This window comes from Candidatus Hadarchaeales archaeon, from assembly GCA_038823825.1.
Taxonomy (GTDB): domain Archaea; phylum Hadarchaeota; class Hadarchaeia; order Hadarchaeales; family Hadarchaeaceae; genus JAVZGN01.
The window spans coordinates 1-46,690 of sequence record JAWBCC010000005.1; the positions used below are offsets into that span (position 1 = coordinate 1).

The 46,690-nt window shown below is 46.2% G+C and carries 58 protein-coding genes, 3 tRNA genes, 1 pseudogene and 1 CRISPR repeat array; of the genes and pseudogenes, 31 read left to right on the forward strand and 31 right to left on the reverse strand.

Annotation, left to right across the window (positions count from 1 at the left end; all coding sequences use genetic code 11):
* The 3 genes from QXF64_05015 to QXF64_05025 form a co-directional block, all read right to left on the reverse strand.
* The coding region (locus QXF64_05015) for an FG-GAP-like repeat-containing protein (GenBank protein MEM1689838.1) at positions 1-3,586 on the reverse strand (3,586 nt) is incomplete at its 3' end.
* An 87-nt stretch (positions 3,587-3,673) separates the two neighbouring features.
* A complete protein-coding gene (locus QXF64_05020) occupies positions 3,674-4,348 on the reverse strand; it encodes a prepilin peptidase (protein ID MEM1689839.1) in 675 nt (224 codons plus the stop codon).
* Positions 4,349-4,353: 5 nt separating this feature from the next.
* Complete coding sequence (locus tag QXF64_05025) at positions 4,354-4,719, reverse strand: hypothetical protein (protein ID MEM1689840.1); 366 nt, start codon at positions 4,717-4,719, stop codon at positions 4,354-4,356.
* Positions 4,720-4,792: 73 nt separating this feature from the next.
* On the opposite strand from QXF64_05025, the gene rsxC reads away from it, so the two are divergent.
* The 6 genes from rsxC to QXF64_05055 are packed head-to-tail and all read left to right on the forward strand — an operon-like array spanning position 4,793 to position 9,461.
* Complete coding sequence (gene rsxC / locus QXF64_05030; protein MEM1689841.1) at positions 4,793-6,067, forward strand: electron transport complex subunit RsxC; 1,275 nt, start codon at positions 4,793-4,795, stop codon at positions 6,065-6,067.
* The gene (locus QXF64_05035) at positions 6,064-6,987 is read left to right on the forward strand and encodes an RnfABCDGE type electron transport complex subunit D (GenBank protein MEM1689842.1); all 924 of its coding nucleotides are present in this window, start codon (positions 6,064-6,066) and stop codon (positions 6,985-6,987) included. Before rsxC ends, QXF64_05035 begins: the two co-directional genes overlap by 4 nt.
* Positions 6,984-7,505, forward strand: a complete 522-nt coding sequence (locus tag QXF64_05040) for an RnfABCDGE type electron transport complex subunit G (GenBank protein ID MEM1689843.1) — start codon at positions 6,984-6,986, stop codon at positions 7,503-7,505. The genes QXF64_05035 and QXF64_05040 overlap by 4 nt, the downstream gene beginning before the upstream one ends.
* The gene (locus QXF64_05045; protein MEM1689844.1) at positions 7,502-8,098 is read left to right on the forward strand and encodes an RnfABCDGE type electron transport complex subunit E; all 597 of its coding nucleotides are present in this window, start codon (positions 7,502-7,504) and stop codon (positions 8,096-8,098) included. Before QXF64_05040 ends, QXF64_05045 begins: the two co-directional genes overlap by 4 nt.
* A gap of 3 nt (positions 8,099-8,101) precedes the next feature.
* Entirely contained in the window at positions 8,102-8,680 is a 579-nt protein-coding gene (locus QXF64_05050; GenBank protein ID MEM1689845.1) for an RnfABCDGE type electron transport complex subunit A, read from the forward strand.
* Between the two features lie 4 nt (positions 8,681-8,684).
* Positions 8,685-9,461 (forward strand): RnfABCDGE type electron transport complex subunit B, encoded by a 777-nt coding sequence (locus tag QXF64_05055; GenBank protein ID MEM1689846.1) that lies wholly within the window; start codon positions 8,685-8,687, stop codon positions 9,459-9,461.
* On the opposite strand, the gene QXF64_05060 is transcribed toward QXF64_05055, so the two are convergent.
* Positions 9,442-11,565: an FAD:protein FMN transferase gene (locus QXF64_05060; GenBank protein MEM1689847.1), complete on the reverse strand. Its 2,124-nt coding sequence runs from the start codon at positions 11,563-11,565 to the stop codon at positions 9,442-9,444. The two genes, QXF64_05055 and QXF64_05060, sit on opposite strands and share 20 nt — an antisense overlap.
* 82 nt (positions 11,566-11,647) lie before the next feature.
* Here QXF64_05060 and QXF64_05065 point away from each other — a divergent pair, with 82 nt between their 5' ends.
* Both QXF64_05065 and nadC read left to right on the forward strand, forming a co-directional pair.
* Entirely contained in the window at positions 11,648-12,472 is an 825-nt protein-coding gene (locus QXF64_05065) for an aspartate dehydrogenase (protein MEM1689848.1), read from the forward strand.
* Positions 12,473-12,474: 2 nt separating this feature from the next.
* Entirely contained in the window at positions 12,475-13,302 is an 828-nt protein-coding gene (nadC, locus tag QXF64_05070) for a carboxylating nicotinate-nucleotide diphosphorylase (GenBank protein ID MEM1689849.1), read from the forward strand.
* Positions 13,303-13,307: 5 nt separating this feature from the next.
* On the opposite strand, the gene QXF64_05075 is transcribed toward nadC, so the two are convergent.
* Both QXF64_05075 and QXF64_05080 read right to left on the reverse strand, forming a co-directional pair.
* Entirely contained in the window at positions 13,308-13,556 is a 249-nt protein-coding gene (locus tag QXF64_05075; protein MEM1689850.1) for an Lrp/AsnC ligand binding domain-containing protein, read from the reverse strand.
* A 49-nt stretch (positions 13,557-13,605) separates the two neighbouring features.
* A complete protein-coding gene (locus tag QXF64_05080; protein MEM1689851.1) occupies positions 13,606-13,800 on the reverse strand; it encodes a hypothetical protein in 195 nt (64 codons plus the stop codon).
* Positions 13,801-13,937: 137 nt separating this feature from the next.
* Between QXF64_05080 and hypA the strand changes: the two genes are divergently transcribed.
* A complete protein-coding gene (gene hypA / locus QXF64_05085; protein MEM1689852.1) occupies positions 13,938-14,333 on the forward strand; it encodes a hydrogenase nickel incorporation protein HypA in 396 nt (131 codons plus the stop codon).
* Positions 14,303-15,028: a P-loop NTPase gene (locus QXF64_05090; protein MEM1689853.1), complete on the forward strand. Its 726-nt coding sequence runs from the start codon at positions 14,303-14,305 to the stop codon at positions 15,026-15,028. The genes hypA and QXF64_05090 overlap by 31 nt, the downstream gene beginning before the upstream one ends.
* A gap of 11 nt (positions 15,029-15,039) precedes the next feature.
* Here QXF64_05090 and QXF64_05095 read toward each other — a convergent pair whose 3' ends face one another.
* From QXF64_05095 to QXF64_05125, 7 genes are all read right to left on the reverse strand, one after another.
* Positions 15,040-15,699 carry a TraB/GumN family protein gene (locus tag QXF64_05095; protein ID MEM1689854.1) on the reverse strand — a complete coding sequence of 220 codons (660 nt, stop codon included), beginning with the start codon at positions 15,697-15,699 and terminating at the stop codon, positions 15,040-15,042.
* On the reverse strand, positions 15,696-16,352 hold the full coding sequence (locus QXF64_05100; GenBank protein ID MEM1689855.1) for a 2,5-diamino-6-(ribosylamino)-4(3H)-pyrimidinone 5'-phosphate reductase: 657 nt from the start codon (positions 16,350-16,352) through the stop codon (positions 15,696-15,698). Before QXF64_05100 ends, QXF64_05095 begins: the two co-directional genes overlap by 4 nt.
* Positions 16,353-16,391: 39 nt before the next feature.
* Positions 16,392-16,463 (reverse strand) — tRNA-His (locus QXF64_05105).
* A 62-nt stretch (positions 16,464-16,525) separates the two neighbouring features.
* Positions 16,526-16,807 (reverse strand): hypothetical protein, encoded by a 282-nt coding sequence (locus QXF64_05110; protein ID MEM1689856.1) that lies wholly within the window; start codon positions 16,805-16,807, stop codon positions 16,526-16,528.
* A 4-nt stretch (positions 16,808-16,811) separates the two neighbouring features.
* Positions 16,812-17,138 carry a hypothetical protein gene (locus QXF64_05115; protein ID MEM1689857.1) on the reverse strand — a complete coding sequence of 109 codons (327 nt, stop codon included), beginning with the start codon at positions 17,136-17,138 and terminating at the stop codon, positions 16,812-16,814.
* Positions 17,139-17,170: 32 nt separating this feature from the next.
* Entirely contained in the window at positions 17,171-17,902 is a 732-nt protein-coding gene (locus QXF64_05120; protein ID MEM1689858.1) for a polysaccharide deacetylase family protein, read from the reverse strand.
* Positions 17,892-19,034, reverse strand: coding sequence for a glycosyltransferase family 4 protein (locus tag QXF64_05125; GenBank protein ID MEM1689859.1), 1,143 nt, complete (start codon positions 19,032-19,034; stop codon positions 17,892-17,894). Before QXF64_05125 ends, QXF64_05120 begins: the two co-directional genes overlap by 11 nt.
* A 93-nt stretch (positions 19,035-19,127) precedes the next feature.
* Between QXF64_05125 and QXF64_05130 the strand changes: the two genes are divergently transcribed.
* Entirely contained in the window at positions 19,128-19,703 is a 576-nt protein-coding gene (locus QXF64_05130; protein MEM1689860.1) for an NTPase, read from the forward strand.
* Here QXF64_05130 and QXF64_05135 read toward each other — a convergent pair.
* Genes QXF64_05135 through QXF64_05150 form a run of 4 tightly spaced genes read right to left on the reverse strand, consistent with a single transcriptional unit; the run spans position 19,660 to position 22,312 of the window.
* Positions 19,660-20,811: a tRNA (guanine(10)-N(2))-dimethyltransferase gene (locus tag QXF64_05135; protein MEM1689861.1), complete on the reverse strand. Its 1,152-nt coding sequence runs from the start codon at positions 20,809-20,811 to the stop codon at positions 19,660-19,662. The two genes, QXF64_05130 and QXF64_05135, sit on opposite strands and share 44 nt — an antisense overlap.
* Positions 20,812-20,827: 16 nt before the next feature.
* Entirely contained in the window at positions 20,828-21,439 is a 612-nt protein-coding gene (locus tag QXF64_05140; protein ID MEM1689862.1) for an RlmE family RNA methyltransferase, read from the reverse strand.
* Complete coding sequence (locus QXF64_05145) at positions 21,429-21,851, reverse strand: GIY-YIG nuclease family protein (protein MEM1689863.1); 423 nt, start codon at positions 21,849-21,851, stop codon at positions 21,429-21,431. The genes QXF64_05140 and QXF64_05145 overlap by 11 nt, the downstream gene beginning before the upstream one ends.
* On the reverse strand, positions 21,848-22,312 hold the full coding sequence (locus tag QXF64_05150) for a 6-pyruvoyl tetrahydropterin synthase family protein (GenBank protein MEM1689864.1): 465 nt from the start codon (positions 22,310-22,312) through the stop codon (positions 21,848-21,850). The genes QXF64_05145 and QXF64_05150 overlap by 4 nt, the downstream gene beginning before the upstream one ends.
* A gap of 105 nt (positions 22,313-22,417) precedes the next feature.
* On the opposite strand from QXF64_05150, the gene fbp reads away from it, so the two are divergent.
* Entirely contained in the window at positions 22,418-23,533 is a 1,116-nt protein-coding gene (gene fbp, locus QXF64_05155; protein MEM1689865.1) for a fructose-1,6-bisphosphate aldolase/phosphatase, read from the forward strand.
* 31 nt (positions 23,534-23,564) lie between these two features.
* Here the strand turns inward: fbp and QXF64_05160 are convergent, their stop codons facing one another.
* The 3 genes from QXF64_05160 to QXF64_05170 form a co-directional block, all read right to left on the reverse strand.
* The gene (locus tag QXF64_05160) at positions 23,565-24,563 is read right to left on the reverse strand and encodes a sugar phosphate nucleotidyltransferase (protein ID MEM1689866.1); all 999 of its coding nucleotides are present in this window, start codon (positions 24,561-24,563) and stop codon (positions 23,565-23,567) included.
* 23 nt (positions 24,564-24,586) lie between these two features.
* The gene (locus tag QXF64_05165; protein ID MEM1689867.1) at positions 24,587-25,636 is read right to left on the reverse strand and encodes a lysylphosphatidylglycerol synthase transmembrane domain-containing protein; all 1,050 of its coding nucleotides are present in this window, start codon (positions 25,634-25,636) and stop codon (positions 24,587-24,589) included.
* 35 nt (positions 25,637-25,671) lie between these two features.
* A tRNA-Thr gene (locus QXF64_05170) sits at positions 25,672-25,746 on the reverse strand.
* Between the two features lie 77 nt (positions 25,747-25,823).
* Between QXF64_05170 and QXF64_05175 the strand changes: the two genes are divergently transcribed.
* The 4 genes from QXF64_05175 (at position 25,824) to fen (ending at position 29,411) form a co-directional block, all read left to right on the forward strand.
* A complete protein-coding gene (locus QXF64_05175) occupies positions 25,824-26,366 on the forward strand; it encodes a hypothetical protein (protein ID MEM1689868.1) in 543 nt (180 codons plus the stop codon).
* A gap of 111 nt (positions 26,367-26,477) precedes the next feature.
* Positions 26,478-28,118, forward strand: coding sequence for a thermosome subunit beta (gene thsB / locus QXF64_05180; GenBank protein MEM1689869.1), 1,641 nt, complete (start codon positions 26,478-26,480; stop codon positions 28,116-28,118).
* Complete coding sequence (locus QXF64_05185; GenBank protein ID MEM1689870.1) at positions 28,063-28,341, forward strand: DNA-directed RNA polymerase subunit K; 279 nt, start codon at positions 28,063-28,065, stop codon at positions 28,339-28,341. Before thsB ends, QXF64_05185 begins: the two co-directional genes overlap by 56 nt.
* Before the next feature lie 41 nt (positions 28,342-28,382).
* On the forward strand, positions 28,383-29,411 hold the full coding sequence (fen, locus tag QXF64_05190; GenBank protein ID MEM1689871.1) for a flap endonuclease-1: 1,029 nt from the start codon (positions 28,383-28,385) through the stop codon (positions 29,409-29,411).
* Here fen and QXF64_05195 read toward each other — a convergent pair.
* Positions 29,406-30,068: a protein-L-isoaspartate O-methyltransferase gene (locus QXF64_05195; GenBank protein MEM1689872.1), complete on the reverse strand. Its 663-nt coding sequence runs from the start codon at positions 30,066-30,068 to the stop codon at positions 29,406-29,408. The two genes, fen and QXF64_05195, sit on opposite strands and share 6 nt — an antisense overlap.
* 44 nt (positions 30,069-30,112) lie before the next feature.
* On the opposite strand from QXF64_05195, the gene QXF64_05200 reads away from it, so the two are divergent.
* Complete coding sequence (locus QXF64_05200; GenBank protein ID MEM1689873.1) at positions 30,113-30,526, forward strand: DUF371 domain-containing protein; 414 nt, start codon at positions 30,113-30,115, stop codon at positions 30,524-30,526.
* On the opposite strand, the gene QXF64_05205 is transcribed toward QXF64_05200, so the two are convergent.
* Both QXF64_05205 and QXF64_05210 read right to left on the reverse strand, forming a co-directional pair.
* The gene (locus tag QXF64_05205; protein ID MEM1689874.1) at positions 30,518-30,691 is read right to left on the reverse strand and encodes a Trm112 family protein; all 174 of its coding nucleotides are present in this window, start codon (positions 30,689-30,691) and stop codon (positions 30,518-30,520) included. The two genes, QXF64_05200 and QXF64_05205, sit on opposite strands and share 9 nt — an antisense overlap.
* Before the next feature lie 4 nt (positions 30,692-30,695).
* Positions 30,696-31,352, reverse strand: a complete 657-nt coding sequence (locus tag QXF64_05210; GenBank protein ID MEM1689875.1) for a phosphatase PAP2 family protein — start codon at positions 31,350-31,352, stop codon at positions 30,696-30,698.
* Between the two features lie 62 nt (positions 31,353-31,414).
* Here QXF64_05210 and QXF64_05215 point away from each other — a divergent pair, with 62 nt between their 5' ends.
* Positions 31,415-32,167, forward strand: coding sequence for a 7-carboxy-7-deazaguanine synthase QueE (locus tag QXF64_05215; GenBank protein MEM1689876.1), 753 nt, complete (start codon positions 31,415-31,417; stop codon positions 32,165-32,167).
* On the opposite strand, the gene QXF64_05220 is transcribed toward QXF64_05215, so the two are convergent.
* Entirely contained in the window at positions 32,151-33,158 is a 1,008-nt protein-coding gene (locus QXF64_05220) for a sugar phosphate nucleotidyltransferase (protein ID MEM1689877.1), read from the reverse strand. The two genes, QXF64_05215 and QXF64_05220, sit on opposite strands and share 17 nt — an antisense overlap.
* A gap of 61 nt (positions 33,159-33,219) precedes the next feature.
* On the opposite strand from QXF64_05220, the gene QXF64_05225 reads away from it, so the two are divergent.
* From QXF64_05225 to QXF64_05240, 4 genes are read left to right on the forward strand one after another with little or no spacing between them, the layout of a single operon-like run.
* A complete protein-coding gene (locus tag QXF64_05225; protein MEM1689878.1) occupies positions 33,220-34,584 on the forward strand; it encodes a signal recognition particle protein Srp54 in 1,365 nt (454 codons plus the stop codon).
* Between the two features lie 37 nt (positions 34,585-34,621).
* Positions 34,622-34,915: a 50S ribosomal protein L21e gene (locus QXF64_05230; GenBank protein ID MEM1689879.1), complete on the forward strand. Its 294-nt coding sequence runs from the start codon at positions 34,622-34,624 to the stop codon at positions 34,913-34,915.
* Positions 34,915-35,247 (forward strand): RNA polymerase Rpb4 family protein, encoded by a 333-nt coding sequence (locus tag QXF64_05235; GenBank protein ID MEM1689880.1) that lies wholly within the window; start codon positions 34,915-34,917, stop codon positions 35,245-35,247. The genes QXF64_05230 and QXF64_05235 overlap by 1 nt, the downstream gene beginning before the upstream one ends.
* A 26-nt stretch (positions 35,248-35,273) precedes the next feature.
* A complete protein-coding gene (locus QXF64_05240) occupies positions 35,274-35,864 on the forward strand; it encodes a DUF655 domain-containing protein (protein ID MEM1689881.1) in 591 nt (196 codons plus the stop codon).
* Here the strand turns inward: QXF64_05240 and QXF64_05245 are convergent.
* The gene (locus QXF64_05245; GenBank protein MEM1689882.1) at positions 35,836-37,248 is read right to left on the reverse strand and encodes a TrkH family potassium uptake protein; all 1,413 of its coding nucleotides are present in this window, start codon (positions 37,246-37,248) and stop codon (positions 35,836-35,838) included. The genes QXF64_05240 and QXF64_05245 overlap by 29 nt on opposite strands.
* Before the next feature lie 74 nt (positions 37,249-37,322).
* Here QXF64_05245 and hxlB point away from each other — a divergent pair, with 74 nt between their 5' ends.
* The gene (gene hxlB / locus QXF64_05250; protein MEM1689883.1) at positions 37,323-37,910 is read left to right on the forward strand and encodes a 6-phospho-3-hexuloisomerase; all 588 of its coding nucleotides are present in this window, start codon (positions 37,323-37,325) and stop codon (positions 37,908-37,910) included.
* A gap of 1 nt (position 37,911) precedes the next feature.
* Here hxlB and QXF64_05255 read toward each other — a convergent pair whose 3' ends face one another.
* Both QXF64_05255 and QXF64_05260 read right to left on the reverse strand, forming a co-directional pair.
* On the reverse strand, positions 37,912-38,283 hold the full coding sequence (locus QXF64_05255; protein MEM1689884.1) for a hypothetical protein: 372 nt from the start codon (positions 38,281-38,283) through the stop codon (positions 37,912-37,914).
* Entirely contained in the window at positions 38,280-38,534 is a 255-nt protein-coding gene (locus QXF64_05260; protein MEM1689885.1) for a UPF0147 family protein, read from the reverse strand. The genes QXF64_05255 and QXF64_05260 overlap by 4 nt, the downstream gene beginning before the upstream one ends.
* Positions 38,535-38,588: 54 nt before the next feature.
* Between QXF64_05260 and QXF64_05265 the strand changes: the two genes are divergently transcribed.
* The 3 genes from QXF64_05265 to truA are packed head-to-tail and all read left to right on the forward strand — an operon-like array spanning position 38,589 to position 40,347.
* Positions 38,589-38,912 carry an Sjogren's syndrome/scleroderma autoantigen 1 family protein gene (locus QXF64_05265; protein ID MEM1689886.1) on the forward strand — a complete coding sequence of 108 codons (324 nt, stop codon included), beginning with the start codon at positions 38,589-38,591 and terminating at the stop codon, positions 38,910-38,912.
* 4 nt (positions 38,913-38,916) lie between these two features.
* Entirely contained in the window at positions 38,917-39,504 is a 588-nt protein-coding gene (locus QXF64_05270; GenBank protein MEM1689887.1) for a CPBP family intramembrane glutamic endopeptidase, read from the forward strand.
* Between the two features lie 48 nt (positions 39,505-39,552).
* Positions 39,553-40,347, forward strand: coding sequence for a tRNA pseudouridine(38-40) synthase TruA (gene truA / locus QXF64_05275; GenBank protein MEM1689888.1), 795 nt, complete (start codon positions 39,553-39,555; stop codon positions 40,345-40,347).
* Here truA and hsp20 read toward each other — a convergent pair.
* Positions 40,340-40,894 carry an archaeal heat shock protein Hsp20 gene (hsp20, locus tag QXF64_05280; protein ID MEM1689889.1) on the reverse strand — a complete coding sequence of 185 codons (555 nt, stop codon included), beginning with the start codon at positions 40,892-40,894 and terminating at the stop codon, positions 40,340-40,342. The genes truA and hsp20 overlap by 8 nt on opposite strands.
* A gap of 69 nt (positions 40,895-40,963) precedes the next feature.
* On the opposite strand from hsp20, the gene QXF64_05285 reads away from it, so the two are divergent.
* Positions 40,964-41,037, forward strand: a tRNA-Gly gene (locus QXF64_05285).
* 178 nt (positions 41,038-41,215) lie between these two features.
* Here QXF64_05285 and QXF64_05290 read toward each other — a convergent pair.
* The 3 genes and pseudogenes from QXF64_05290 to QXF64_05300 form a co-directional block, all read right to left on the reverse strand.
* Positions 41,216-41,455 carry a thioredoxin family protein gene (locus QXF64_05290; GenBank protein MEM1689890.1) on the reverse strand — a complete coding sequence of 80 codons (240 nt, stop codon included), beginning with the start codon at positions 41,453-41,455 and terminating at the stop codon, positions 41,216-41,218.
* Between the two features lie 35 nt (positions 41,456-41,490).
* Positions 41,491-42,267: pseudogene (locus tag QXF64_05295) on the reverse strand (permease).
* Between the two features lie 24 nt (positions 42,268-42,291).
* Positions 42,292-42,585, reverse strand: coding sequence for a hypothetical protein (locus QXF64_05300; GenBank protein MEM1689891.1), 294 nt, complete (start codon positions 42,583-42,585; stop codon positions 42,292-42,294).
* A gap of 285 nt (positions 42,586-42,870) precedes the next feature.
* Between QXF64_05300 and cas2 the strand changes: the two genes are divergently transcribed.
* The 4 genes from cas2 to cas4 are packed head-to-tail and all read left to right on the forward strand — an operon-like array spanning position 42,871 to position 45,678.
* Positions 42,871-43,158 (forward strand): CRISPR-associated endonuclease Cas2, encoded by a 288-nt coding sequence (cas2, locus tag QXF64_05305; protein MEM1689892.1) that lies wholly within the window; start codon positions 42,871-42,873, stop codon positions 43,156-43,158.
* 45 nt (positions 43,159-43,203) lie between these two features.
* Complete coding sequence (gene cas4a, locus QXF64_05310; GenBank protein MEM1689893.1) at positions 43,204-44,088, forward strand: type I-A CRISPR-associated protein Cas4/Csa1; 885 nt, start codon at positions 43,204-43,206, stop codon at positions 44,086-44,088.
* A complete protein-coding gene (cas1, locus tag QXF64_05315) occupies positions 44,085-45,104 on the forward strand; it encodes a CRISPR-associated endonuclease Cas1 (GenBank protein MEM1689894.1) in 1,020 nt (339 codons plus the stop codon). The genes cas4a and cas1 overlap by 4 nt, the downstream gene beginning before the upstream one ends.
* A complete protein-coding gene (gene cas4, locus QXF64_05320; GenBank protein ID MEM1689895.1) occupies positions 45,079-45,678 on the forward strand; it encodes a CRISPR-associated protein Cas4 in 600 nt (199 codons plus the stop codon). Before cas1 ends, cas4 begins: the two co-directional genes overlap by 26 nt.
* A gap of 119 nt (positions 45,679-45,797) precedes the next feature.
* Positions 45,798-46,635: a CRISPR direct-repeat array (repeat unit 37 nt; unit sequence GTTGCAGTGAAATGCCCCTGAAAATGGGGATTGAAAG).
* Positions 46,636-46,690: the final 55 nt, after the last annotated feature.

Consider the following 46,690-nt stretch of genomic DNA (forward strand, 5'->3'; position numbering starts at 1 on the left):
TACTTTCTAAAGCATATATGTAACGCTTTCCAGAAAGGATGTTTTCAGCGTAGCAGGCGACGGTAGATCCCACTATCCCTGGCCAGGGTGAAAGATTCTCCCACCAGGCTGGCGCATATCTCCAGAACTGGTTGTCTGAAGTTGCTCTAATCATATAAAGAAACGCGCCATCAAAGGAGAGCCTATCATTCGCATAACTAACAGTCGCTGGAAGAGCTGTTAACGACTCCCATGTGTTCGTGACCACATTATATCGGTAGAAACTCGTTGTTGTTCCGCCCCGCACCGCGTATATGTAATTCTCGTTTATCACTTCCTGGGCCCCTCCGGCTCCCCAGCTGGCTGGCGCAGATGCAAGTTGCGTCCACGTGTTATCCGAAATCCTATATCTCCAGTACTGGTTTGTTCCGCCCGGAGCATAGTAGAGGAAACCTCCTACTGCCACGAGTGAGGATCCGCTTGCGGGCGGCGGTGGAGTTCCTCCATAAGGCAGATTGTAAAGTTTGGTCCACGTGTTTGAAGTTATAGAATATACGTAAAGCCCGTTTTCGGAGGATCCGTTAAGTATCGCATAAATACTGCTCCCACCTCCCCATGCTATGCAACTTCCGGAGTACTGATATACCGGAGTGTTTGCAAGAGTCTCCCACTTATTCTCCGGAATGTTGTATCTCCAGAAGTTGGGGGTACCGGATCCTCCTCTGGTCATGTAAATGTAATTATCTTTAGTCCACACCATTCCGCTCCCGGCAGTGGTGGTCGATCCGGGATTTGTTCCCAGATTTTCCCACACATTCTCAAAAATATCAAACCTATACATGTACCGTGTATCAAACGCATAGATATATCTCTTCCCAGAAGCTGAATTTTCTGCATAACAAGCTGTAACATTTTGATTTGTTAATCCGGGCCAAGCTGGTAGATTTTCCCATTCTTCCGTCAACGTTTTTGCGACCGCGTTGCTCGCCTCGCTTATTATCTCGCACAACCCGTCAACGGTTCTGGTACGCCCGAAACCGGAAGAAGCCCCCACTCTCAAAGATGAATCAGCCAGAACTCTGGGCTCCGAAGAAACGATGGCATCACTACCGATCGTTAAAGTTGGAGTTTCTGCTTCGAGCGATAGCCTTTCCCAGCTAACAACAGCACCGAGATCGAAAACCCTAGAAAGATACCAACCTGAAAGAGCAAAACGCTGCTTAAATTCCCATATTTCCCCGCCACCCAATCCTGATGGATTCCCTGCCCAGAAGAGTATTCTGCCAGCTGCATAGGCAATTCTAGGTCCGACATAGTAGTCTATGCGCCAAGGAAGATTCGGGAATCTCTCCCATTTGTTTTCCTTTATGTTAAATCTGTAGAAGTTGTCGCTGTGCTCTTCCCAGCATGATCCGCCTCCAGCCGCATAGATGTAATCCTCTTCACCAATCCAAAGGAGAGATGCCCCGTCTCCGACGCCTCCAGTCTCCAACTCGAGAAGTGAGGGAAGATTCTCCCACCGATTTTCGAGAAGATCAAATCTAGCAAAATTACCGTTGGGGGTCGCTTCAGGCACTTCACCCTGTAAAGCATACAGATACCTTCCACCTGCCCAGACCAAAGAAGCCCCATCGTCCGTCTGATTATCCCAATTTGGATGGAACGGTAAGATTTCCCACTTGTTTTCCCTAACTGAGTATCTAGCAAAAATCGAAGCATGACCACGATAATAACCTCCAGGTCTAGCTTGCTTCCCGAGAAAAGCGTAGAGGTAATTGTCATCATAAACTCCTAGAACCCGACCAGGTACCCACACGAGAGCATTCCCAGCCCCCTGTCCAGCATAATTTTCGTAAGAGCCCACCGGGTTTACGTAGGGAGTGTCGGCAAGCCTTACCCATCGATTCTCAGAGATGATGTAGCACCAGAATTCGTAGCGATTGTCATCCGTTCTCCCTCCGGCCAGCGCATATATCCGGTCTCCGTTGTCCCAAGCGAGCACGGTCCCTGAACGGAAGGTGCCATCAGGAGGCCTAGCTAAGCCTTCCCACCATTTATTTTCTGGATTGTATCTCACGAAATACGCCCGATCCGTCGCACTCCAGCATCTAGCAATGTAAAGATGTTTATCAGTTCCAACAACGGCCTCTCCGTAACCTCCAGTGAAGTATGTGTTCTCACCTGTGTAAACCCAGTAACCGCTGGTCTCCACAAGCCTGATCTCCGCTCCCTTGTGAAGTTTCCAGTTGTCAGTTATCGAAAAAACTGTGTTTTCACGTTCTCCCGGAATCATGTTCTCGAGTTCCGCAGGAATGTCCTCAAAAAGAACCGTAACAGTTCTAAAGAGCGTTACGCGGTCATCCAGGTATCCTGTAACCAAAATATCAGGCCAGCCGTTAGCATCGATATCTACCACAACCATTTCTGACCTTACGTTTCCCGGTCGCTCATACGCCCAGAGGAGAGCTCCGTTTTTCCCATGTAGCGCGTATATCCTGGCGTTTTCTCCTACTCTGTTTTCGATTTCCGCAGAATCCGTTCCAAAGAGGACATCAAAAACGCCGTCGCCGTTGACATCCGCAATCGTTGGAGATGAGAGGATCTCGTTGCTTGTTCCAAACGACCAGAGAACCGTACCGTCCTCGCCTTTGAGACAGAAAACCCTTCCAGCCCTCGAAGCTACAACAACCTCAACCTTTCCGTCTCCGTCCAGATCTCCAACTGCTGGATCCGTCTGGACGTAAGGAATTGTGGAAAAGGGGACTGACCAGATCGGTTGTCCATCACTTGCTCTTAAAGCATGAACACCGTTTTCCCAAGTGCAGACTATTAAATCTGGGGAACCGTCTCCGTTTATGTCCGCGATCGGAACAGTGGAATATATTTTACCTCCAACAGACCTGCTCCACTTTATCTGCCCGTTATCACCGTAAACGACGTAGACTTTTCCGTTGACGGAACCGAAAACTACCTCGACTTTCCCGTCACCATCAACATCCGAAACGCTTGGAGCCGAGAAGACATTTCCGTCTATAGAGACCGTCCAGAGGACGGAGCCGTTCTCACCTTTAAGGGCGTAAACATACGGACGGAGCTCGAAAATCGTGGAAGGATAGCCAAGATTGAAGACGATTTCCGGCTTTCCGTCACCGTTCACGTCATAGATCACTGGGGCGGCCTGCGAACCCATCCCGATGTTGAACTTCCAGACGAGATCTCCATTTTCCGCGTTCAGAACGTAAAACCAGCCATCAAGCGAGCTGAACGCAACCTCCAGTTTTCCGTCTCCGTTAACGTCCCCAACCGCCGGGGTCGAGTAAACCGGACCACCCGTTGAATAACTCCACTTTATCGAACCATCGGCGTTTATCGAATAAAGCCTGTTGTCCCTCGAACCCACGAATATAACCTTCCTTCCACCCAAATCCGCTACAACTGGCGAGCCAAGATGGTTTGAACCCAGCCTGTTTTCACCTTTCAATTCGAGACGGGTTATCCGGGCAAAAGGTTTTGACTCGGCTTTGCCTGTCCTCGCTGGGTTTCCTCTCCCGACTGGCCACTCTGCAGCAGTTAACGGAGTCCCAACTATAGAAATGAATACCGTCAACACTAGCACATACATAAGAAAGCGAGAGGGGAAATACCTGGCCAAGACTTCTCCCTAAAAATTTTTTATTGTTTTTTGGTAAAAACTTTACGTAAACTCCAGAAAGCGCGAAATCAATGCCCAATATATATCTCCTATGATAACTGCCAAGACCAGCCCTGCAAAAAGAATCGGTGCGAATGGTGTTCCAATTTTTACTCTTATTCTTTTGGGAATCTTTCCTTCATGAGCTAACCTCTTTATCTCTCTCACCTCATATCTGGTCAGACCAGCCGCTCTTTTCGGATCTCCGTAGACTTTTCCTTGATGGGCGATAGTCTCCGCAGGTATCATTCCTTCCTTCAAATCATCCACATGAACTGTCTGATAAAAAATACCCTTTCTCCTTCGGATTATGGCAAAAAAGGGGAGACTAAACACTGTTAAAATAACGGAATTAAAGAGAACTGAAATGAAAAGCGGGTAAGGAGACCCAGTCGTGAAAGGAAGAAGCGCACCTAGACCAGTAAAAAGCTTTACGTCCCCGCCCGCCCATCCGCCGATCGAGTAGAGAGCTATCCCTAAAATGAATGCCGCGATTGCTCCCAGCGCCCCTGCAAAAATCTCCCATATTTCACCCCTCACCGCTCCGGAAACACCGTGGTAGATTATGCCAAAAGCAATCATTGGATATGTGATTTTGTTTGGTATTATCTTTCGCCTGATATCGGTATACGCTGCAAGTGATGTGAAAATCAGGGAAATGAAAAGCGGGATTTCCATCCCACTCACTTTGAAATCTCCCTTTTAAATATAAGGAGACCGCGATACCATATTTTCAGAACATCCCCATTTTCGATTCTTATGTCACAGTTGATAATGACCGGGATGTTTTCTATAATCAGCGAATTTCCCTCACCCCGCACGAGCTTTCTGTCGTTCCTAAAGATTGCCCAAGTCCAATCAGTATTCTCGATATTTTCTCTATCACCCCGGATATTTTCCGGCAATAGGATAATTGCCATTCCGTTTTCAGCAATTTGCACAGAGGCTTCGAGCGTCACGTTCGGAACAGCAAGCATAACTGAGAAAAACGCAACAGAAATTATGAGAATTGCTGCCGTCGATATCAGCAGATAGTCCGATATGTCCATATCGCTCAGAAAATGATGTTTTCACGATTACATATAAGTAGTACATACAAACTCGTTTTACAGAGGGGATGAGGTGTTCAGAAAATTTAAAGGAGGAATAAAACTTCCTCACCTAAAGCCTACGGCTGGCTTTACGATCGAAAGAATGAAGCTTCCGTCTCTCGTCGTCGTGCCGTTAAAGCAGCACATAGGGGCGGTGTGCGAACCACTAGTTCAAAAAGGAGAGAAGGTTAAAACTGGACAGAAAATTGGGGATTCCCATGCGAATCTTTCTGCTCCAGTTCATTCGCCGATTTCGGGAGTCGTCAAAGAGGTCAGGATGCATCCGATTCCAACCGGAGAAGAGGTTCCGAGCATATTCATCGAAAGCGATGGTGTTGATGAATGGGTAGAAACTTCCGGAATCGATCCGGAGAAAGCCGGAAGGGAGGAAATACTTTCGAAAATAAGAGAAGCTGGAATTGTTGGGCTCGGAGGGGCGGCGTTTCCTACTCACGTGAAACTGAACCCCCCAAAGAAGGTTGATACTCTCATAATCAACGGCTGCGAGGGAGAACCTTTCATCACAGCCGATCACCGTCTGATGCTCGAGTATCCAGAGCGGATTATGCGGGGTGTGGAGATAATGATGAAAGTTTGCGGAGCCGAAAGAGCAATCATCGCAATCGAGGAGGACAAGAGAGACGCCGAACAACAGCTGAAAAAATTTGAAACAGAACGAATAAAAATCGCGGTGTTACCATCTAGATATCCACAAGGTGATGAGAGACATCTAATCAAAGCATTACTCAGAAGAGAGGTTCCAGCTGGCGGTCTTCCTTTTGACGTTGGAGTGGTGGTTCAAAATGTGGCTACAGCGAAGGCAGTGGCTGATGCTATTCTAGACGGAAAACCTCTGATTGAGCGGATAGTGACAGTCACCGGCGCAGTCCGATTACCGAAAAATCTCTTGGTCAGAATTGGAACCCTTTTTTCTGCTCTCATTGAAGAATGCGGCGGACCAGCCAGAGAATATGACAAGATAGTTGCCGGAGGTCCCATGATGGGTTTTGCACAGTGGTGCGATATACCAGTCATAAAGGGAACTAACTGCGTTCTGCTCATGAAATCCGTAGAAGATGAAGAGAGAGATTGTATAAGATGCGGAAGGTGTGTGGATGTTTGCCCGATGGGGCTTGAACCAACCATGCTCGCTTCTTTTTCCAAGAAAAAAATGTTTGACAAATGTCTGGAATATCGGGTGACCAGTTGTGATGAATGTGGATGCTGTGCCTATGTCTGTCCCTCAAAAATCCCCCTCGTGCAATATATCAAGCTAGCAAAAGATGCACTGAGGAGATCCGCATGAACAAGCTGGTTGTTTCTCCAAGTCCTCACATAAAAGATTCCATAACAGTAGAGGAGATAATGTATTCCGTCATTATCGCGCTCGTTCCGGCGGTCGTGGCTGGGGCATACTTTTTCGGGATCGAAATTCTAGCCGTGATAGCTGTATCAATTCTGACGGCCGTGGTTACCGAATACGTCGCAATGAAGCTAATGAAAAGAAAATTCAGAAATGACGGGAGCGCGATTCTCACAGGTTTGTTGCTCGCTCTCACACTTCCACCCACGGTTCCTCTCTGGATACCAGCTGTAGGGGCATTTTTCGCCATAGCGATTGTGAAATGTGCATTCGGAGGACTCGGGCACAACATCTTTAATCCTGCATTGGCTGGAAGAATCTTTCTTGCCCTTTCTTGGCCATCTCTGATGAGAAAATGGCCCGAGTGGGTGGGTCCTGACGGAATAACCACGGCTACCCCACTTCAATTATGGAAGTTTCAAAACACTCTCACTCCCTATTTCAAACTTTTCATCGGAAATGTTGGCGGATGCATAGGTGAGACTTCCGCTCTGGCATTGCTCATAGGCGGCCTCTTTCTGATTTCCAGAAAATACATAGACTGGAAGATTCCAGTCTCTTTCATAGGAACCGTTGGGCTCCTGATGTTTCTGCTCGGTCAGGATCCGATCTTCCACATACTGGCGGGAGGACTTTTCCTTGGAGCATTTTTCATGGCAACGGACTATGTGACCACTCCATTGACCGGGAAGGGTAGAGTGATCTTTGGTGTCGGGGCTGGAATTCTGGTTGTCATTTTCCGAATGTATAGTGGGATGACTGAAGGTGTGGCGTTCTCGATTCTCATCATGAACGCCTTTACACCTTTGATAGATAAGGTCATCAAACCCAAGGTTTATGGAACCACAAAGGTGAAAACATGAATACCAGAGAGATCATGGTTTTGACCATAATCTGCATAATTTCCGGTTTCTGCCTTTTTGCAGTCCACAATCTCGTGAAGGAAAGGATAGAAAAAACTGAAAACACTGAAATGATCAGACTTTTGTCCGAAATTTTTCCCTCCTCGGAATTCGCAGAAGAAAACGGGATATATCTCGCGCGGAGCAAAGAAAATGGAGAATTGGAGGGATACATAGCGATGGCAGAAGGGAAGGGATATGGTGGTAGCATCTCGTTAATGATTGGAATCCACAAAGATGGGACTATCAAAAAGGTCAAAATCCTAAAACAGAGCGAGACTCCAGGGCTCGGGGCAAGGATAACGGAAGAAAACTTTCTTGCTCAATTTGAGGGGAAAAGCGTCGATGAGGTAATGCTCAAGAGAGATGGTGGAACAATAGACGCAATAAGCGGGGCTACCATAAGCTCGCGGGCAGTCGTGGAAGCTGTCAGAGAGAAGATGCTCGAACTGGCTTATCTTTGGGGGTCCGCGGGATGAAGGAGTTCACAAAGGGGATTTTGAAAAGAAATCCGATATTTTACCTCATGCTTGGTCTATGTCCTACGCTTGCGATTACGACAGCTGTCGAAAACGCCTTGATAATGTCCGCCGCATTCCTTTTCGTGATGATCCCGTCGGCCGCGATAATCTCGATGGTTAGAAGGTGGATCCCAAGAAATGTGAGAATCCCATCTTTCATTGTCATAATTGCAACCTTCACAACCATCATCGACCTCCTCATCCACGGCTTCCTGCCCAGATTTTACGAAGTTTTGGGAATATTCATCCCACTCATCGTCGTGAACTGCATAGTTATGGGGAGAGTAGAAGCATTTGCCTCGAAAAATCCGGTTAGAGAATCAATACTTGATGCTGCTGGCATGGGGATCGGATTTTCGGCCGCCATTGTCGTCGTTTCTATAATAAGAGAATTGCTCGGAAGAGGTTATGTAGAGATCTTCGGATATACGGTGATTCCCTCTTTTACCCGGTCGCCAATCGGAGTGATGATTCTTCCGCCAGGAGCTTTTCTCACGATCGGGATAATCATAGCGATTTTCAAGAAGAAGGGGTTGCTTAAAGGGGTGTGATGCTTGGAGAACCTGCTCGCCATAGCAGTCGGAATGATACTCGTCAATAACATCGTGCTCACGAGATTTCTCGGTCTCTGTTCGTTCTTCGGGGTTTCGAGAAGAATAAGAGATGCGCTCGGAATGGGGATCGCCGTGACTTTCGTGATGACATGCTCCGCTGCGATCACTTGGTTTGTGTACGAATATCTGCTTGTGCCTGCAGGTATTCAGTACATGAGAATAGTAGTGTTCATTCTAGTTATAGCCAGTTTCGTTCAGATGGTTGAAGTGATAGTGAGGAAAAAAGCTCCCAGTCTCTATAGAGCGATGGGCATATATTTACCCCTCATTACAACAAACTGCGCGATTCTTGGTGTAGTTCTCATCAACACGGAGGTTGAAAGATATTCTTTCGTTGCGTCCACCGTTAGCGGTTTTTCTGCCGGCATAGGTTACGCTCTCGCGATCCTACTAATGGCCGGAATAAAAGAAAGGCTTGAAATCGCAGAAATACCCGAATCATTCAGAGAATCTCCAATCGGCTTCATAATCGCTGCCCTTCTCGCTATGGTCTTCATGGGGTTTGGAGGGATGGTGTGAAAAAATGATTGAAGCTCTCATCTTGGGTGGGCTTGGATTTTCATTTGGAGTAGTTCTGGTCTACCTTGCCAGAAAATTCGAGGTGAAGGTTGATGAAAGACTGGAGAAAATAGTCGAACTTCTCCCCGGAAAAAACTGTGGGACATGCGGTTTCGCAAATTGTGAAGAGATGGCCTCCGCTTCGCTAAAAGATCCAACATATTTGGAAAGATGTAGAGTTCTGGAACCGGATAACAGACGAAAAATCGAAGAAATTTTGGGGGTCAGCCTGCAAGATATTTCTAAGAAAATCGCAATTGTAGCATGTACTTTCCAAACTGAAAACAAGTTTAAATATGTCGGAGTTCAGACATGCGCGGCTGCTGTGCTTGTTTCAAGCGGTTTCAAAAAATGTAAGTATGCCTGTCTGGGTTTAGGGGACTGTGTCAGAGTCTGTCCTTTTGATGCGATATCAATCTCCGAGGGTGAGGTCAAAATAGATAAAAACAAATGTGTTGGATGTGGTCTCTGCGTACAAACCTGTCCGAAGAACGTAATTAATCTCGTAAATGCGGGTGCGTACGTATTTGTTTCGTGCAGCTCTAGAGACAACGCAAAAACTGTTGTCGGCGTGTGCAAGAATGGATGTATTGGATGCGGCCTATGCGCAAAGGCCTGTCCCGTCGGGGCGATAAAAATCGAAAACAACCTCGCGATCATAGATTATTCTATCTGTACTGGATGCGGAAAGTGCGCTGAAGTTTGTCCTAGAAAAGTAATCTTCAAACTACGGACCAATTAACTTTGAGGATTTCTCCGGAAGATGAGACGATCAAGGCGCTCAGACCGAGATTTCTGATTAGCTCCGCTCCATTTTCAGGACCCATCACGAAAACCGCTGTGCTCAGAGCATCTGCATCTAGGCATGTTGAAGCAATGACGGTGACGCTCATCGACAAATCTGCGGGATACCCAGTTCTAGGATCCACGATGTGATGAATTCTCTTTCCGCTTAAAAAGAAAAATCTTTGATAGTCTCCGGAAGTTGCCACAGCTGCGTTCTCGATCTCCAAGATTTCTACGAGCTTTGTTGGATTTCTCGGGTCCTGAACTCCTATTTTCCAGCGCTCTGTTCCCTTTCTCCCGAATGCCCTCATGTCTCCGCCTATGTCGACGAGGAAGTTTTCGACTCCGTAAGATGATAAAACCTCACAAGCTCTGTCAACCGCGTACCCCTTTGCTATTCCGCCGAGGGTAACTTTCATTCCTTCTTTCGCTAATTTTCCGGCATTTTCCGTAAGAAGAACAGCTGACCAGTCGACGAATTTTAAAACGTTTTCCAACTCATCTTGGCTAGGCATTCGTCCCGTTTCCCTCGTCTTTTTCATCCAAAGATCTACCAACGGCTTCACGGTTATGTCAAAACAACCGCCCGAAATCTTCGAATACTCTTTCGCTTTGCTTAGCACAAAAATCGTTTCTTGTGAGAGCGAAACCCAGTCGCCAGAGTTGTTGAGCGAATAAATCTCACTTTTTGGGTCGAATTCAGACATCAGAGAATCAATTCTCGAAATTTCGCGGAAGGCGGCGTCAACTGCTATCCTCGCGAGCTTCAAATTTTCATGGCAAACTGTTATCGTCGCATACGTGTCCATAATCAGTCTGGTCTCGCGAAGAATGTTTCCGGAGATTTCCGTTCGCTCCCCATAAATGTAGGCGACTGCAAGCAGAGAAATCGAAAAAATAAGCATGATGGCCAGACCCTGCAGAATTTTTTTATAAAAAACTGGTAGTCTGGGTTGTGAGACCGAAACCAAGGAAAACAAAGCGATTATCGAATGCATGGTAAGCACTGAGGCCGCGAGGCCGGTCACGCCGTAAAGATTTCCAAAAACAATCGCTGTGCCCAGCCAGACAGCAAGTCCAGCAATCTGTGACAGGAAAATCAGTTGAGGTCTTTTTCTACCATATAGTTCCGAGAACATGATGGCGGAAAGTGATGATGGAAATATTGCAAGTCCGGCTATCTGACATGCCTTCACACCTTCCTGAAAGCTTGGGAAAACTTGCCGAACCAAGAGGGGAGATAACACAAAAACGATCAACGACAGAATTGCTGATAGAAGCAGTCCTTTTCTTTCAATTTTTCTAGTGTCTTCGCCGTTCGATTTCTTTGGAAGAAGATAAAAGAAGAAAATTTGGGAGACCACGGAAAACAAAACAAATATCCTATAAGCAAGTTGATAAACTGCAAGCGTGGACATCCCGAAGAGCATGCCTACTATAATTTTGTCGACGAACTGCATCGAGCCCGAAACAACATTTGAACCGAGAGCTCCAGCAGAAAAGGTTATCTCCTCCTTTGTTGGACTCTGCTTGGAAATTCTGAGAGAAAAAAGCGGGATCGAGAAAATGAGATGAGCCAGAGCAAATCCGAGAAGTATGTAGATCACTAGTCCGGAAAATCTGTACAGCAGAAAACCGAGAAATATGGATAAGGATTTTGAACCAAGCCACATCCACATATAACGGCCGTAGTCCTCTCTAGCAAGTTCGCGATGAACAGCGAGTGAAAAAAGGGAAAATCCGAGAGCCGAAATTCCAACTATCCAGTGAACAAAGAGAGAAAGTGCGATGGCAATCCACACACTCGTGGCTAAAACTATCAGAAAGAACTTGGAAACTGTTTCTCCTTTCTTTCCAAACACAACGATGGTTTTTTCGAAACCGAGAAGGCAGAAAATTGAAGCAAACATCCCGATCGAGAAAAGCCAGCTCAGATATCCATATGCGTTAGGGTGTATGAGAGTTGCGAGAGAAATCCAGAACAGAGCACCCAAAAGCGACGCACCCAACTGGCCCGCAGTCACGTTAAGCAGACCTTCGGTCTTTGGCTGGTCCTCCATCGGTTCTACTCTCTGTTCGAGAGACCAAATAACCCAAACGGATATTGGATTTTTATAAGAAGCTAAAAGAAAGAAATTCTCGATGCTGGGAGTTGGAATAATCGGATGCGGCGCTCTCGGTAGCATCTTGGCAAAAGAGATAGACATAGAAGAGGCGGGAGAAGTGAGACTAGTCGGGGTTCTTGACAAAAAGATGGAAGCTGCAGAAAAACTCTCGAAAACACTTAGAAAAAAACCGAAAATCTTCAAAACTATTGAAGAGATGCTCGCGGACAAGGAAATAGACATTGTGGTAGAAACCGCTTCGCAGGAGGCTGTCAAACAGTACTCCGAAAAGATATTGAAAGCCGGAAAAGATTTGGTGATTTTAAGTGTTGGAGCGCTGGCCGACAAAAAACTTCTTTCCTCGCTCATAAAGATCGCAAAAAAGACTGGAAAGAAGATATACGTTCCGTCGGGGGCGATCTTAGGAGTCGATGGGATAAAAGCAATAAGCATACGAGAAGTTGACGAGGTACTGATAATCACGAGAAAACCGCCCAGAGCGCTCAGCTATAGCGAGTATGTCAAAAGAAAAAGAATTGATCTAAAAAAGATGAGGCATCCGAAGGTCATTTTTGAGGGACCAGCCAAGGAGGCCGTAAAATTCTTTCCAGCGAGTGTAAATGTGGCCGCAACGGTGAGTCTGGCTGGTGTCGGATTTGACAAAACCAAAGTGAAAATAATCGTGGACCCAACCCTGAAGAGAAACATACACGAAATACACATTAGGGGGGTTGCTGGCGAATATTCCATAATCGCCAAAAATTTACCTACGGCCGAGTCAGCCAAGACAAGCATGCTGGCAGCCCTCTCCACTGTGAGGCTTCTCAAGAGCTTGCAAGAGCCTCTCAAGATTGGTGAGTGATAATGGATAGAAAACTCATCAGACAAATGCTGAAAGAAGACGTCGGAAAAGGGGACATAACCTCAGAAATTCTCATTGGCAGGAAAGTTAGAGCAAAAGGAAAAATAATCACAAAACAAGACGGCGTGTTGGCCGGAGCAGAAGAAGCTTCTAGAATTTTTGCGGAAGTCGGTGTAAAATCGAAGATTCTGAGGAAAGATGGAGAGGAAATAAAGAAAGGCGATGTTGTAATGGAAGTCGAAGGACCAGCTAGGAAAATCCTCATGGCAGAAAGAATGGCCCTGAACGTGCTCATGCGAATGAGTGGTATAGCTACTGCAACAAAAAAGCTACTTGAACTTGCGAGAAGAAAAAATCCAAATATCATAATCGCTGCAACGAGAAAAACTGCCCCACTTTTGCTCGGGCTGGACAAAAAAGCTGTAATGATCGGTGGAGGAAGTACCCACAGGAAAAACCTAAGTGAAATGATTTTAATAAAGGATAATCACCTAAAGCTCGTCGGATCCGTTGAACTGGCTGTAAGGAAAGCAAAAGAGGCCGGCAAAACTCCTGTCGAAGTTGAGGTAACAAATATCGAGGATGCCGTCAAAGCGGCAGAAGCGGGAGCAGACATAATTCTGCTCGATAACATGAGCGTCGAAGAAGTGAAAGAAGTCACAAAACTCTTGAAGAGAAAAGGTTTGAGAGAAAAGGTCAAGCTAGAGGTTTCTGGTGGAATAGGCCCGGAGAATATATCTGACTATGCTGCAACTGGAGTCGACGTAATTTCCTCAAGTTACATGACGATGAAAGCTCCGGCGATTGACATGAGTTTGGAGATAGAGTAAAAACCCTAGATATCAACGACCACTGCGGTGTTCGTGTCGACTATCCCTGCTATTTTGTGTATTTTCTCAATTATCACGCTGCTGAGGGTGTTCATATCCTTCGCTTCAACAAAGGCGATTATATCGTATGGCCCTGTGACCACGTGAACCGATTTCACGCCCTCGATTTTCGTTAACGCCTTGGCCACTTTCTTCACTTTTCCAATCGCTGCCGTTATCAAAATGTACGCCTCAGTCATTTTCTCTTTCGTCATTCTTTCCCACCTCCGTTCCATTATTTATTCGCACGTTAAATAAAAGCGATTAGGTGGCCGGCCGAACCTCAAGCTTGATGCCTAAGACCAGCTCCGCGGCGCGCACAACAAGACCATTTTGACCAACAGCACGGCCGATCTTGTCTTTCGGGACATAAACGATTAATCCCTTATCTGTCTCCTCAACTCTTTCGATGGGAACATCGAGCATCGTCTTCAATTTTTGCAAAGTTTGTTCGTCCATTTTTGGCCTTAAAGAATTCTCAGCAATTTTTAAAAGGATTGCTTGCTTTCGGTCAATGCCGAAAAGCATGCCACTCTTGTCTTTACTTGACTTGGAGGGGAAATTTAGATTATACGCCTCGTATATTCAATTTACAGATGCACGAATGGGCTATCGCTGAAGGAATAGTCGCAACAGTCTTGAAGAGCTCTGGAGGAAAAAAAGTCAAAAAAGTAAAACTTCGAGTCGGTGAACTGCAACAAATAGATTTAGAAATCTTGGAATTCGCCGTTAAAGAAATTTCCAAGATCGAACAGGGAAAAGAAATAGCTGAAATCGACGTTGAGATCGAGAGAACAGAGTTTGAGTGCCACGAATGTCACAAAAGATGGCGCCTGCACCTTTCACGTTCGAATACAGAAATTGCGGAACTCGTACACTTCTTGCCTGAGAGCTCAAAGATTCACTTAAGATGTCCGCACTGTGGTTCGTCAGACTTTGAAATCTCCGGAGGTAGGGGAGTTTGTATAGAATCCTTCGTGATCCAAGAATAGAAGCGGCAAAACGCATGATGTCTAGAGTAAAACGAATACTCTGTTTCGCCAGCGGAAAGGGGGGTGTGGGCAAAAGTGTGCTTTCATCAGCTTCTGCTCTGCTCCTTTCTTCGTCTGGGAGAAAAACAGGCTTGTTAGATCTGGACTTCCACGGGCCATCTGCACACACCATTCTCGGAGCGAGAGTTGGATTCGGAGAGAATAGAGGAATAATACCACACGAGTTCAACGGAATAAAAATAATGTCTATTGTTCCGTTTGCCGGACGAAAACCGATCTTGTGGAGAGGGAGCGACATCTCTCAGTCCATCTTAGAGCTCTTGGCAATAACGAGATGGGGGGAACTTGACTTTTTGGTGATTGACATGCCCCCTGGAACTGGTGAGGAGATTCTCGAAACCAGCAAAATTCTTGAGAGGGGGGAGTTTGTAATCGTGACTACTCCTTCTCTTCTTTCGATCGAAACTGTCAAGAGGTTGATTCTCGCTCTTAAAGAACTCGAAGTGGAAATCTCCGGAGTTATAGAAAACATGGGGGATGGCAATAAGGCCAAAAAACTCTCCAAGGAATACAAAATCAGGTTTCTTGGCAATGTGAGATATGATGAAAATCTGGAAAAAGCAATTGGAAAACCAAACAAACTTTTGAAAACCAAAATATCGAAAGACCTTCAAAAGATACTGCAAATCCTATAGAAAAGAACTTTTTAGAAATCCAAACGGAGAGAAAACCAAGATTTTTCGGCATGATTCTGCAGAATCTGCAGGATACCTTTAACATGCGCGGCTCCAACAACACACACGACTTTCTTATCGGAGTTTAGAAGAGGAAGCAGTCTATTTGCCATTATGACATTCCGCTGTTCAACTAATATTTTGTACGTGAACGGAAAGAACTTTCTAAAATCCGACAAAAGCTTTTCCACCGTTTCCTCCTCCGTGAGATCGCTGATTTTCTTCTCGAAAGGCATGAAAAGAGAAAAAAGTATTTGAAGACCCATCAGAAACTTTTCCCTAAGCGGAATCCCCATCAGCTGTCGAATTGTTATCTCCATATCCTGATCGATCAGCATGATCAGAGCTCCCACTTTTCTAGCTTCCTCAATCGCTGTCAGCATTTCTTCTCCAATTGGTGAGCCCGTCAATTTTGCTAACCTTTCTTGAAAGATGTAAATTAAACGGATAAGAATAGACGAATTCTGAGTCTTCCAAGTTCCGTAGGTTAGAGCATGATAGCGCGCTGGACAGAGTTCCAAACAGACAACCTCTGGTTTTTCTTTCGCTATCAATTCCCTAACTTCTCTCACGCTTTCTGGTAAAACATGTCCCACACCCAAGATTATGAAGCCATCTCTGACTTTTTTCAACACTGCCGTTCACCAACTTTGTAAATCAGAAGAAGATCTTTTCCAACTTTTTCTATACCAGTTAGTTTGAGCTTTATTCCCTTCTTGACGAGCGGAATTCCTTCACCTTCAACAAGCGTTTTGGCTCTTTCTCCTCCAACGATCACAGGAGCGATCGATATCCTTATCTCGTCCACCAAGCCATGCTTGAGCATCTCCCAATTAAGAGTGGGTCCTCCTTCCAGAAGTATCTTTTTCACACCAAGCTCTGAAAGTTTCTCTAAAAGCTTTCTCAGATCTACTTTCGCTCCATCAAAGATCCAGACATCCACTCCGGTTTTCCTTATGCTCTCGACCTTTCTTCTGTTCGCCTCCGAGGAGACTGCAACTATCGTTTTCGGATCTCCCCGGAGAACTTTTGCAGAAAGTGGTATTCTCGCCTTACCATCGACCACTACTCTGATCGGGTTTTTGCCTTTCACTCTTCTAACCGTCAGAGAGGGATCGTCGGAGAGAATCGTTCCCGCTCCAACCATTACGGCATCAACCTCCGATCTGAGCTTGTGAAGTCTGTCCAAGTCCTCCTCGCAAGATATTCTACTGTCTCCACCGACGGTGACAACTTTTCCGTCGACTGTAACGGCTGCGTTCATTATAACGTACGGTTTTTTCATCCAAACAAAAACCGTGTCGCAGGGTTTAAACCGTTAAGGGGCCAGGGCCGGGATTCGAACCCGGGCTGCGGGATCCACAGTCCCGAATGCTAACCGCTACACTACCCTGGCCGCCAAAATTTTCTCGACAGACTTGGATTTATCTCTTGCGTCCAAAAATTCTCATGACAAAACTAAACCCGCTGCTTCTTTTGGAGAAATAGAAGATATGCCATCCAGACCAAAAATACTGGTAAAAGCATGACGAGCCCGAGCAGGATCCCATTCGATATCATCCCTTCAGTTTCCATCTCGAAAAACTCTCCCCCCTCATAGCCAAGCACATGGTCTACCAATATCATGATGGTCGCTCCCCACAACATGAGACCCAAGATGTCCAATCTATACCGCTTCGGGGCAAAAAGCCAGAGAATTGTCACGATGATGGCCGCGACAAATGTTGTAACCAGCCACAAAAAATCACCTCAAGATTCCTGTTTTCGTCCTTAGACCACTTTCAGCACGCTTGATTATGCTCGCATTGATCTTAACTATGCCAACCCAGACGAAAACAGAAGCCAGAGCCATTGGAACGCCAATGTGAAGCATTTCCCCGAAAACGTTTCCGCCTGTTAAAAACGGTGGGTACGGGACAATTTCCCCATGCGCCACATGCTCGACCATTAGCATCAAACTGCCTCCCCAAAGCATTGCATTTAACCATCCAACATGCCATTCCTTGGGAAACTTTTTTGATAAAAGTGTGGTCAAAATTCCTAGAAAAAGCGGAACTACAAAGCAAGCCATTCTTCAGCACCCCCTATCGGAGTAATATTTTTTTACTTATAAATATTACGATTGCGCAATTCTTTTGCAACTTCCTCCATTGTTCGAAACTTTACACCTATACGTAGCATATTGGTGAGCACCTTCCTCAAACGTGCCTCAGCGACTTTGCCTGTTGCGAAACGACAATCCCATCTAACATTTTTCATCTCCACGAGCTCCCATGGGTGAAAATCCAAAACAAGCGGTCTGAAAACTCTCAGACCGAGCTGAACTATAGACAAAGAAACTACTGAGGGTAATCGGAGAATGCTCGAAGGCATAGTGTTCATTATCTCGATCAGGCCCGACGTTTCTGGCCGTTGCCCCAGCCCATACACGGGAACAGAAGAATCGTAGAAATATCCGAGCTTCACAAGAGCCCGATAAGTATGTTTGTTGCATCTGAAATTCGGGCTCCTAAACCCGACGGGTCTTTTCTCGATCGTCTTCTCGATTATCTCTGTTGCGAGTTTCAATCTCCTGAACTGTTCATCGAAGGGTAACAGATCAAGCCTTTCGTGGAGGTATCCGTGACACCCCACCTCATGATTTCTGGCAATTTCCGCGATTTTATCCGGAAATCGCTCACAACATTCGCCGGTCACGAAAAAAGTTGCACGTATGCCCAATTCGTCCAACATCTTTAGAAGTCTCGGTAGTCCTTCCTCAATCCCTCTCCAAGTTTTCAGATAGGGCGGAGCGTCCTGCTCAACATCCACGGAAAAAACCGCTTCACTTGGCAAGCCTAATTACCTCCTCGTAGACCTCCAAAACTCTTTTAGCCATGACATCAATTGTAAAATTTCGCACCGTTTCTAGACCGTTGGCCCGGAGCGATTTTGATAGATTCTCGTCTGTCAGAACTCTTACCACGGCTTTCGCTAAAGAGCTGTGGTCTCCGACTGGGACTAAGATACCATTAATGCCATCTCTGACTATGAGGCTGGAACCTGTCGTTCTTGTCGATACAACTGGAGTGCCGCTCGCCATGGCTTCAAGAATCGCCATTGGAAAGGCCTCAGAAAGAGATGGAAGAACGAAAACGTCGGCTGCAGCCATCAGCTTGGCTATCTCCGTTACAAGCTTCGGCCCTAGGAAATTTACCTTTTCTAGGATCCCAAGTTTTCTAGCGAGTTCCACGACCTCTGGGAGATCTTTACCTTTTCCAGCGATTACCAGCCTAGCGTCTGGAACTTCTTTCACAATTTCAACAAAAGCCTTCACAAGAACGTGGACTCCTTTCAGTTTTTTTATTCTAACCGCACTAAAGACCACTTTTCCGTCCAGACCATATTTTCGTTTTACTTCTTCTTTCTCCTTTTCAGATTTAGGGTAAAAAATAGACAAATCGACTCCATTCGGAACTACTCTAACTTTCCACGGAGGGACCCCAAAATTCACACACGTCTCAGCCGCCTGATCGCTCACACCAATCACCATCGTCGCCTTTTTGACCACTCTCATCATTGGATGATAGAGAACGGACCACCTGCCAATCGTCTTTCTAACAGTGTGGCACGTTATCACAGATGGAATTCTACGTCTCTTGCAATACCAGATGGAGAAAAGCGCTGCGCTGGAGTGAATATCCTGCCCGTGTACAACATCAAAGCCACCATAACGAATCAAGTCCCTGAGCTTTTTCGCCGCCCTCCCAGAGAACATACGCATCAATACGGGAATAACGAATCCATCAAAATAACTCACATTTACATCCGGTGGGATGAATTCGCTTCCTCTGAGACGCGCTGGGAGCGCCAGCGTAACATCCACACCAATCTTCGCAAGCGCCTTGCAGAGATTGGCGGTATAGGTCGCCGCTCCGCCAATATCCGGAGGAAACTCATCTCCAACTATCAGAACCTTCAGCGCTATCCCCCTAACTAAAGCCCTGAAATCTTGATTAAAAAGCTCATGCTGAAGCTTCGGTTTTACTTAAGAGCTTCAAGAAATGAAGATTTGTTGGTGTTGAAGAACTTTCTGGTTACAGGAAGACCCGGAAGCGGAAAAAGCACGATTGTCGCCAAAACCGTTCAAATTTTAATCGACCAAGGGGTGAGGGTAGGGGGAATAGTCTGTCCAGAAATCAGAGATGAAAGTGGTCAAAGGATCGGATTCAAAATGAAGAACATTCTTTCTGGGGAAGAGAGATTGCTTGCACACGTCGGGCACAAAGCAGGACCATCGGTCGGAAAATACGGCGTAATTGTAGAAAATGTAGATTATATGTCAGAAACGTCCATCTTGAACAGCTTGGAACACGTGGATGTTATCGTTATCGATGAAATCGCGCCAATGGAAACCTTCAGCGAAAAATTCAAGAAAGCTATCACAACTGTTTTGGATTCTTCAAAGCCGCTTCTTGCCGCGATCCATATGAGAAGCATGACAGGATTTATAGGGGACATAAAAAAGAGGCCTGACGTTAAAATCTGGGTGATAAAACCCGAAAACCGTGAAAGATTGCCTACAGAAATAGCGTCAGAAATCTTGAAAGTCCTCAGAACAGAGAAATCAGAAAATCGTATGGAGCATCCGTCCTGAAACCTGTTGGTGAGAAATGAGTTCTGGAAAAGAAATATCCCGATGATTTTAGGGCTTCTTCTATGCGGGAGAATTTTGGAGGAGATATACCCGCAACGCTTGCCATTACGTTTAGATCAAAAAAGGTTGGTGGACCCTCGGCCTCATTCACGCACATAGACAAAAGCCTGAACTCTTGACTCCTCTGTCTAAACTTTCTCCGACCTACTCCTTCTAAGACTTTTAGAACAAAATTTTTGTCAAAAATCGAGCCCAGCCAAAGAGGACCGGCATGAGCTAAATCCTCTCCGCAATCACAACTTGAGGGGAGCTCCGCTGCAGTTCCTTTTGTCAAATATCTCCTGCTACATGAAAAGCAATGGGAAACAAAGCCTTGTTCTTTTAAAACTCCAAAAGCGGATCCTGAACTTCTCTTTCCAAAAAGATAAACTCTAAGCTGGTGTCTCGACAAATGGGTAAGAAGAGGGAAAAAAGCAAGATCGTGTTTTGCCGCAACACGTTGAATGAAACCTATCAAAATTCTCGCGCCCAGTTCGTGACAGTATTCTGTCCTCAGAGAGACCGCACCGTACTTCCGTAGACATGCGGATGGAGCAGAACCGCATAGCGCCGCCGTATCGGTGGCTGTGACCGCAAGCACTCCCGCCCGGGAAAGAGAAACGCATGCTGCCTCAACAAAAGGGGCCGGTGATCCAAATGGGTCGAGATCCACGAAATTGAATCTACCGCGCATCTCGTGCAAAAGAACGTTCGCGTCGCTCCTGACAACGGACACCTCGACCATAGGCTTGTTCAACTCCAAGTTCTTTTTGATTATGTCTATCGCCTTTTGTGAAACATCGCTGATGACAACCCGTTCTACTCCTTCCACCTCACAAGCATATCTCAGACCTCGCACGCCAACTCCGGCAAACGGATCGCATATTCTCAATTTTCCCAAAATCTCCACAGCGGCCTGTGCCACGGCCACAGCGATGTCTCTAGCCATCTCCACATGCGGATTGTAAAAGACGTCTGCTCTTGATGGAACATAATCTCCAGTTGGAGCTCTGAAATCCTCGAGACGCGGTACCTCTAGTATTACTTTTCCTTCCGTCACACGAACCATAGTTACCCACTAGAATTCATTCGATTTCTGCTCTGAAACCCTTTCCTATGATGTAGGACTCTGCACTTTGTTTTCTAGAGGCAATCGGTTTAGAAACTTTAACAAAATCAAAATTTTTTCTGAATTCTTTGAGAATTTCTGGAAATTGTTCACCTTGGAATACTTTGACCAATGCCCGCCCGCCGGGTGAGAGAATCTTCTGGCAAATTTTAAGGACTGAGAGGACAAGTTCCGCAGATCTAGCGTGATCGACACTCCATACTCCAGTTATCCTCGGAGATGCGTCCGAAAGCACAACATCTGCTTTCCTAGGAATTTCCTTCAAAATGCGTTCGGGCGTGGTGGAATCCAAGATATCTGCAACAATCGTTCTAACGTTTGGAAATTTCAAAGGTTTTATTGGCTGTAGGTCCACGCCTAGAACGAAGCCTTCCTCTCCAATCTTTTCGGCAGCCACCTGAAGCCAGCCACCTGGAGCTGCTCCCAGATCTACTACAACGTCTCCTCTCCTGAGAATGTTGTAGCGCTCGTTGAGCTGAATAAGCTTGAAGGCTGCCCTCGACCTATAGCCAATCTTTTTCGCTAGACAGTAATAGTGCTCTCTTTTTCTTTCCGATTTAAACGCCAAGAGCCTCCCTCCCGTGTGGTTTGAGACCACAAGCCTTGAAGGCATCAGCCGTGACCGACATCAAAACTGATATCTCTGGATGATAGAATAGGTGAGTCTGACATTCGCAGTCACTGGAGCCAAAACCCTCGATTGGCTGAAGTCTACTGGAGAGATTTCGAGCAACTTCACACTCTCCTCTGCCCTCTGCAAAAATGAAGTCTACAACTCTTGCTCTCGTGAGTAGATAGTCAACATGCCAATGCATCCGCTTTTTCTTTTCTAAGTGTCTCCTCACTCTTTCTTTCAAACCTCCCATTGCTGAACCAACATAGACATAATAACCCGCCCGAAAACTTTTCCTCCCCAAGGCACCGATCACGATTTCAACATCGAATGGGACTTGGATAAATAACGCGTAAGTTCCTTTCATCTTAGAGATCTGCTCGCGATGGCCCTCTTTCCCGGAGACTCCTCTACCCAGACTTCCACCTCCAAAATGTTGTTAAACTCGCCCAGTTTGTCCGAAACTTCTGATAAAATTAGACGAGCTAGTTCCTCTGCGGTCACATTCTCAACTGGAAGAATGAGAACATCCTGCTCGGGAAAAATGTACATTCTTCCGCCGGATTTTAGAGCGAGAGATTTTCCATCGGATTCTAACGTCACATGAGAACTTCTCCCAGGTAACAGAAGCTTGTGATCATATTTCGCACAGATCTCGGACAAAATTTTTTTGAGAAGATCAAAATCTATAACCATTCCTTTCTTGTCCGTTTCCCCGCTCACTGAAACTCCAACCGTCCAATTGTGGCCGTGAACATGCTCACACCTCTCATGACCGATGAGGAAATGTGCGGCTGAAAATCCAACCTTGGTAACCTCTATCTTCATTCAAAGAATTCTTTAGCGGCTGGAAGTTTAAAAGTCTCCAGAAAATTTTCATAGCAAACAAAACCTTTTTAAGCGGAGGTTTTCTTTAAAAAAGGAGGTAAAAACATGAAAACGACAATTTCCGTCATAAAGTGCGATGTGGGTTCGTTGGCAGGACATCACACTGTTCCAGAGCCTCTCATGAAAATTGCAGAAAGAAAGCTAAGCGAAGCCAAAAAGAGCGGGCTAATAAACAGCTACTATGTCTTTCACGCGGGGGACGACCTAGAGCTTCTGATGGTTCATCAGCGTGGCGAGAACAATGAGGAGATTCACAGACTTGCTTGGGACACTTTCCAAGAGGCGGCAAAGAAGGCAATGGAACTAAAGCTCTACGCAGCCGGACAAGATATCCTGAAGACCGCATTCAGCGGAAACATCAAGGGGCTTGGTCCTGGAGTCGCCGAAATGGAGATCGAAGAGAGACAGGCGGAACCGATCATCGTCTTCGCCGCCGACAAAACGGAACCTGGAGCGTTCAACTACCCGCTGTTCAGGATCTTCGCAGATCCATTCAACACTGCAGGACTCGTGATAGATCCAGCGATGACCGGTGGTTTCAAGTTTGAGGTCTTGGACATTTTCGAAGACAAAAAAGTCGTCCTGAAGTGTCCGGAGGAGATGTACGATTTGATTGCTCTGATCGGCACACCTGGCCAGTATGTGATCCAAAGAGTCTACAGAGCCAGCGATAACCTCGTAGCTGCTACAACGAGCACAACAAAGCTCTGGCTGATAGCCGGAAAATACGTCGGAAAGGACGACCCGGTCTGCATAGTCAGAACACAGCATGGTTTGCCGGCTGCTGGAGAAGCGCTAGCGCCCTTCATGCACAGTTACTTCGTTGAGGGATGGATGCGCGGAAGCCACTGGGGACCGCTGATGCCAGTTGGACTGAAGGACGCGAGATGCACGGCGTTCGATGGGCCGCCTCGAATTGTGGCGCTAGGATTCCAGGTCGTAAATGGAAAGATAGCGGAGGACGATGATGGAAGACCACTGATTGCAGATCTCTTCGATGATCCAGCATTTGAACCAGCTAGAAGAGAGGCCGCCGAGCTTGCCAGAGTTCTCAGAAGGATGGGTGAATTCGAGCCTGCCCGGCTTGGCAAAGATTCGATGGAATACACAACGCTTCCAGCTGTACTGAAGAAGCTGGAGAGCAAATTCCAAAAAGCCTAAAAGTCTGCCAACAACCCCAAGTTTTTCTTTTTTATTTTATTCTAAAGTCGTAGTAATCTTCCACTCTCACTATGTCTTCCGGATGATGAGTAGACGATTCATGTAAAATCAAGTTTGAAACCGCCAAGAATGAGTGAACGGTGCCTGGTCTCAAATGAATTTTCTGTCCGGGCAAAAGGGGCTTTTTAGAGTTTCCCTTCATGACTACCCACCCTCTTCCTGAGATAACCTTGAGCACCTCGTCCCTTTTTTCGTGATAGTGCATGGATGTTCTGTAACCTGCCATTATATAGAGAATTTTTTCCATTCTGCCCTCTTTGACTCCTAAGATTTTCTCATAGCCCCAAGGTTTGTCTATCCTGTTTTGGTATTCGAGCTTCGCGGTTTCCAAGTCTTTCTCGGTATCCACAGAAATCCAGAACGGTATGTCTTCTTTGTAGTAGCCGAGCTTTCCTTTTCTGGCTAACTCTGGAAAAGCGGTTCTTTCGATATCCCCAACCATATACTTCTGAAGTATTGGGAGAATTCTCTTAGACATACAGTAAAATCCCCCATTTATGAAATGATTTAAAACCGGTTTTTCCTCAAAACCTATGATTTTTCCACCTTTGAGATTCAGTATCCCGTACGGACTGCGCATCCTAACTGCGAAAATCGATGCCAAGGTTCCCGACTTTTTCCACTTCTCGTACATTCTTTTGATGTTCAGATCTGCTATCACATCACCGTTGCTAATAACAGCGTCCTCTCTGGCGGTCTCCATTCCAAGCCTTATCGCATTTAGAGTCCCCATCGGTGTTTTCTCCTGCACATATTCTATTTCAACACCCATGTGCCTCTCGCCGAATTTTTTGCGTATTTTCTCCCCCAAGTGGGCTGTCAAGAGAATAACACGGTTTATGCCCGCACTTTTATACTGGAAAAGCTGCCTTTCCAGAATTGTGTATCCTGGCTTTAGCTCAAACAGGACTTTAGGGACGGTTTCGGTCGCAGGTCTGAGTCTCTTGCCCAAGCCTCCACAAAGAATCATTCCAATCAAGCTCTTAGCACCTCCTACACTTTGCCTTGCTTTTTAATTTGCTTTCGTCTGTTTTCCATTTTCAGCCTTATACCCATATAACTAAGAACACATGCACCTATCGCAGAGCCAATAACGAGGATTATCAAACGGTCAAAGATTGTCGCCAAACCGGCCTTGGCGATGGGAACTTTGGTTAAGACGAACACGGAGAAATATGTGACCTCCACGAGACCGAGACCGCCGGGAAGAAATGGGACCAAGCCGGCGAGTGGAGGAACTGTAAGCCCCAAAAGAAGGGTGATTATGGTAGGCGTATATCCCACACTTCTGAAGACAAGATAGAGCCGACAAAGGTTTAAAATCCAGAAAGTTAGGGAGAGAAAGAAAATTTTCGCAGCCGTACGCCAATTACTGAATACCTTTTGACCAGCATCGTAAAACTTTTTGACATCATGCTTTGATTTGCTTTTACTTCTGTGAAAAATCTTTGAGATCAAGGTGGGGAAGAATTTGCTGAGAAATTTTTCCCCGATTCTGCGCGGAAAGAAGTAAACCATCGCCAAAACTAAGGTTATAATAGAAGTCGACCAGGCAGCAATTATTGCGAGTCTCCAGCTAATGATTTCGAAAAGAGCGAGCAAAAGTCCAAGCATGAAGAATGAAGCGGAAATCGTAAGCTCGACTACATATTCTGAAACCGTTGCTGCTAAACTGTGTGAGATTGGTATGTCCTCGCGTTTCCTCATGAGATAACTCCGCACTATCGGATCTCCAGCAACATAGGAAAGCGGAGTGATATTTGTTATAAATATGCTACCCAGGATTACCTGCCACGTCTTTAAAACGCTTATTCTCACGCCTGAAGCTGAAAGAGACACCTTCCATCTGAGAGATATTATGAATGTTCCAAGAAGATAGACTCCTATTGCTCCAAGAAAAAACACCAAGTTCAGGGTTGGAAGTGCCTCGGTTATTTTCCTGAAATCTACGGCGCTTGCCAAAAACCTGAAAAAAAAGAAACCCAAAATAATCGCCACAACTAACCATAGGGCCGTCCTACTACCTTTCAAGGTCTCCCTCAAATACTTTTCACTAAAGTTTTTTGAGCTTTTTTAAGAGCCGCCGGTGGGATTTGAACCCACGATCTACCGCTTACGAGGCGGTCGCTGTAACCAGGCTCAGCTACGGCGGCTCCGATTCTATTTTACTTGTAGTTCTGAAATATATCTTGCCCTACTTTTTATTAGAGAAAACCGAAAGAAAAAGAAGATGAGAGAAGAGACGAAAAAACAACTCGTTTGGCTCTTTGTAATCGCTTTCTGGACGCTGGGGTTTTTCTTTTCTAGATGGAGTAATCCTCCTGCTTTCGCCAAGGAAATCGGGAGATCCATCAGTGTACCACTTTCTGGAGATGCCTGGCTTCCGCTCGTCTACTTTCCCCTGACGGTCGTGGCATCATTTGTTCTCGCACAGCTGTTTTTCGGCGGCGGCATTATTTTCATGTTTTTCCGAGGGGTTTGGGATTCCACCGTGTTTTCTCGGTTAGAAGCTATTGTGGCGGAAACAAACCTCATATCTATCCAGTATGGCCAACTGTGGACGATGTTTTACTATCTCATGATTTTGGGATGCAATTTGCCGCTGTGTCTCTGGGCCGCACAACTTGGCGCTTCTCAATCCTTGAAAGTCTTAGAAAGGTTGCAGGGAAAGCTTGTGAGACCATCAGAAGAAGTTCGATGGAAAATGCTCATGCTAATCATTGCTTCCATCGTACTTGCAATTCCATCTTCCTTGGCTATTTCATATGCGTGACCCAGGGCCGAAGAAAAATTTAGTTATATATTTTGAAGCTCGTGCGTAAAGCTTTTAAATCGTCCGGTTTTCTTTATTCAAATGGATAACTTGGTAATGAGGTGGAAGTAGATGGCTAGCCAGCTTGCTGGAACTCCAATCCTGATCTTGCCTGAGAAAGTTCAGAGATACATAGGTAGAGATGCTCAAAGGATGAACATAATGGCGGCCAGAGTCATTGCGGAGGCTGTCAGAACCACCTTGGGTCCAAGAGGGATGGATAAGATGCTTGTTGACAACCTCGGGGATGTCACAATCACAAACGATGGGGTAACCATTTTGGATGAGATGGACGTAGAACATCCGGCTGCGAAGATGATGGTTGAGGCCTCCAAAACACAAGAAAATGAGGTCGGGGATGGAACTACCACGGTTGTAATTCTGGCTGGCGAACTTTTGAAGAGAGCAGAAGAACTACTCGATCAGAACTTCCATCCAAGCGTTATAATTTCCGGATACAGGAAAGCGGCCGAATATGCATGCAAGGTGCTAGAGAAAATAGCCAAACCCGTGACGAAAGACGATGATGAGACGCTCAAGAAAATTGCTCTAACGGCACTGAGCAGCAAGGGGACCGAGGCTAAAGGAGAAAAGCTCGCCGATCTGTGTGTGAAAGCTGTGAAACAGATTGTCGAGGAGGCAAACGGAAAGATTGAGGCCGACATAGATAATATAAAAGTCGAAAAGAAAACCGGTGGGAGTTCCGCAGATTCTCAGCTCATAACCGGAATCATTCTTGACAAGGAAGTTGTGCATCCCGGTATGCCAAAGAGAATAGAAAAAGCTAAAATCGCTCTGTTAAACCTTGCGCTGGAGGTTAAAGAAACAGAAACTGATGCGAAAATAAACATAACTTCGCCTGAGCAACTGAAAAGCTTCATGGAAGAGGAAAGACGCATGTTGAAGGATATGGTTGACAAGATAAAATCCGTAGGTGCAAACGTTGTGTTCTGTCAGAAGGGAATTGATGATGTCGCGCAACACTATCTCGCGAAGGCCAAAATATTGGCCGTTAGAAGGGTAAAGGAATCTGACATGGAAAAGCTCGCAAGAGCAACTGGTGGAAAAATTGTAACAAATATAAAGGATCTTACCCCGGCCGATCTGGGCGAAGCTGAACTTGTTGAGGAGCGAAAGATTGCTGGAGAAGACATGGTGTTTATCGAAGGATGTAAGAATCCGAGATCTGTGAGTATCCTGGTCAGGGGCGGCACGGAACACGTTGTTGACGAAATCGAAAGAGCCGTGCACGATGCTTTGTCTGTGATTTCCGCATCGATTGAGGATGGGAAAATAGTGGGTGGAGGTGGAGCTCCAGAAGTAGAGGTTGCCAAAGAACTTAGAAAGTTTGCTGACACCGTGGGGGGAAGAGAAGCGATAGCAATCAATGCTTTTGCAGATTCACTTGAGATCGTGCCAAAAACGTTGGCGGAGAACGCGGGGATGGATCCGATTGACATTCTAGTCAAACTGCGTGCTGCACATGAAAAGCCAAACGGAGAGGTCATGGGACTGAATGTCTTCACAGGAGAGATCGTAGACACTGTGAAAGCTGGGATAATTGAGCCAATTAGAGTAAAAGTGCAGGCGATCAAATCGGCTACTGAAGTTTCCGAGATGATTTTGAGAATCGATGACGTGATTGCTGCCGTAAAACTTGAAAAGGAAGAAAAGGAGAAAAAAGAAACAAAGCCACCTACTCCAGAATTCTAAACTAAAAGGGGGTCACAATATTTTTCCAGAAAAATACACGAGATATGAAAAAGCCAGAATAATCGGCGCCCGAGCTCTTCAGATTTCCTTAGGTGCACCGATTTTGATCAACCCTCCAAAAGGAATAACAGATCCTGTGGAGATAGCTCTCTACGAATTCGAGCAAGGGGTTATACCCATAACGGTTATTAGAAGATTACCCGACGAGAGAATTCGCACATAAGCAGCAAACTAAAAAGTTAGACTCGTGATATTTTTTCTGAGATGGGGGTCCAGATTTCAGACATCGTCCCGGCAGATGAAGTACTCCTCGAGGAGCTTAGAGGGAAAACTATTGCTATAGATGCGATGAATTTTCTCTATCAATTTCTCTCAATAATCAGGCAGAGAGACGGAGAGCTTCTAAGAGACTCCAAGGGAAGGATAACCTCTCATCTCTCCGGACTTTTTTACAGAACAGCAAACTTCATCGAGCTTGGAATAAAACCGATTTATGTATTTGATGGTGCTCCACCAATTCTGAAACTCAAAACCGTTGAAGAGAGAAAAATGGCAAGAATCGATGCTGAAAGGGAATGGAAAAAAGCCCTTGAAGAAGGTCGGATAGAAGAGGCAAGAAAATTCGCACAGCGGGCGGGAAGGGTCGATGAAGAAATGATTAGGCAGGCAAAAACGTTGCTTGATTACATGGGCGTACCTTGGGTTCAAGCTCCGGGCGAGGGTGAAGCTCAAGCAGCCCGGATAGTTCAAAGGGGAGATGCTTGGGCGGTTGGTAGTCAAGATTACGATGCTCTTCTGTTTGGGGCACCGAGACTCGTGAGAAATCTAGCAATAACCGGAAAGAGAAAGCTGCCTGGGAAGGATGTTTACATCGACGTAAAGCCTGAGATAGTAGAGCTTGAGAGAACTCTTAAAACATTGGGGATAACGAGAGAGCAACTTGTTGGAATAGGGATTTTAGTTGGAACCGATTACAATGAGGGAATAAAAGGCATAGGACCGAAAAAAGCACTTGCGCTCGTCAAGCAGTACGCTTCTTTAAGTGAACTTTTGCAAACCGAGTTTGCTGAGAAGTTTGAGGTAGATCCATTCAAGGTGGCTGAAATATTTCTCAAGCCGGAGGTTACAGACGACTACGAAATCAGAGAAAAAAAACCAAATCCAGATAAGATAAAAGAGTTCCTCTGCGAGGAGCATGACTTCTCGGAAGATCGAGTAGAAAAGGGTATAGAGAAAATCACAAAAGGTTTGGAGAAATCCACGCAAACTTCGTTAGAACGCTGGTTCTCATAGCCGTTCCTTCCATCCATATTCGCCTATTAGCGGGACAAACGCACATCCTCCATATTCTTCTGTTTTCAATTTTCCGTTTTTCTTTTCAAGAACTGTCCAAGTCTGAAACATCTCGTGTCTGCCTAGCGGAAGTCCCATTTTCCCGCCCTTTGCTAGTTGTTCTATGAGGGGACGTGGAGGCTCTGGAGCACAAGCCGTTACGAGTATTCTATCCCATGGAGCTTCCTTCGCGTAACCGAGAGTTCCATCACCGAGGACGATTGAAACATGAGCGTAACCTGTGCGTTTGAGGTTATCCTTCGCGAAATTGGCGAGTTCTGGTATTCTTTCGATGGAAACAACTCTCCCGTTTTTTCCAACGACCTCCGCCAGCAGAGCTGCGTTGTAACCTGAGCCCGCGCCTATTTCGAGCACTTTCTGGTTTGGCTTAAGGTCAAGCGTTTCCATCATTATCGCAATCATGCTTGGAGCGGAGATTGTCTGCCCGTACCCGATCGGTAATGGTTGATCGGAGTATGCGTATTCGCGCAGTTCTTCTGGCACGAATTCGTGTCTCGGAACTTTGCGGAAAGCCTCGATTATCTTTGGAGTCTTTAGATATCCAAGTGAGATGAGGGTTTTGACAAGTCTCTCCCTTTCGTTCTCAAAATCAAGCATTCAATAGTTAAATCTCCCTTCTCCTCTAAAAAATTTGAAGTCTGATGAAATGGATAATCCGCGCTAGAGGTCATCCAAACATTACGGCAAAACATCCAACAACGTTCATGTTGACGATGGAGAAGGAGATCGGTCCGCGTGCGGATTGTGTTGTTGGAGTGCAAGCTGAGACCGGAGCAGCTGGACTTGACCAAAATTTGAAGAAACTCTTGAAATCCGGAGCTACCGTCAAGCTCTTGATCTCCTGTGGGGGGGTTCGTGAGGAAGTCTTGGCTAAAGGGCATCCCTCCCTCTCTTTCGACCATCCAACCGATATCGTCGTCAGAAAAAGTTCGTACACATGCGGGCGGACTATTGCTATCTTGGCGGACAAGGGGGCAGCGGATTTTTCCAGAGAACTTGTCGAAAAACTGCAACATCCAAACGAAGTTTTGCTGACGATAGAAATCTTACTTTAGTTCCAGGATTTCTAAGAGGTCCTCTGGCAAAAGATAGGGAATACCATCGATTATGGGATACTTACGGCCACATTTCTTACAGATCAGATTATTTTTCCTCTTCTGCAGATCTCCCTTGCAAACGGGGCAAACGATTATCTCTAGAATTTTTCGATCCAATTTCACAAACTTACATCTCTCCTGGTTCAAATATCTTTTTTCCCAAATTTGTCTTCGCGAGGAATTTGACCGCCAGATATCCGGCAAGAGAGTAACCCATTCCCCCCACAATATCCTGCCAGTAGTGCTCACCTAGATATATCGTTGAGAATGTCAGAAGAATAAACACGATGACCCAAACTGCAAAAATTCTCCTTCCGTATGATCTGACAAAAAGAGTTGCTGAGAGAGAGTTTGCCACGTGTAGGCTGGGAAACGCTCCATAAGGATATGGGTTGGCGACCTCGCTTATGCCAAACATTTCGCGTCTGACATCTCTCACACCGTTTACTGCCATCCTCGGAGGTGCAACAGGAAACAACCACCAAGTTAGCATGGAGATCGACTGTACAAAAATAAAAACCGCCAAATATCTTTCTAGTCTTGGTGCATCCCTCTTCAGAAAAATGTAAATTCCGGTTCCGTATATCATCATAATGTATCCGAGAGAATAGACCAGAAGCATAAAGATGTCAAAGTAACGGGAGGATAGGCGATCTTGGAGAAAAAGGACATCTTCGCCGCCGAAAGAATGCGGGTTGACTGGAGAAGGAAGCATTCGTGGGACGATTTCATAAATGGCGGTTGCTATGGCTAGAAGAAGCAGTAGCTTCAGGATTTTTCTCATGGAGGATACCTCAAAAACTTTGATGCTCGGAGTTTTAAGTTCTAGTGTAGATTTGCAGCTTGATGAAAAGCGGATACGTTGGGGAGATTTTCAGCTCCATACAAGGGGAAGGTCTATATGTTGGAAGAAGGCAGGTTTTCGTTAGGTTTGCCGGGTGTAATCTTTCATGCGTCTACTGTGACACCGTTAAGTTCAGAAAACCGGCGAAATATTGTAGGATAGAAAAAGCCGGAAAATCGGAAATCCGCAAAAATCCGATGAAATCGGTGGAAATTTTTGAGGAGGTGCTCAGACTTGCAACACCTGACATCCACTCCGTGTCCCTGACTGGCGGGGAGCCTCTTATGGCGGCAGAGCTGGCGGGAGAAGTTGCCAAACTCTGCAAGAAGGCCTCTTTGCCGGTTTATCTGGAAACCAACGGAAGTGTGCCTGAGGCAATGAAAAAAATCGTGAAGTTTATAGACTACGCCTCCATCGACGTAAAGTTGCCAGAACACAAATCTGTTAAACCTGGAGAATGGGAATCCCTCTTCAAAAAAGAACTCTCCTGTGTGAGGATCGCCAGAAAAAAAGCTGAAACTTTTGTGAAAATTGTGGTTCTGCCAAACACAAAAGAAACTACGATTTTTTCGGTTTGCAAAGAAATCGCAAATCTGGATGTTCCCGTGGTCATACAGCCGGTCACACCTGTTGGGGAAATCAAAGAATTTCCGAGAAGAGAATTCCTCTTGAAGCTGTCTGAGGCAGCCGCCCTCGCCGGGGTTAAAGATGTCGCTATAATTCCGCAGGTTCACAAGTTTATCGGCTTTCGCTGAGACTTTCGACTCTGATTAATAGCATGTCCTTTTCGGATCTGTTCGAAATTCTCACGGATACTCCTGCTGGAATAGGCATCATGTCTCTGCTTCTTATGAGCTGTTTTCTTTCGCCTACCTCTACTTCCCCGATTCCGTCAAGAACAAAATAAAGTTCTTCCTTTTCGCTCTTGCGCTCCATCGTACCCCCGCTCCGCAGAATGATTAAGGTGAGTAGAAATCCCTCGACCTGACGAGAAACACAAACCATCTTCTCAAGCCTTTCCGTTATCTCTCCCTCTCTGAATATCCTTACGTAACTCCTGTGCGAGATGTCATACCAGTCGCCGGTTATAAGGAAGCCCTTCACCTTCTCTCCGCGCTCGAGAAGATGCTGGATGAAGAAACCCGGAGCGTCTCGCTTTCCGCCAGCGCAGTATTCTTTCAAAATTGGGAGTGTGTGTCTGGGGAGAACGTACATGCCAGTCCCGACGTACTTGCTTAAGGGTGGAGAGACTTTTTCTTTGAAATCATGAATATAAAATGTTCTCGAGTGTGGTGGATACTTTTCGCAGCCGTCAAAACGAACGGTCGCCATCTCCTCCGGACGTAAATCTGGATTTTCTCCTGCGTAATATATTCCGACGAGAGTCTCGCCGGTGAAACTCGACACGAATTCTCTCAGATCGGAAGAAAAATAGTTGTCCGCACAGAGAACTATGACGTCATCGTCTATTCCGAGCTCTGAGATAGCATTCGCCAGACCGGAAAGAGCTCCAGGTTTTTCCTCCTCTCTTGTGGCTTTTTCAACAACCACCCTCGGAAACTCCGTGAAAAAATGTTCAAATCTTTTGTTGACGGTGATTATGGGCTCTATCCCAATCGCTCTGAGTTTATCGACCAGATGACTTATCAACGTGTCCCCCTCGACGACGAGCAGGGGTTTTGGAAAAATATCTCCAAGAGGGCCCAGACGTCTGGCGAATCCGCCAGCTAGGATTATTGCTTCCATCTTTCCATATTTCTACGAAAGGTTTTATTTGCTTAACTTATAAACGTCCGAACAGCAACTTTTGGCTGGAGTCTACATGGTTCTGGAAAAACTCGGAAAGTCTCTCCAAGCAGCACTACAGAAGCTGTCTAGGAGCACATATGTGGATGAAAAGGCTGTTAAAGAGCTTGTAAAAGACATACAAAGGGCGCTTCTTCAGGCTGATGTTGACGTGAAGCTCGTTTTGGAGCTGACGAAAAAAATCGAGAAGAGAGCGCTGGAGGAGAAGATACCGCCTGGACTCAACAGAAGAGCTCATGTTGTGAAAATCGTTTTTGAGGAACTGTCGGAATTTCTCGGAAAGCCATCAAAATTCGAGCTGGAGCCCGGAAAGACAAAAATCGTGATGATGGTTGGACTCCAGGGTAGTGGTAAAACTACAACGGTTGCAAAGCTTGCCACCTACTTCAAAAAGAAGGGATATAGAGTTGGGGTTGTTTGCGCAGATACGTTCAGACCGGGGGCTCTGGAGCAGCTACTCCAGCTGTCCGAGAAAGGCGGATTTGAGGTCTTTGGTGACCCAGCGGAGAAGGATTCCGTGAAAATCGCAAGAAATGGAGTTGAACATTTCAAAAAGTCGGGTTGTGATTTGATCTTAGTTGACACGGCTGGGAGACACAAGAAAGAAAGTGAACTGATGGAGGAGATGAAAAGACTGGCGGAGGAGATAAAGCCTGACGAAGTTATGCTCGTGATAGACGGAACGATCGGCCAGCAGGCGAGGGCACAGGCAGAAGCATTTAACGCTGCAACCTCGATCGGCTCCATCTTCATTACAAAGCTTGACGGGACGGCAAAAGGTGGTGGCGCGTTATCGGCAGTCGCGGCGACCGGGGCAACGATAAAGTTCATCGGGACTGGAGAGCACTTGGACGAAATCGAGCCTTACGAGCCCTCAAAGTTTTTGGCTAGACTTCTAGGAATGGGAGATCTGGAGACGTTGCTCAAGCGTATAGAGGAAATCGTTGAAAAAGAGAAGATAAAGTTTCCTGAAAAGAAAGAGCTGGCGGCCGGCAAGCTCACGCTACGAGATGTCTATCAACAGCTTGAAGCGTTGGAGAAAACCGGTCCGCTAAGGAAAGTCATGCAGATGCTTCCGGGGTTTGGGTCCTCGATACCGGAGGAGCAGTTTAGAGTTGGAGAAGAAAAACTCAAGAAATTCAAGGTTATCATGCAGTCGATGACGAGGGAGGAACTGGAAAACCCGAGAATCATAAATGCTTCGAGGATAAGGAGAATTGCACGTGGGTCTGGGACATCTGAAGCAGATGTCAAGGAACTTTTAAAGCAGTATGAGATGATGCAGAAGATGCTCAAGACCTTTGCGAAAGGCAGAATTCCGAAAACCGGACCATGGGCAAAACTTTTGAAGAATCTTGAGGGTTAAATAAGACCGCACGATAGGATAAAAGGGAGGATTTGAGATGCCACGCAGATCAAGGGGTTTGAGAAGCAAAGGGAGGGGCATATTCACGAAGAAGCCCAGAATGCGGGGGAAGTTTTCTGTGGTAGAAGCCACTCGCGAGCTCCCGCTCGGATGCAAAGTAAGCATTCTGATAAATCCTACCATTGTGAAGGGACAACCGCACCACCGCTACCACGGTAGGGTGGGTATAATAAGAGAAAAGAGAGGAAGAGCATATATAGTGGAAGTGAGGGATGGGGGGAAGATAAAGAAATTAGTCGTGGGGCGCGAACATCTGAGGATGGTGGCGTGATGATCGGGAAGAGGATAATTAGGGAGACTCCTATAACCATTGCGGAGGCTTTGGAGATTTTGGAGGGTGAGGGAGACCGGCTCGAGGCCTCCCAGAGGATGGCCCGTGACTATGCGCAGAAGTTTGCAAAAATAGATGGGAAAACGGCCCGACAGATAAAAGAGGAGCTTTTGAAGCTGGGTAAACTTTCCGAACGCCAGATCGTGATGCTCATCAATTTGATGCCAAAGCGAAAAGAGGAAATCGAACTTCTCTTCGCAAAAGAGCGGGTCAGGCTGGAAGACCAGGACTACGAGACAATTCTTCAAACACTAAGGAGATTTTCTGAGTAAGCGGTAGCAAAAGAGGGTGATACCTTATGATTGACAAAAAATATGAGGATAGAGGGATAGTGCTGGATTTCCTTCCACATGGTAGCCCGAAAGACCCAAGGCCTGTGCACCTGAGGGAGCCGATTGCGCAGATAATCGGTGACACATTTTTTACCCTGCTGGAGGTGGTTCCGTTCAAGGGCGTAACTCTTCAGCTGCAAGAGGTCGTAAACATTGGAAAAGAAGGCAGAGACAAAATCGAGAGAATAAAAAGAAGAATAGGTTATGAAGATTTGACTTCGGTTGCGAGGGGAGAACTTCCGACGGCGATAAGGAAGATAGTCACGAAAAATCCACAGCGGTTTCTAGATTTCTTCAACAAAGCTGGACCTATAACTTCCAGATTTCACGCTCTGGAACTCATTCCCGGAATAGGCAAGAAGTTGATGTGGACGATTCTCCAGGAAAGGGAGAAACAACCTTTTCAGAGTTTTGAGGATCTCGAGAATAGGATTAAAGGAATACAAAATCCCATAGAGATGATAGTTAAAAGGGTAGAGCTGGAGCTGCAAGGTGGCGAAAAGTATCTTCTTTTTGTGAGAGGATCCCCTAAAAGGGAGACTTCCTCTTTTGCCTAGCCAAAGAAATCATATAGCTGAAAAGTGCGAAAACTGGCAAAATCTCGAGCCTTCCAACCAACATCTGAATTGTGAGGGAAATTTTGCCAGCGATATGCATGCTTGCCGAGGTTATTCCGACCGAGAGCCCAACATTTCCTTGAGCTGACGCGGACTCAAAGATCGAATCCAGCGGGGGATTGCCAAGATACATTAGAACTCCGGCTCCTATGAACATCACTAAAATGTAGATGAAAATGTAGATCAGAATCTCCATTATTTCCTTCTCGGTGTATGTGTATCCTGCCAGCTTGACGGGAACTACTGCTCTATCGGGCAGAAAACTCTTCTTGAGCATCCACTGAAGCGTTTTCCCTAAAAGGATGATCCTCATGAGTTTTATCGCACTGGAGGTCGAGCCGTAGCTACCGCCGATCATCATCAAGATTATTAGGAGAACTTTGGCTCCTTCGCCCCATTCTCGGATGTTTGCCGTGGAGAAGCCGGTGCCAGTCAGGGCTGAGGTGGTCTGAAAAAGGGAGTCAGTCCATCCGACGGCTTTTGCGAGAAGAAGAGTGGAAACCGCGATTATTATCAGCATGGACCTTGCCTCTATGTTCCCGAAGAATTCCCGGATATCCAAGCGTTTTCTGAAAACCCTATCATGGACGGTAAAGTTTGTTGCTCCCCATATCATAACGATTAGGATGACTAGTTTGACTGACAATCCATAAGCCGCGAAAGAGTTGTTCTTCACGGAAAATCCTCCAGTAGCGATTGCTGTCATCGCATGATTGACGGCTTCGAAAAGTGAAGAGTTCGGCCAAGAGGCAAAGTAAAATAGAATTACTCCCAAAACTGTGAGAATCGTATAAATCTTCCAGAGGGCTCTCGCGGTTTCCCTTATGTTGGGCATTATCAGAACAGGGTGAGCCTCGGCGAGATATATCTTTCTGTGAGCTCGACCGAAACCTAAGGCCGCTGTGAGGAAGAGAACCATCACCCCCAGACCGCCAACCCATTGAGTTAAGCTCCTCCACAGAAGTAATGTTCGCTCTATGTTTTCCACATCCTTTATCATTGTGAGACCTGTTGCGGTAAGGCCCGACATGCTCTCAAAGTATGCGTCGACAGGAGACATGCGAAGTGTTGTGATGAACGGAATTGAAGCGAAAAACGAAAACACAATCCAGACTATTGCTGTCAAAACCATTGTTTCTCCGAGGGTCATCTCTTCTTCAGGCTTCGATTTCCTCTTTATCAAAAATCCGAGGAAAAAACAAGAAAGAGATGTTAAAATGAATGAAGGCATAACCCAGAATTCGTTGAGAAATGGAGCAACGAATGCTGGAGCAAGCATCACAACGGCGATAATCCACATAATTTGGCCTAAAAAGTATATCATGACATTCACCGAGCCAAATTATAGTTTATGCGTCATTTTTTAAAGACTGGTGACTAGAATTTTTGGTGAAAGAAATGGAGGATACTTTAAAAGCAATAAACGAAATCACAACCTTTCTTCAACAGTTGCCTTCGAAGCTAAAGAAAAAAGAGGTCGATGCTTTTGTCGAGGTGCTCATTGGGGCTAGAAGGGTTTTCGTTGCGGGAGCTGGGCGCTCCGGACTCGTAGCCAAAGCATTTGCTACGAGATTGATGCACTTGGATCTGGATGTCTACGTGGTTGGGGAAACGATTACTCCGGCGATAAGGCCTGGGGACATCTTGATCGCCATATCTGGTTCTGGTGAAACCGATCTGATCATAGAATCGGCAAAAATTGCGAAAAGAATAGGGGCGAAGATAATCGCTATAACATCCTATCCGAACTCAAGTTTAGCCAAGACTGCTGACCTCGTCGTGACGGTTCCTGGGAGAACGAAGGTTGCAAAGACGACAAGGTTTATGAGAAGGGAGCTGGCTGGAGAGCATGCATCACTTGCGCCGCTCGGCACTCTCTTTGAAATCGGAACCATGGTTTTCTTAGATTCGATCATTGCGACGTTGATGAAGCGGCTGGGGAAGAAGGAAGAGGATCTAAAAGCAAAACATGCGACGATAGAGTGAATCAAGAAGAAATAATTCGGCGAATCAAAGAAAGCCAGGCGGAGAAGTAGCCCTTCTCTCGCTCGGATATGAATGGTTTTGATATGTGCTCTTCCAGGTCTTTCTCGAGTCTTTTAAGGAATTCTAAATCTGGCTTGTTTTCCAGAAGTTTCCAAACTGCGGAAAAAGTTTGATTTCCTTCTATGGCTGCGAGCATTCCTTCAAGAGCATGTAGTATTCCCCTTTCAAACTCGCTGTTAACCTTGGCCAATTTTTCTTCTAGGACAGCACGAGCTTGCTTCAAATCTCTCTTCTTCAGTGTGGAGAGAAAGATACCTATGTCTGTGTCATCCATCAAGCCTGAATATGTTGTGTGTCGAGCTTCTTCTGTCATCTTATAGTCTCCAGTATGCTGAGAGCACTCCAGAGTTGAGTCCTCGCGTGTACCGGCATGTTTGGATCTTCGCTTATTTCCTCGAGGAGGATTCTTGCTGAGGCGGCCCGAACGGTTTGATCCTGTTTTTCATCGAGAAGGATGTTCTTGGCCTCATTTGCCGTTCTTCTTATATTGCGGGGTACGCTCATGTCTTCGCTTATTCTCGTCATTATTTCAACAACCTGCTTTATTTTATCCTCGAACGTCATGGTTTATCACCTGCTAGTAGACTTTTAGGTTTGCTGCTCATAAGGATTTTTCGGATGAAGGATATAAAGGAAGAGCAAGTCACAAAGATTGCCGAATTTCTCCTGGCCGGAGGAAAGATGTTGGGAATACACTGCGGAAAATGTGGAAGCCCTCTTTTCGAGAAAGAGAGTAAAATCGTTTGCCCGCTCTGTGGGGAGATAGCCGGACGGAAGGAAGAGACTGCGCCAAAGGCGATGGAAAAGGTCAAGAATGTTTTGGAGAAGAAACTTGTAGAGTTGGCGGAAGAACTGGAAAAGGAGAGCGATCGGGAAAAGATTATGGGAATTCTCGATAGAATAAAATCCATCCTTGAGACCTTAGAGCGTCTCGGGAGATAGAGAAATGCTGGAGTTTCTAAGGATTATCGCCGGCGGTGTTATCATAGGTGTGATAACAGGAAGAATTTTAGCCGAAAATCCCACGCACGTAAACAGACTTAGACCGAGCGTTTGGAAGAAAAAATTACAGCAGATGAGCAAAAAGAAACTGGTTGGACTACTCGGTTGGTCTGCTCTAACTGTTTTCCTGTGTTTTATCGTTACGGGAATCGTTGGAGGACTACTTGAAAACGCAAACATAAGAGTGGTTAGACCGGAGGCAGATTTGACGAGAAGGATTGCTGAAGTTTCAAAGATCATGTTTTTACTTTTTGCGATTCTCTTTCCGATTTTGGAGGAATGGGTCTTTAGAGGGATCTTCATCGATGAGCTGCTGAGGCTAGGAGTATCGAAGTTTGAAGCCGTCTTCGTTCCAGCTCTCACCTTCGCAACCTTCCACCTTTCGAACCCCGGAACGGAACCTGCGATAATTCTACTTCTGCTTCCGGCCGGTCTGCTGCTTGGAGTATGTTATCTAAAGGCCGGTCTTTCCGGGAGCATAATCGCACACTCTTCCTACAATTTTCTCATCTTTGTGCTGAATTATTTGTAGAAGCATAACTCGCTTAATTTTGCTCCAAAAAATTAAATGAGGGAAATAATGAGACATGCTTTTCTTGTCGCGTATGAGGGGAGTAACTACTACGGGTTCGTTAGGCAGCCAGGAGGAGTGCCGACTGTCGAGAGTGTTTTGCTGGGAGCGCTGAAGGATTGCGGGATCTTCACGAATCTCAAGGAGAGCAGATATCAAATAGCGGCTAGAACGGACAGGGGTGTTGGGGCGCTTGCACAAGTTTTAGCGATGAACACCCTCAAGACCCCCGAAGTGGAGGAGATCAATTCAAGGCTTCCGGAGGATGTTGTAGTGCTCGGCGTTGGTGTTGCGGATAAGGATTTCAACCCGAGAAGAGATGTCGTCGCGAAACATTACAAATACGTGTGCGAAGTACCGGAAAACTTCAACGTGGAGATTGCGAAGGAGGCTGCCTCGATGCTTGTCGGTAAACACGATTTCAGATTTTTCTGCGCAAGGGAAAAGGGGAAGACGACAGAAGGGAAAATCCTGCTCGCGAGAGTTGATGTGGGAAAGCATCTCACGTTCGATTTCGTTGCGCCGGCCTTTCTCAGGCAGCAGGTCAGGAGAATGGTTCAGGCTTTGCTTGAGGTCGGAATCGGAGTGATCGACCTGGAATATTTTTCAGATGCTTTAAACGGAAAGGTTACCAGGTCTTTCAGGCCTGCTCCGCCAGAAGGGCTTTTTCTGGCAAACATCACCTATCGTAGACTTCTTATCCCGAGGGATGAGAAAGCGGTCGAGAGGTTTGTCTCATTTCTGCGTAAGAAAGGAGATCTCCGAGCACGCGCAATGATCGAAGTTCTTTCAGGACTCACCTAATTTCTATTCTCTCTCCCTTCTCCTCCTCTTTCAGCCGCTTTAGGGTTACCTCGAGTATCCCGTCGGAGTATGTCGCATCAGCGCTCTTCGGATCGACCTTTGCCGGAAGGTCTATTTCCTTGTAGTATTTTCTTTCAGGCTTGTCGACCGAAATCGTTAGTTTGCTCTCTGTTGCGTAAAGTTCTATGTCTTCTCTCTTTACTCCGGGAAGTTCTGCCGTTACTTTAACGAACTTTGGTGTGGTTACGACATCGACGATGGGCTCTCTCACTTCGCTGGGCGCGAGGAAAGGACCTTCCGGTTTAACATTTCCGAATGTCCGGATCTTTGGCACGCCGTCTGGGCCGATCGTCATCGAATATCCATAGACGATGGGTCCGAAGGTTCTGATTCTCGTGCCGTCCGGGAGCTCCTTTTCTCTGAAGAGTTCCTTTGGTGCTCTCGCTGAAATTTCTTTGAAAATGTTCTCGAACATCCTATCCATCTCCCTCATGAAACGTCTGAAGTATCTCGGCCAAGGCCATTCATCGTCTTCCCAGAATTCCACATTTCTCACCCGATTAGTTTTGTCGAATGGGAAGTCTATTAATCTTTTTGCGGTATTAGATTAAAGATGGCGGCCGTGGTCTAGCCTGGTCAGGACTTGGGCCCTCCAAGCCCACGACGCGGGTTCGAATCCCGCCGGCCGCACCTCTCCGATTGCTTGAATTCCTCAAAGCCGTTTCTTCTCACAATCTCTGAAAACGGTCAGATGACAAATAAAACCAGAGATGAGAAAACCGTAAACAGCCCCCTAGTCCAGACCATAAAGGTTGATTGGGCGATTTTGGAAAACCTGTTCCTTTTCTCAAACGTTAGTGGTTGCCCATCATTTGGAGCTCAGCCACTTCTTTATCTCCTCTACCTCCGGAACCCTCCCGGCCACTTTCAGCTTTCCGTCCACCAACACAGCTGGACTATCCGTGATTCCCCTTCTCAGCATTTCCGCTGGGTCGTAGATGGGCGTTATTTCTGCTTTGATTCCCAGCTCCTTCACCGCCTTTCTGCAATTTTCCTCTGTTTTCTTACACCTTGGGCATCCAGCTCCGAAGATTTCAATTTTCATCATTCTTTTCTCTATCCCTCCCGGGTTAATATAAGAATCTATCCTCCGGTTAATATAAGAAAAGTGAAGCCTGCTACAGTGGCCCATAGGATCGCTAACAGAGCGTAAGTTATCACGGTCTTCCATCCCACTATCCTTGAGACCCCTATCATGGAAGGTATTGAGGACATGGGGGCACCGAGGAGGAAGGCGAGGGCAGCGCTTGGGGACATCCCGGAGTCCAGCAGAGCCTTCACGAAAAACACTTCCACAAGTGTTGGAGTATAAAGTGGAACCCCAATCATGGCCCCAAGGATTATGCCTAAAGATCCTGTTAAGTAAGTTCCTGTCACCTCTTTGGGAAGATATGCGTCTATGAAGCTTACCACCGCTACTCCGACAAGCAGGTAGGGGAGGACCATTCTCACAAGAGCGTATGCATCATGCAATGAGGCCACAGATTTTTCACAAAAGCTTCTTTTTACGGCTTCCTCGGCTTTTGTGGTGGAAATCCCCGCGAACTTCTCCTCCACTTTCTTGGCCCAGCCCGTTCTGGACGTTATCAGGCCGATGAGGATGGCTCCAACAAAAGCTGAGGTGAAGCGAGCTCCAGCCATGACGGGTGAAATGATCTCAGAAGTGAACAGAATGGCCAGAAAGTTTCCGGCTGGAGCCATCAAGAGAAAGGTCAAAGCTGGCCCAATGCCCGCTCCGGCTGCCATTATGCCTCCGAAGATTGGAATCATGGCACAGGAGCATACGGCTAGGACTGGGGCGAAGAAGGCGGCAAGAACGTAAGACCTAAGGCTTTTGCTGGAGAGATAGCTCTTCATTTTTTTCTCTTGGGACGAAAGCCTCTATCATGCTCCAAGCATGAAGGCGAAGAGGAAGGCTCCCCACGCTCTCGTTAGATAACTGGCGAGATATACGAATGGGATGAGGATGGGGTGATACGATCTGAGGTCTCCGTACTTGTAGGAAGGCACGAGCGGATGTCCCACAACTCTGTGATAAACTATGGTGAAGAGACCGAATAGGAGGAGGAACCAAGCGAGCGCGGCTAGAAGGGTCTTACGGTTGGGAACTCTCATGGAATGTCTGAAGCATCTCGGCCAAGAGCACTCATCGTCTTCCCAGAATTCCACATTTCTCACTCTCGATTAGTTTTGTCAAATGGGAGTCTATTAATCTTTCTAGCGGTATTAGATTAAGATGGCGGCCGTGGTCTAGCCTGGTCAGGACTTGGGCCCTCCAAGCCCACGACGCGGGTTCGAATCTTGACAGCCACCTCCTAGTAGCTTGATTGACCCGAGTTTTTGTGATCTGTCATCCTGCTTAGTGGAGTCTTCGTTCTCGTTTCCTCGGAAAGTCGCATGAATTTAAACCGAACTCCTGATTAATTTAGCCATTAGACTTCCTGATATTAATTTGGTGAGTTAGTGCTTACACTCGTTATCTACGACATAAGCTCGGATGACATCAGAACAAAGCTCGCCAACCGTCTCTTCGACTATGGTCTTCAGAGAATCCAATATAGTGCTTTCAAGGGGGAACTGAACGCTCACGATAGAGAGGTTCTAGTAAAAGAACTCCCGAAATTTGTGGAAGGAGAAAGAGACTCGATCTATGTAATCCCCTTGTGTGAGCGCTGCGCGAGACTTTGTAGAATCGTTTCTGAAAAACCTATCCCTTCTCTAGCAGAGGAAGACAGAGTAAAGCTTGTGTGAAAAACAAAAAAAACCTGGAAGGCGAGCTTTATAGGGAGGAAAGAGGTGGTATTCTTTCTCTCTGCCCAAGAGCACAAACTCCTCCTAAACCGAGTCCTCCCTCTGGCGAGAGAGGTAGGAGTAACACCAGAGCTTAGAGGGTGGAACTGGTGGAAGGAACCGCTGAAGCCATACTACTCGGAGCGCATCTCTATGTTTTCCGTCTGCGGCCGGTTCTGCCCCACGGCGAGAGATGTGTATTTAATGTACGTGGAAAGAAAGCAGGGAAAACTCACGCATGAGATATTGCTGGGAGCTATGGCACACAATCTGCTGGAATACTTGTTTGGGTATTGCAGACAGGGAAAATTTGATATAAGCTTTCATGAATGGTGGAAGGGAGAGCTGGAAAAAAGAGGAAAGTTGGAAAATGTTGATGTTCTTCGCTCCTGCTTGGAACCCCTCTGGGAGTTGGTACTAAGCCAAGCGAGGGCTGCTTATCTGGAAACAAAGACTGCTCATCCTTACGCCGACGAGCCTCATGCGCTGGCAGTGGCTCTTCCCTTCCTGGTGGAGCACAAGCTCGACGGAAGGCTGCTAGGACTGAGCGGCACGTTGAGCGTTGACTGTTATGATTATTTGCGCCACATCATCTTTGACGTGAAAGTTGGAGGACCTCCGCGAGACTTTTATCGACTGTATCCCACTGGCTATGCTTTGGTTTTTGAGAGCCTTTACGAGGTTCCAGTGGACGTGGGGTGCTCCATCCATGTGAGCTTCAGAAACGGGAGAGTTGTGGTGAGTCGAGATATCTTTTTCATCAATGATGATCTTCGGAACTGGTGGGTTGAGGAGAGAGATCGTAAGCTGGAGCTTGTGGCTCAGAAGAAGGATCCGGGTAAAGCCAAAGAATGTGCCTCTAGCTGTATGTTCTTGGAGGTCTGTGAATGAGGTTGGTGATCGACGGATTTGGGAAGTTCTTGGGAAGGAAGGGGGAAACCATCGTGGTGAAAGAGGATAGAAAGATTGTGGCACGTCTTCAGCCACAAGAGCTAGAGCAGGTAATCATCTCTGGAAAAGGGACGATTAGCACGGATGCCCTTAGGTTGCTAGCGGAGCATGGGGTGGACGTGTTGATCGTGGACTTTAGGGGCGAGGTTAAGGCAAGACTTTCTTCTCCTGAGATGAGAACTGTAAGTACCCGAAAAGAGCAATACTTGGCCTACGGAGATCGGAGAGGAATCGAAATTGCCAAAGCTGTGGTGAAGGCAAAATTAAAAAACCAATCCGCCGTTCTCCAGACCTTAGCCAAAAAAAGGTTAGAGACTGCGCCCCCCTTAGCGGAGAAGTTGCGGAGTGCTGCTATGGAAATATTAGAGCTACTGCCAGCACTAGAAGCTTTAAGGGGAGAAAAAGTGGAAGAGATGAGAGAAAGAATAATGAACATAGAGGGGAGAGGAGCCCAGTTCTACTGGGAAGCCCTCTCAAGGATTTTTGAGGGTTGGGGTTTTGAGGAAAGAACCGGAAGGTACGCTCATGATCCCATAAATGCTATGCTCAACTACGGCTATGGCATCCTTCTAGGAGAGGTATGGAGAGCTGTTCACTATGCGGGATTAGATCCTTACGGAGGTTTCCTACATGCCGATAGACCTGGAAAACCGAGCTTAGTTCTGGATTTGATGGAAGAGTTCAGACCTCATTTGGTAGATAAAATGGTGGTAGGAATGGTAAGCAAGAGAATGGTTTCTAAAGAAGATTTTGAGATAGTGGACGGAGTGTGTCAGATGAAGGAGAAGGCTAGGAGGTTATACCTCCAAGAACTTCTCGGGAGACTAGAGGAAGAGGTAAGGTTCGAGGGTCTGAGACTCACTTGGGGGAGGCTCTTTTTTCATCAAGCGAGGAAACTGGCTAAATTCTTAAGAGGCGAACTGGATAAGTATGAAGGATTCTGGCAGCGCTGGTGAGATAAGCGTCTGGGAGGTTTACCAGTATTTCTATTGCCCTAGGAAACTTTACTTCATCAGAAAACTGGGATTGTACCCTCCTGAGAAAAGAAAGATGAGACTAAGCGAGGAACATCATAGAAAAGAACCCGAAAGAATTAAACGGAGACACGCCCTCTATGGTTTTTCTGAAAAAGAGGTAGAAGAAGTATTGCACGATCTTCTTTTAGAGGATCCCGAGCTGGGGTTGTACGGTAAAGCGGACACCGTCGTGAGACTGAAAAGCGGTGAGGTTGTGCCCGTGGATGTGAAGTACTCAGGTTTGCCCTACGTCTCTAGGGCTTGGAGAAAACAAATGGTGGCCTATACCGTGCTGCTCGAGAGAATTTTGGGCGTGAGGATCAGAAGATGCATGATTTACCTTTTACCCTTACGACGCATCTTTTGGATAAACATTCTTCCAGAGGACAGAGAAGCCCTCAGGAAAGATCTAGAGAAAATGCGGAAGATAATAACTTCAGATCAAATTCCGAGGCCGGCTAGTCCTGAGCACTGTGGGTACTGTGAAGTAGCGAAATTCTGCAAAAGAGTGTAGTTTCGGTAAAAGGCGAAACTTTGTGAACTTCTTTATAAACCCCCTATGCAAAAATCGAAGTTCACAAAGTCTTCACATAGATTTTTAAGGAAAGTCGGCCAAAAATGAAAAGAAGAGCGGTTGCAGTGAAATGCCCCTGAAAATGGGGATTGAAAGCAATAAACCACATGGTTAAATCCGATCGTTCGAAATGTTGCAGTGAAATGCCCCTGAAAATGGGGATTGAAAGAAAAAATCTTTGATATTCTCTTCTCCAAATCTCTCGTTGCAGTGAAATGCCCCTGAAAATGGGGATTGAAAGATCACTGTACTGACGTATATCCTGCACTTCCGTCCAATGTTGCAGTGAAATGCCCCTGAAAATGGGGATTGAAAGTTTCACCCCATACCATACTGAACACTACCACTATTTGTTGCAGTGAAATGCCCCTGAAAATGGGGATTGAAAGATCTCTATCCTTGCTTCTATTCGAACGAATGGTGGATGTTGCAGTGAAATGCCCCTGAAAATGGGGATTGAAAGGAGTTCGTCCCTTCATCATTCTTGAAGAAGAAAATGTTGCAGTGAAATGCCCCTGAAAATGGGGATTGAAAGTCTTCGAGCATCTTTCCGTGATCGATTCGAGAAACGTTGCAGTGAAATGCCCCTGAAAATGGGGATTGAAAGTTGATTGAGGGAGCATGAATCTAGGCATCAATATCGTTGCAGTGAAATGCCCCTGAAAATGGGGATTGAAAGGGGCTATGGTTTCAGCGTGGAAAAAATAACGGTCTATGTTGCAGTGAAATGCCCCTGAAAATGGGGATTGAAAGAGCTATTGCGTCCCGATAATATTGCCTTAAAAAGTGTTGCAGTGAAATGCCCCTGAAAATGGGGATTGAAAGCGATATGACATTATTCGAGATGCCATTAAAGTAGAGTTGCAGTGAAATGCCCCTGAAAATGGGGATTGAAAGCTTTTACTTCTTTTTGTATTAAATCGGAAAGAGAACGTTGCAGTGAAATGCCCCT

What these genes read in the sequence shown, in the direction of transcription:
- hxlB (MEM1689883.1), top strand. Translation starts at nt 37,323, where the DNA reads ATGGAGGATACTTTAAAAGCAATAAACGAAATCACAACCTTTCTTCAA.
- QXF64_05145 (MEM1689863.1), bottom strand. Translation starts at nt 21,851, where the DNA reads ATGAAAGGAACTTACGCGTTATTTATCCAAGTCCCATTCGATGTTGAA.
- QXF64_05215 (MEM1689876.1), top strand. Translation starts at nt 31,415, where the DNA reads ATGAAAAGCGGATACGTTGGGGAGATTTTCAGCTCCATACAAGGGGAA.
- fen (MEM1689871.1), top strand. Translation starts at nt 28,383, where the DNA reads ATGGGGGTCCAGATTTCAGACATCGTCCCGGCAGATGAAGTACTCCTC.
- QXF64_05100 (MEM1689855.1), bottom strand. Translation starts at nt 16,352, where the DNA reads ATGAAAAAACCGTACGTTATAATGAACGCAGCCGTTACAGTCGACGGA.
- fbp (MEM1689865.1), top strand. Translation starts at nt 22,418, where the DNA reads ATGAAAACGACAATTTCCGTCATAAAGTGCGATGTGGGTTCGTTGGCA.
- QXF64_05265 (MEM1689886.1), top strand. Translation starts at nt 38,589, where the DNA reads ATGAAGGATATAAAGGAAGAGCAAGTCACAAAGATTGCCGAATTTCTC.
- hypA (MEM1689852.1), top strand. Translation starts at nt 13,938, where the DNA reads ATGCACGAATGGGCTATCGCTGAAGGAATAGTCGCAACAGTCTTGAAG.
- QXF64_05260 (MEM1689885.1), bottom strand. Translation starts at nt 38,534, where the DNA reads ATGACGTTCGAGGATAAAATAAAGCAGGTTGTTGAAATAATGACGAGA.
- QXF64_05235 (MEM1689880.1), top strand. Translation starts at nt 34,915, where the DNA reads ATGATCGGGAAGAGGATAATTAGGGAGACTCCTATAACCATTGCGGAG.
- QXF64_05115 (MEM1689857.1), bottom strand. Translation starts at nt 17,138, where the DNA reads ATGGCTTGCTTTGTAGTTCCGCTTTTTCTAGGAATTTTGACCACACTT.
- QXF64_05200 (MEM1689873.1), top strand. Translation starts at nt 30,113, where the DNA reads ATGAAATGGATAATCCGCGCTAGAGGTCATCCAAACATTACGGCAAAA.
- QXF64_05025 (MEM1689840.1), bottom strand. Translation starts at nt 4,719, where the DNA reads ATGGACATATCGGACTATCTGCTGATATCGACGGCAGCAATTCTCATA.
- QXF64_05035 (MEM1689842.1), top strand. Translation starts at nt 6,064, where the DNA reads ATGAACAAGCTGGTTGTTTCTCCAAGTCCTCACATAAAAGATTCCATA.
- cas4 (MEM1689895.1), top strand. Translation starts at nt 45,079, where the DNA reads ATGAAGGATTCTGGCAGCGCTGGTGAGATAAGCGTCTGGGAGGTTTAC.
- QXF64_05290 (MEM1689890.1), bottom strand. Translation starts at nt 41,455, where the DNA reads ATGATGAAAATTGAAATCTTCGGAGCTGGATGCCCAAGGTGTAAGAAA.
- QXF64_05040 (MEM1689843.1), top strand. Translation starts at nt 6,984, where the DNA reads ATGAATACCAGAGAGATCATGGTTTTGACCATAATCTGCATAATTTCC.
- QXF64_05080 (MEM1689851.1), bottom strand. Translation starts at nt 13,800, where the DNA reads ATGGACGAACAAACTTTGCAAAAATTGAAGACGATGCTCGATGTTCCC.
- cas1 (MEM1689894.1), top strand. Translation starts at nt 44,085, where the DNA reads ATGAGGTTGGTGATCGACGGATTTGGGAAGTTCTTGGGAAGGAAGGGG.
- QXF64_05175 (MEM1689868.1), top strand. Translation starts at nt 25,824, where the DNA reads ATGAGAGAAGAGACGAAAAAACAACTCGTTTGGCTCTTTGTAATCGCT.
- nadC (MEM1689849.1), top strand. Translation starts at nt 12,475, where the DNA reads ATGGATAGAAAACTCATCAGACAAATGCTGAAAGAAGACGTCGGAAAA.
- QXF64_05220 (MEM1689877.1), bottom strand. Translation starts at nt 33,158, where the DNA reads ATGGAAGCAATAATCCTAGCTGGCGGATTCGCCAGACGTCTGGGCCCT.
- QXF64_05065 (MEM1689848.1), top strand. Translation starts at nt 11,648, where the DNA reads ATGCTGGGAGTTGGAATAATCGGATGCGGCGCTCTCGGTAGCATCTTG.
- QXF64_05245 (MEM1689882.1), bottom strand. Translation starts at nt 37,248, where the DNA reads ATGATATACTTTTTAGGCCAAATTATGTGGATTATCGCCGTTGTGATG.
- QXF64_05060 (MEM1689847.1), bottom strand. Translation starts at nt 11,565, where the DNA reads ATGGAGGACCAGCCAAAGACCGAAGGTCTGCTTAACGTGACTGCGGGC.
- QXF64_05210 (MEM1689875.1), bottom strand. Translation starts at nt 31,352, where the DNA reads ATGAGAAAAATCCTGAAGCTACTGCTTCTTCTAGCCATAGCAACCGCC.
- truA (MEM1689888.1), top strand. Translation starts at nt 39,553, where the DNA reads ATGAGACATGCTTTTCTTGTCGCGTATGAGGGGAGTAACTACTACGGG.
- QXF64_05270 (MEM1689887.1), top strand. Translation starts at nt 38,917, where the DNA reads ATGCTGGAGTTTCTAAGGATTATCGCCGGCGGTGTTATCATAGGTGTG.
- QXF64_05160 (MEM1689866.1), bottom strand. Translation starts at nt 24,563, where the DNA reads ATGATTCTTTGTGGAGGCTTGGGCAAGAGACTCAGACCTGCGACCGAA.
- QXF64_05150 (MEM1689864.1), bottom strand. Translation starts at nt 22,312, where the DNA reads ATGAAGATAGAGGTTACCAAGGTTGGATTTTCAGCCGCACATTTCCTC.
- QXF64_05240 (MEM1689881.1), top strand. Translation starts at nt 35,274, where the DNA reads ATGATTGACAAAAAATATGAGGATAGAGGGATAGTGCTGGATTTCCTT.
- QXF64_05045 (MEM1689844.1), top strand. Translation starts at nt 7,502, where the DNA reads ATGAAGGAGTTCACAAAGGGGATTTTGAAAAGAAATCCGATATTTTAC.
- QXF64_05135 (MEM1689861.1), bottom strand. Translation starts at nt 20,811, where the DNA reads ATGGTTCGTGTGACGGAAGGAAAAGTAATACTAGAGGTACCGCGTCTC.
- QXF64_05255 (MEM1689884.1), bottom strand. Translation starts at nt 38,283, where the DNA reads ATGACAGAAGAAGCTCGACACACAACATATTCAGGCTTGATGGATGAC.
- QXF64_05055 (MEM1689846.1), top strand. Translation starts at nt 8,685, where the DNA reads ATGATTGAAGCTCTCATCTTGGGTGGGCTTGGATTTTCATTTGGAGTA.
- thsB (MEM1689869.1), top strand. Translation starts at nt 26,478, where the DNA reads ATGGCTAGCCAGCTTGCTGGAACTCCAATCCTGATCTTGCCTGAGAAA.
- QXF64_05020 (MEM1689839.1), bottom strand. Translation starts at nt 4,348, where the DNA reads ATGGAAATCCCGCTTTTCATTTCCCTGATTTTCACATCACTTGCAGCG.
- QXF64_05230 (MEM1689879.1), top strand. Translation starts at nt 34,622, where the DNA reads ATGCCACGCAGATCAAGGGGTTTGAGAAGCAAAGGGAGGGGCATATTC.
- QXF64_05195 (MEM1689872.1), bottom strand. Translation starts at nt 30,068, where the DNA reads ATGCTTGATTTTGAGAACGAAAGGGAGAGACTTGTCAAAACCCTCATC.
- QXF64_05075 (MEM1689850.1), bottom strand. Translation starts at nt 13,556, where the DNA reads ATGACGAAAGAGAAAATGACTGAGGCGTACATTTTGATAACGGCAGCG.